Source organism: Candidatus Methylomirabilis sp. (assembly GCF_028716865.1).
GTDB lineage: Bacteria > Methylomirabilota > Methylomirabilia > Methylomirabilales > Methylomirabilaceae > Methylomirabilis.
In genome coordinates, this window is record NZ_JAQUOY010000010.1 from 1 (window position 1) to 57,671 (window position 57,671).

The following is a 57,671-nucleotide window of genomic DNA, read 5'->3' on the forward strand; positions in this document are numbered from 1 at the left end:
GGCGCTCAAGCTCTACATCCGCTTCTACAACCACCACCGCCTGCACTCTGGCATTGACTACCACACGCCGGAAGAGTATGAGGGATTGGTGACGTGAAGTCGTGTCCACTTTTTCGGGGGAAGATCCACGCCTCCTAACGTCGGCGCCCCTCAGCTTGGTTCGTTCGACGGAAGAGTCGCCGTATTGACAAGGATATCGTCGCAGGCTATGGTGAAGCCATGAGCAAAACGATAGAATTTGAAACCGAATTGACTGGCGGTCCCACTCTGAGCATACCTCCGGAGATTGCCGCCGCTTTGCCGTCAAAGGGAAAGGTGACAATTGTGGTTGTTGTGGACATGGATCCCGAGGACACCACATGGCGCAAGGCGGCCTATGAGCAGTTTCTGAGTGATGACTCAGAGGACGACGCAGTCTATGACAAGTACCGTTGAACTCGGCGACGTGTATGTCTGTGTGTTCCCTTTCACCTCCGGGCAAGGGGCCAGGGCCAGACCTGTTCTGGTCTTGATGGACCTCGGTCCCGATTGCCTCGTCTGTCGAATCACCTCTGTCCCGCATCGCGGTTTCCTCGACCTGCCAGTAACCAATTGGCAAGAAGCCGGTCTAGAGAAACCATCCACAATCAGGCTGTCTCGTTTGGTCACGGTGGAAAAGCCTCTCCTCAAGGTCCGTATCGGAAGATTGGCCCGCGCGGATTTGGATCGGGTGAGAACGCTGTGGAACGAGAAGTTCCGTCTGGAGTAATCGTCGACCCGCAGAGTGAAGGCGATGCGGGCACGCCACGCGCCTCACTTTGACCGTTTGGCGCCAGACGTTTAGTCGCGGTGAGGAATTCCTCCTATGAAGACAGTGACTATTTCTCCACGTTCTCAGAGTATTCGAGGGCTGCTCGCGCAAGCAAGTCACGATAACCTGATTCTCCGTGCACCGGATGGGCGAGAGTTCATCCTGGCAGAAATCGATGATTTTGATCGCGAGATTGAATTGACTCGCCAAAACAAAGCGTTAATGAAATTGTTGGCGGCTCGTTCCAAGCCCAAGAAGCGAATTCCCCTCGCTCAGGCGCGGAGACAGTTGGGATTGACCAAGTCGGCAGCGGCGTAAGCTGCCGCCTCACTCAGCCACTGCACCTAACCGCCGCTCGCTTGGGGTTCGGAATGAACCTGAGAGGACGCGGTGGGGGGGAGGACGGCAGCAGATAACTGGTAACGTTAGGCAAACACTACGGTTTTGTTGCCGTGCACCAGCACCTTGTCCTCCAGGTGCCAGGTGACGGCCCGCGCCAGCACCATCCGCTCCACGTGGCGGCCAATCCGCTTCAGGTCCTCCACGCTGTGACGGTGATCCACCCGCTCCACATCCTGCTCGATGATCGGCCCGGCATCCAGCGCGTCGGTCGCGTAATGCGCCGTGGCGCCGATCAATTTGACCCCGCGTAGGTACGCCTGCGCATAGGGATCCGCCCCGACAAAGGCCGGTAAAAAGCTGTGGTGGATGTTGATAATTCGGTTGGGAAACCGGCCGATGAAAGCCGGCGAAAGGATTTGCATATAGCGAGCCATGACGATCAGGTCAACCTTGCCCTCGACCAGTTGAAGCTGTGCGGCCTCGGCCTGATCGTATCTTTCCCGCGTGACCTCGATGTGGTGAAAAGGAATGCCGTAGGCCTCTACAAGTCCGCGCAGGTCGGTGTGATTGCTCACCACCATGGCAATGTCTGCCGCCATGTCGCCCGCCTTCCACCGCCAGAGTAGCTCCAGCAGGCAGTGGTCCTCCCTCGACACAAAGATAGCCAGGGGTTTGACACGGGCTGCGTACGCCAGCCTCCACTCCATCCGGAACCGATCGGCAACCGGCTCGAAGGCTCGCGTGAGTGAAGCGCCACGACTGTCCAGCTCCGGGAGGTCGAACTCGATCCGCATGAAAAAGACGCCCCCCTCCGGGTCGGTGGTATGCTGGTCCGAGTGCACAATATTGGCGCCCTGTTCAAACAAGCACTGCGACACTGCCGCCACGATGCCTGGACGGTCAGGACACGAGATCAGCAGGCGGGCACGCGCGCTCAACGTCATGGGCTCTCCTCCATTCAGAATCGCTCCAGAAGAAGCGTAGTCCGAATTCGAGGACAAGGCAAGGTGAATGACAAGGAACGTCACTGAAGCGCTTGTCTGACACGGTAAGCGTGGAACGCTATACTATCCGTATAGAGCCACCTTGAGAAGCGACGAAGGTGCCCGAGCCAGGGCATGAGATGAATTGGTTGAGTTCCAGGGCGATAACAGAGCAGGAAGTCTGGGGATGGCCTATACGCGTGAATCGATACGTGAAGCGGTCGAACGCGCCGGGGATGAGCACTGGCAGGCGCTCATCGCGCACCACGTAGACGCCTATCCCGCGAGTCGGCCCACGCCTGGTGATGTCTATCGATTAGAAGCGGAGTCTATCGCTTCGCCTTGGCAAAGCGCCCTTCCCACTGTACGCCGGGGGCGTTGGGATCAGTGGGGATATTCAGTTCGTAGTTGAACTGGTCCGTAAGGTATTCATGAATATGCCTGGCAGCCTGCTTCGCTTGTCCCATGGCCAGGATCACCGTGGAGCCGCCAGTAACGACGTCGCCGCCGGCGAAGACACCCTTCTTACTTGTATAGAAGGTCGTGGGATCCACCATGACAATGCCCCACTTGTTCGTGCGGAGCTCAGGCGTCATGCTGGGGATGATCGGGTTCACGTCGCATCCCAATGAGAACACCACCGTGTCCACCTCATCGATGAAATACTCGCCGGTGGGCAGCGGCTTTCGTCTGCCGGATTCATCCGGTTCAGACAGCTTCATCACCTCACACTTGACGCCTTTGACGAAGTGGCGCTCGTCACCGATGAACTCCACGGGGTTGGACAGCCATTTAAAGTTGATAAACTCCTGCTCGGCGTGCTCCAGCTCCTCCGTCCTGGCTGGGGCCTCCTCGTGAGAGCGGCGGTAGTAACAGGTGACATCCGCCCCAAGCCTCTTGCCGGTACGAAGTACGTCCATGGCGGTATTGCCGGCGCCGATGACCGCCATCTTCTTGCCTTGGTAGAGGGGCGTGGGATAGTGGGGGAACTGGTTGGCGTTCATGAGATAGATTCTGGTGAGATATTCGTTGGCAGAATAGACACCATTCAGATTTTCGCCGGGAATGCCCAGCATCTTCGGTAGGCCGGCGCCGGTGCCGATGAACACCGCATCAAATCCTTCCTTTTCCAGCAGGTCATCGATGGTCAGGATCTTGCCGATGACCATGTTATAGACGAACTCGACCCCCATATCTTCAAGCAGCTTGAGATCTTCGTCAATGACCTCCAGCGGCAGGCGAAACCGAGGGATGCCGTATACCATCACACCCCCGCCCCGGTGGAACGCCTCGAATACCGTCACCTCATGGCCGCGGGTGCGAAGCTCGTAGGCGCAGGTCAGCCCCGCGGGACCGGAGCCGATAACGGCCACCCGCTTGCCGGTCAAGGGTGGCATGTCCGGAATCCGGTCCAGCTTGTGCTCCCGCTCGTAGTCCGCCACAAACCGTTCCAGATTGCCGATGCCCACCGGATCATTCTTCTTGCCCACAACGCACACCGCTTCGCACTGCTTGTCCTGAGGGCAGACCCGGCCGCAGGCGGCTGGAAGGAAGTTGGTCTCTCGAATCTTTTTTGCCGCGGCGCCGATGTCCCCCTCCTCAACCAGCTTAATGAAGGCAGGGATGTTAATGCCTACGGGGCACGCGGGCACGCATTCGGGCTTCTTGCACTGAATGCACCGTATAGCCTCGTCCATGGCCTGCTCCTGTGAGTAGCCGACAGGCACCTCCTCCCAGGTGTGAATGCGCAGCCCTGCCGAATGCAACGGCATGACGTTACGCGGCTTCTTCATCCGCTCCTTCGAGCTTAACCCCTTCGTGACTTCTGCCATGTTGACGTCTCTCCCTTATCGATGCATCGCCTCAAAGGCGATCTTTTCCTGTTCCACGAACATCTGCTGGCGCTTCACCAACTCGTTGAAGTCCACCTGGTGCGCGTTGAAATCCGGCCCGTGATAGCAGGCGAACCTGGTTTTGCCGCCTACCGTCACCCGACAGGCGCCGCACATACCGGTGCCGTCCACCATGATGGCGTTCAGCGAGACCCATGCCTCGATCCCCTTCCCCTCCGTCATCTTGGCGACGGCCATCATCATCGGCACGGGGCCGACCGCCAACACCATGGACACCTTCTCCCGCGCCATGATCTTCTCCAGCGCGTGGGTGACGAAGCCTTGAATGCCGACCGACCCGTCATTGGTGGTGACGAACACCTCGTCGCACACCGCCTTGAGCTCGTCCACCAGTATCAGCAGGTCCTTCGTGCGGGCGCCCACCACGCCGTAGACCTTGTTGCCGAGCTGCCTCAAATCCCGCGCCGTGGGGATGACGGCGCCCGTGCCGTAGCCGCCACCGAGCACCACGCAGGCGCCCTCGTATTTGGTCACATGGGAGCGCTGGCCCAGCGGCCCCACAACGTCCTGGAAGCTGTCGCCCACGTTTTTCTGTGTGGCCTCGGTGGAGGTCCTGCCCGCCGCCATGATGACGATTTCGATGTACCCTTTGTCCCTGTCCCATCCGGCAATGGAGAGGGGGATGCGCTCGCTGTCAGAGTTGGGCCGCATGATGATGAACTGCCCGGCCTGTATCTTTTTAGCCAGAAGCGGCGCGTTGACCTTGAAGTAGTACGTGTTGGCGCACAGCTCCCGCTTTTCAAGTATCGAAAAATCCTGGTGGTATCTGCCCCTGGATAGGTTCTCGCTTGCTTGCGAGCTATGCTGGCAGTAGTGAAGCTGATATTCGGCTTCACTACGGACGATAAAGGCACTGTCCCAGTCGAAGTGATCCATCCCGAGGATGGCACGGAAGGCGTTGTGACTTTTCTCCACCTGCTCCGGCGTGAAATAGGAGTGGCGAACGCCTTTGCCTATGGCGCGCACGGCGTGCCTGCGGACAAGGGGCGACGGATCCGCAAGACCGGCGAACAGCCTGTCAAACAGCATCGTCCGGTCCGCATCGCTGATCGTCTCAGGGGGGATGCGGTTGAAGATCCGCCCCACACAGTACAAGGCGGCGGACTTCACCTGTTTATTGGAAGACTCTGCGCATCTGACGGCCTCAGGCAGGATCCTGGCAATGGCCGGATCGGTGAAATGTCCCGCCGCCAACAGAAGGTTTATTTGCGCGTAGTCGTCGCTCCTGCTCGTATCGAACCAGGAGCGAAGCAGATCGACGACAGGAGCGCCGACCTGCCCCAAGGCGCCCGCGAAATGCTCCGCCGATTCCGCATCAGCCTCAACGAGTTGCTCGATCATCCACTCAGCCACCTCTGCGCCAAGAGAGGCCAGGACCGACTCGCTCTGATCAATGAGTTGAGACAGTTCCGCATCGTCGCCGGGATCGCGGTAGAAGGTAGTGGAGATCGCCGCCGCCAGTTCCTGCTTCTCCTCGGAAGAGAGGTCGGAAAGCGTCGACACCTCCGCTAAGGCGGCCTTTAGCTGGTCAGTGTTCTGGGATGAGATGTTCGCTGTGATGTTGTTGATCCTATTTGTCATCGGGGCAAGCTTCCTCCTAAAATCCTTCACCTCTTACGCTTTTGCTTGAGCAGAAAATACGCATTTATGATACACAATATTTCACCAGTTCACAACCAAATCTGCAATCCCCCAGCAGTTTCAAAACTTTTGTCCGGATGTTGTTGATCCGCACCCTGCTCGCGGCGCCAGCAAGGCGGTTTATCGGAATCGAACGTCAAGTCGTTTTTGCGGACGCGGCAAGAGTGCGGTCCTTCCAGGAAAGCGTCGCCTCCCCCTGAACAGTCTCCAACCCAGATGCCGACCACCCACTTATTTAGATCCTTTCGAAATTGCTGTCAATCATCTGATGTCTTCAATGGGAGGACACGACAGAGTCACCTGTCGAGTTGCACCCAACCTCGGAGAAAGCGCTTGACATCCCGCGCGTTCCGCATTGATATTGCACGTAGCATGCGGTTGAGTCCTGCGGTCAGCGGGTGCGGAGGATAGGATTTAGGATTAAGGATGGGTTATAAGAAGGCAGGATATATCCCGGCGCTGGGCTGGAATTTCCTCACCCCACTCTACGATCCCCTCGTTCGCCTTACCACACGCGAGATGAGCTTCAAGAGTCGCCTCCTGGATGAAGCAGGCCTCGATGAAGCCGCTCGGATTCTGGATGTGGGGTGCGGCACGGGAACACTACTGTTGTTGCTGAGGCGCAGGTTAAAATCTCTGTTGGCTATTGGCCTGGATGGTGATATGAACGTGCTGGGCATTGCGAGGTCAAAGGCCCACAGGCATGTCGAGGACATTGCGTTCGTTCAGGCGTTCTGCTTTGCGATCCCTTTTGCCGATGGCGCGTTCGATCGAGTCCTCTCGAGCCTGATGCTGCACCATCTGACACGATCCGAGAAGACCCGAACGCTGCAGGAGATCTTTCGCGTTCTGCGCCCCGGGGGAGAGTTGCACGTCGCCGACTGGGGGCGACCCCACAACCTGCTGATGCGCGCGTTGGCTTTTTCTGTGCGTCTCGGTGACAGTTTCGCCAGAACTGCTGATAACGTGGAGGGACGCCTGCCTCTGCTTTTCCGGGACGCCGGATTTGAGGACGTGGCGGAGACAGCGAGGTATGCGACGCTATTCGGTACATTGTCGCTATACAGGGCGCGCAAGCCACCTACGACTGCCGCTCAGCGGCACGCAGGCAGTTTCTCTGCGCACTCGCTAACCGGCGTATGAGGCCACGGCGCAAGAGTCGCCCGGTAAACACATCAGATCAGAGCGGGCAAAGGATAGGCCGTTCCGGCACGTACGTTGTAACCCTTCGCGCTTCGCGTGTCGAGCAGTACCTGCGTAGTGGACGCAACGCTCTTTTGACGGCTGGACCCTTGCAGGCCAGGCTGTGGCCGCGGTGGCGGGAGGCCGGGTCATGGGGGGAGGAATCATAGGAGGGAAAAATGGCCCCTGTATTGGCTGTGATCTTTGTCGTGATGGCTTTATTTGGTTTAGCGTGGCCCTTTCTCCACGCGTATCGAATGAAGAAGAGAAGAATCAATCTAGATAAGGAGATCCAGATTTATCAGAATCGGATTACTATAGTTACCTCAGACTCCATCTCGGGACGAGTAACGGAACAGGTACTGGGTCCCGTCACAGGAACATCGCAAATACCCGCCTCGAATGATGAGGAGCGAAAGCTGGCCGAGCGGGAGGCGATGCACAGTCTGATCAAACAAGCGTACCAGATGGGGGCTAACGCAATTATTGGTCTGAATACGGCTACAGAAAGTTTTGAGTTTACAGATCCGAAGAAGTTCGTCGTCTTCCCCGCTGTCAAGTTTACGGCCACGAAGGTGATCTATACGGGAACGGCTGTGAAACTGACCTAGTCCGATTCCAGAAGAAAGAAACCGGGAGGCATCTTATAATAGTGGGTTCAGGGGTACCAGTGCCGGCGAGCCCTGCCGTGCGGCACCTCGCCGGTGGGGCTGGTGACCATAAGCTTGGATTGTTCTGCCACCCCCTGAAAATGACTTGACTCTGTTTTCTCTGGTATGGTATCGGTTGCACGATTTCTGCTAGGTTTCTTTCCAGGTTCGTCTGTGTGCCCCACCCTACGCGACAACAAGGCAAGGGGGCGATCGCCGTTGTGCTTATCCTGGGAGTTTTTGGATGACCTTGCGCCTCCGAGCCACCACAACCCTTTTGCTGATCCTCTGGATTGGATGGTTCGCCCGTCCCGCCGAGGCTACGGATCTCAAGAATACCATCAGGAATCTCTATGGCAGCAAGGGGATCCTCCTCGAACCAATCGGCCTCCCCTTTTTCACCCAGGAGTCCCGTTTTCAGGCATCATCGCTTCAGGGACTTGACCAGCTCAATACCCAGTTGACCTCCTCAATAGGGCTTCCCTCGTTTAGCTCCTCGGTGACCGGTTTCACCTTCGACTTGGATCGCGGGATTCCGGTTCGAACCACTGAAAGCCTCGGTCCCTTACTGACGGAGCGCGCCACGACCCTTGGCGCGCACAAGCTCGATGTGACCTTCACGTACACTCGGCTGAGCTTCACCAAGCTGCAAGGCAAAGACCTCGATAACTTGGAGCTTGTGTTCCTGCGGGACGATGCTAACGGAAACGGGATCCGAGATACGAGCGGCCCGTTCAGCTTTGAGAGTGACATCATCCGCGCCAAGCTCAAGGTCGATCTCAATGAAGACATTTTTGCCTTCATCGCGACGTACGGTTTCACCTCAGCATGGGACGTGGGACTCGTCGTCCCCTTCATCCATGTTCGACTCACTGCCAGGGCTTCTGCTGCCATCTTCGATCAGTTTGGCAATCCCGGTGGCACCATAAGCGGCAGCCTCCCGATCCACCGGTTCGGGCCCAACTCCAACTGTAACCCTTCTGTCGTCCCACGCAACTCTACCGCCACCTGCAGCGCCTCCGGAGGTGGTGATGAGACCGGCCTCGGGGATATCATCCTTCGAACGAAATATAACTTCTTTCGCAACTCCAATAGCTTCGCCCCTGACCTGGCGTTTCTGGTCGAAGTGAAGCTTCCGACGGGGGATGAGGGACGACTCCTGGGAACCGGCGGGACGAACCTAGCCGGCCTCCTTATAGCGTCCAAAACCTATGGGCGATGGTTCACCCCTCACGTCAATGTCGGCTACGAGATCGACACCAAGGACCTTGAGCAGAACACCATCAGGTATGCTCTTGGTTTCGACGCGCGTCTCCTGTCAAAGCTGTCGTTTGATGCGGACGTGATCGGTCGACAGAAGCCTGAAGGAAACGGAACCGGGAACCATACCGTGGACCTATCCCTCGGCGTGAAATGGAATCCTCTCAATTCCTGGATACTCCGGGCGAACGTCCAGATTCCACTGGACAAAAATAGCGGCCTCCGGGCCGATTTTATTCCGACAGTAGGGGTCGAGTATCTTTTCTAATGTCGTAGGATCTCCTGAATGTCATTCCTGACAATTCGTACCGCCTCCCTCGTCTGTATGGCCTATATCGTCGTTGGAGCAATTGTCTTCTCCTCGACGCCGACAGAGGCAGCAAAGATCATCGCGCTCAAGAGCGCCGATGTCGATGTCTACAATGAAGCGCTGGAGGGGTTCAAGAGCGCTTTGCAGGAATCTACCATCGTCGAGTACGATATGGAGGGAGACCTCCAGAGAGGGAAGAAGTTCCTGGCGCGACTCAAGTCCGGTCCCAAGCCGGATCTCATCCTTGCGGTAGGGATCTGGGCCTTACAGGTTGTGGTCGAAGAAGTACAAGATATCCCGGTTGTCTTTGCTATGGTGCTGAACCCCACCACAGTGATCGGGCAAGAGGCTCGCAATATCACCGGGGCGAGTATGAATGTTCCGATTGAACAACAACTTGCCCTGCTGAAAAAAGTCTCGCCCCAGGTGAGGAGAATCGGCGTCATTTATGATCCCTCTCAGACCGGCTTTTTGGTGAGACAGGCTGAACGACTCGCCAAGGATCTTGGCCTCAGACTCGTGACAAAGGCTATCACCTCACCAAAGGACTCGTTTGCTGCCCTCGATGCCATACAGGATGAGATCGACGCCCTCTGGATCTTGCCGGATCTGACCGTTCTGACGTCGGAATCGGTCCAGTACATGCTGCTCTTCTCCTTCAGACATAAGATTCCCGTTCTAGGTCTCTCAGAAAATCAGGTTCGAATGGGCGCTCTGTTCGGTCTCTCTTTTGAAAGCGGGTGGGATATCGGAAGCCAGGCCTCTGAGTTGGCGAACGGGATTCTTTCCGGCAGGAGCGTCGAACAGATCCCGTTTACGACAGCAAGAAAGGTGCGGTTGGCGGTGAATCTGAAGATCGCCGGCAAGCTCGGTGTGCACATCCCGAAGGAGATCCTTGACCGGGCAGCCGTGGTGATTCGATAGCTCAAGAGAGACCATGGGTAGCGGAAGGATAAGCAGATGGTAATCAGACGGATGACCAGATTCAGGACGAAGGTCTTGTGGTCGATCATTCCGATGATCCTGGCGCTCTGCGTCCTCTTTGGTGGGATGTCGCTCTATCAGCACAACAGATTGCTGCGTCGAGAGTTTGCGAAACAGGGAAAGGCTCTCGCCAGTAATCTGGCCGCCAGCGGCGAGCTGGGCGTGTTTAGTGAGGACGAGCGGTTTCTGAACGCCTCGTTGCGCGGGATCACCGGTGAAGAAGATGTTGCCTACGTCTTTATTTACAACGACACTGGAAAGCGCCTGATCGGCGGAGGCAAGGCCCTAGCCCAATCCGGTCCAGCATCGATCATCGAACCCTTGAGCGATGAGATCCGCACACGGATCCTAGCCACCCGCCAACCTGTCAGCAGGACCCTCAAGGACGCCGCGGGCGAGTCGTTCTTGGAGTTCTACGCCCCGATCCTCTCTGCCGAAGTCCGCCTGATTGAGGAACAATTCTTCGGGATGCCCGGGTCCGATCGAGGTCCCGGTGAGAACCGAACTCGAGTCATCGGGATTGCAAGAGTCGGCCTGTCGATGCGAAACATTGATGCCCACTCAGCCTACTTGATCAAACTCTGGGCCATTCTGTCTATTATCTTTTTGGCTGCCGGCACCCTTGCCGCATACGCTCTCTCCCGGAGGATCACACAGCCGATTACCCGATTGACGGAATCTGCCGCGCGGATGGCCGAGGGACAGATCGACCAGGAAATCCCGGTCGATTCTCGGGATGAGATCGGGACATTGGCAACAACCTACAACGAGATGGCCAAGGCATTGAAACGAACCCTCGATGAGCGGACGAGGGTTGCCACGGAGCTCCGGGACTTGAACCGGAACCTGGAAGATCGGATCCGCGAACGGACCTCTCAACTACGCCACCTGCACCAGCTCGGCGTGTCCATGCAGGAACCACTCCCCCTGTCAGAACGGCTGAACTTAATTCTGAAAGGGGCGCATGAAGTTATTGGGTTTGATCGAATTATTATCTGGCTACCGGATCGCGAGGATCTTTTTCTTGAGATGGCTGCCGCTGTCGGTTTTTCATCAGCGTCAGGGACAGTTCAGGTGCCAATCTCCGACGAGGTGCCCACGTTAGCGCGGGCCTATCGAGATCGAGTCGAGATCATCATTGAGGAGAGACATGGGGTTCCCCCGGAGCTTCGGGTGCAGCCCCCGTACGATAAGGTAACAGCCCTGCGCTCTCGCAACTTCGTGGTCTTGCCGCTGATCTCTCGAAGACGTTCTGTTGGAGTCCTTGCCGCCGACAACGCGGTTAGCCGAAAGCCGATTGCGCCGCAGTTCGACCTGCTCCGCATCTTCGCCTCTCAGGCGGCAGTGGCTATAGAGAACGCCCAGCTTTTCCAGGAGGTGGAAGAGACGAACCGTCAACTCGCGCGGGCGAGTCGCCACAAATCAGAGTTTCTGGCCAACATGAGTCATGAGTTACGGACGCCTCTGAACGCGATCCTGGGATTTACCGAGTTGATCATCGATGAGGTCTACGGCAAGGTTCCAGACGAGTTGCGCGAGTCGATCGAAGATATCCACACAAACGGCCGGCATTTGCTCAGGCTCATCAACGATGTGTTGGATCTCTCAAAGATCGAAGCCGGACAAATGCAGTTGAATTTGGGTCAATACTCCATTCAGTCATTTATCGACTCTGTAATCTCAGCAACGCGATCCCTCGCTGCAGAAAAGCAACTGGAGTTGGTCAGCCGAGTTGAGGCGGGTCTGCCGTCGGCGGTCAGCGATAGCAAGCGCATCACCCAGATCCTGATGAATCTGGTAGGCAATGCCATCAAGTTCACCCCGGCAGGGGGATCGATTATCGTCACCGCCCGATGTGTACGTGTTAAGGAGTGTGAGGTACCGGGGGCGAGGCGGGAGGAGGAAGAGGCGAAGCCCTGGAACCCCGGCGATCAGATTGAGATCACCGTGGCAGACACGGGAATCGGCATTCCGGCCGAGGAGTTACAGAGTATTTTCAGCGAATTTCGCCAGGTTGATAGCTCCATCACCCGGGAATACGGCGGAAGCGGGTTGGGACTGAGCATCGCCAAGCGGCTGGTCGAGATGCATGGGGGGTCCATCTGGGCGGAAAGCCAGGTCGGAAAGGGGTCAATCTTCTACTTCAGGATTCCGCTCCGAATCCAGTGAGGGATAGACGATGAGCGGAAAACTGATCTTGCATGTCGAGGACAACGAATATAATCGGAAAATCATCAGGGACCTTCTCTCCAAAAACAACTATGAAATCGTGGAGGCTTACAATGGGGAGGCAGCGCTCGTTGCGCTGGCTCGGCAGCGCCCTGATCTCATCCTGATGGATGTTCAGTTGCCTAAGCTGTCCGGTCTCGAAGTAACTCGCACGATCAGGGCGGATCCCTTGCTCGCCCAGATTCCGGTCATCGCCATCACCTCGTTTGCCCTGAGCGGGGATGACCAGTTGGCGCGCGATGCGGGTTGTAACGCTTATATCGCGAAGCCCTTCCGGCCACGGGACCTCTTGGAGATGATTCGACGCTTCATCGGTCCATAAGTACCCGCATCGGCAAAAGATTGTTGAAACCGGCAGGAAAAGGTTGCCGGTGAGTGTGGAAGAGGACTTCTGCTGGAGGAGAGATGGAAGGGTATCGCGCAAAAGTTCTGATTGTCGACGATGATCCATCGGCCAGGAAAATTCTCCAGAGCCGGTTGCGGGTGATGAACGCGCAGGTTCTTGTCGCATCCAGCGGCTCTGAGGCCTTAGAGCAGATCCGGCGGGAGATGCCCGTGGTTGTCCTGCTTGATCTGCAGATGCCGAAGATGTCAGGGATCGACGTCCTGAGATCATTGAAGCGCGAAGGATTAGACGCGACGGTCATCGTTGTGACTGCGCACGCAAGCATTGAAAACGCTGTGGAGGCCATGAAGGAGGGCGCCTACGACTTTATCACCAAGCCTGTCGATTCACAGTACCTGGAAATCGTCCTGCGCAAGGCGTTCGAGCGGGAGTCCCTGCGAGCGCAAAATCGCTTCTTACAGACAGAGATGGAGGGTCGCCTCGTCCAGGTCGTAGCGGAAAATCCGGCTATGAAGAATCTGCTGCAGCTTGCCCGCCGCGCCGCCGACAGCAACTCAACCATCCTGCTCCTTGGCGAAAGCGGAACAGGGAAAGAGGTCTTGGCCAGAAGCATTCACCGGTGGAGTCCTCGAGCCAACCATCCGTTCACTGTCGTCAATTGCGCGGCCATCCCGGACCAGTTGCTGGAAAGCGAGCTCTTCGGCCACGAAAAAGGGGCCTTCACGGGCGCGCATCAACTCAAGAGAGGGAAGTTCGAAATTGCGGATCGCGGCACGGTATTTCTCGACGAAATCGGGGAGGTCCCGGCAAGTATCCAAACGAAACTACTCCGTGTCCTGCAGGACCATGAGTTTGAACGGGTTGGGGGAACCCGTACGATCAAGGCCGACATCCGCGTCATCGCGGCTACCAACGGCGATCTCGAGCGAGCTGTGCGGGATGGCGGCTTTCGCGAAGATCTTTTCTATCGACTGAACGTCGTCAGCATAAAGCTGCCGCCGCTGAGAGAGCGGAAAGAGGATATCCCGGTTTTGATCGATTACTTCCTACGAAAGTACGCGGGCGCGTTGAAGAAGCCTATGAAGCTCCTCGCCTTCGGTACGCTGGACGACTTGATCGCGTATCACTGGCCAGGAAATGTGCGCGAGCTAGAGAACGTGATCGAACGGGCGATGGTCTTGAGCACAGGGGACCAGATCGGCTCGGAGGACCTGCCGCCTCAAGTTACCGCAGGCCCGCGCCGCGAAACGTTCAGAGAAAAGGAGTTCCATGAGGCTGTCAAGGAGTTCAAGCGGTGGACGATTCAGGATGCCCTCAAGCGTTCGCACGGCAATCAGACGAAGGCGGCAGAGATCCTTGGACTTCAGCGTACCTATCTGGCCAAGCTTATCCGGTTACTTGAGATTAAGATTCCGAGTCTCACCGAAAAAGATCACTCTTAATTCAACCAAAAGGTTACATTCTGCGTACCTTTTCTGATTCTATATTGTATCTAATTCGGTACTATCGTCTGGTGCATCGCTTGCATCTACCAGATTTCACTCTCTTACCGAATCCTTCCTGAAGCCAATAAATCAATAAGATTGCGCCTTATTCTTTGTTGCATACGAGGTTCAGCCGCCGAGATATGATGTGGCACGCTTGTTGCTTTCTAAACATAGCAGTGTTGCAGTTTTTCCTCTGATCGTTGGTAGTGGTCGTTGCGATCGACTGTCTGAAGCGGCAGCAAAGTCGCAGGGTCGCTCAGCCGGCGATCGCTTCCCAAACACGGACGTCGCGTCCAATGGGTTAAAGCTGGAGAGCTCTCCGCTACCCCCCGGAGAGCTCTCCGCTATCCCATCCTCTCATGCATCCGCCGACTTTCTCCTCATAACTGGTCCAACCGCCTGCTGGGTTCTCGCTCTACCGACCTGATAGGGTAAAAACATTATTCAGGGGTAACCTCTCCTTCTTCTTTGACTAACGTAGCCGGAATTCGTTAAAATAATTTTTGTACTAACCGGTCGGTTTAAATGGAGCAATCATGTCTGGCGCTAAAGACCACATTATTGAGATCGCATCTCGTTTGGTGCATCTGAGGGGTTTTAATCATACGAGCATTGGGGGGATTCCGAAGGAAAGCAGCGTCGGAAAAGGGAATTTCTAACTATTTTAAAAGTAAAGAAGAGTTGGGCTATGCGATTATAGAAAACAACTTCAAGCGATTTTCAGAAGAGGTGACGGGAAAAGCCTTCGGAAATGACAGGGATGCTGCGGCGCAACCGGATGACCTTCTGGATATACTGCTTGACGCAGTAGTGTCCCAACGTTATTCAACGTTGGGACACTACTGGAAACGTATATAAGAGGAGGTCTTGGTTTCTGTGCCGGAAGGGAAACACGAAGCGCATGAAGTGTATAAAGCTATTACCTCTGAGCTCAGTCGAAGCACCTCATTCAGCCTCCACTCACCACCTTGTCCTCCTGCGACGCATCCCGCGATCGTGAACCCTGACGAACTACGCACTCGTAACGAGGTCGTGCGAGCAGGCCCATTAGTGTCCATCATCACGCCTTCCTATAACCAGGGCCACTTCATCGAGGAAACAATCTTAAGTATCTTAAATCAGGATTACCCTCACATTGAGTATATCGTCGTCGATGGTGGCTCGACTGACAATACTCTAGAAATCTTAAAGAGGTACGAGGGTCGGCTCACCTGGCTCTCTGAGCCGGATCGCGGACAATCTGATGCCATCAATAAGGGCTTTTGGCTGGCCAAGGGCGAACTCCTGGCCTGGCTCAACTCGGACGATACCTATTTGCCAGGCGCGGTGCGAAAAGCAGTCGCCCACCTTGTGGAGCATCCCGATACCATGATGGTGTACGGAGAGGGATATCAGATTGACGAAACAAGTCGGGCGAAGGGACGCTTTCCGTGGACAGAACCCTTCGATCTTTGGAGACTGGTCTACCTTTCGGACTATATCCTGCAGCAGACTACCTTCTTTAGACGAGAAGTGTTCGAGTCCATCGACATGCTGGACGAAACGCTTCACTGGGGGATGGATTGGGACCTCTGGATCCGCATCGCGAAAAAGTTCAACGTGGAGTACCTTCCTGAGTATTTTGCAAACTTGCGCCAGTACCCGGAGGCGAAAACCTATTCTGGAGGGGTCAAGCGATTCCGCGAGCTGGTCACCATAATGCGAAGGCATGGGACAAGGATGTATCCTCCGGCCTACATCATCTATGGGTTAGAAACTGTTTGGAAGAGTCTTCGGACCCTTGTAAAGCAGCTCCTCCCAGGCGGTGTGGACGGGCTTGGTGTCCTATCGCGGCTTATAAGTCCCCTACTGGGAAGCATCACCGGCGGCATTGTTCTACATGCGCAAGGCTATTATCCCGACGGCTGGGCTTCGCGGAAGGCGCATTTTCTACTGGTCAACCCTGGCCAGGCCACTTGCCTTCGCCTTGAAGGCGAACTCCCAACGCTACCCCGGGACGGCTTCAGGACGGCGATCCATGCCCAAGTCAACGGGCGGCTTCTGGACGGCCCGTTCACCGTCAAGCCCCGCTCGTTTACCTTAGCATGGCAGATCCCGGACGTGATGCGATCTTCAGCGCTCTTTGAAGTGACCCTGCTCTCGACCTCCTGGTTCGACCCAACCGATTTAGGAATCAAGAATGATCGGCGCCGGCTCTGCTATAAAATTCGCAAGCTCGCAGTCGAATAGACCCAGAGAGCAACCAGATCCCGCACGTCTGGCGACGAAGGGCGCGGGGGTGGCGTACGGGGAGTCCGGACGGAGCGTTCCCCGTGAGAACTGAAACGATAGCAGGGAGAGAATGTCGAACCGGTCTCATTGGTTGCGGCCGGTGGGGACGGGTCCTCTTGCAGAACTTTCGCCGCCTTGCGCGAGACGTTCTCACCAGATGACGAGAGGCTTTTCCGACAACACGACCCTGGCTTGCTCACCAGATATGGTTATGTTCGAGACGAGGATGACACATCAGCGCCCACTGCGCGCCGCGAGCTTCCTGCAATTGAGCTGAGAATTGAAATAACCCCGCAGCCAGAGCGACGGCCAATGTCTTTCTCTCCCCGTCCGGTTTTTCAGAAGGTCGAACTCCTCGCGGACCTCCCGGGAAAAGTGTTCAGTCACAAGACCGCCATTTACGAGCAGCATCTCGCGCCCTATTCGACGATCATGGACGCTCAGATCGGGGAGGGAACGATCCTCGGGAAGAGCTATCTCTCTAGGAGATACGCAGATATTATACGTTGGCCGATTCGGAGACTCGAATACTCCTTTGTATTGCATCATGCGCTTCCCGTACTGGAAAGAGGGCGGCGCCAGAAGGTCCTAGGTGCGGGCTGCGGAGTTACTCCCCTCCCCCATTTCTTTGCATCGATGGACGCTGAAGTAGACGCGGTTGACTTTGACGAAGGAGTGATCGAGACGTTGAAAACGGCAAGAGTGAACGAGGTCTACGGCTCTCGCGTGAACCATCAGTGGATGGACTTACGCCGATTGGCATTTAGCGATTCGACATTTGACCTTGTCACGTGCGCATCGGTGATCGAAAGTCTTGCCAACGGGGATGAAGCGCTGGTTTTGTCAGAACTCGTCCGCGTCCTGAAGCCCGGTGGGACGGTTATCCTGACCACATATGTTGGCGCCAGCGATGATCGTCTCGCGAATCTCAAGGATCGCAAATACGATGAGCCGTTTCATTGGCGTACGCTTGATGGCCTCTTGGCCCCCTATGTAGAGATGCTTGAAGGAGGCCTGGACAGTCTTAAGATCCTGAGCGGACTGCAAGGTGGCGACATCGAACGATTCTGGACTGCTCACAGGGATGTAGGGTCATCATGGCAAGGGATTCGGGGCTATGTCGCCATGGGGATCGTGCTTTCAAAAACAGCTCAGGCCGATTGCGCGCAGCGCGCTGCAGATGTGCATTCGCGGAGCGGAAAGTCAGTAGAAGGAGAGGACCGTCATCTTGAATCCTGGAGGTCGGACGCGGCTGATGCCATGCTAAAGTCCCAAATCCACCGAACCATCGAGCTTAAACGTGCCCTGGAAGAGAAGGAGGCGGTCATCCAGGAGCAGAAGCGAGCGATCGAAGCGTATAAGGCACACATGGAGAACTGTCAACACCTACAGATTACTGGTCAAGGACACGTCATCCACAGGTCTGAGCTGTCACGACTTGTGGCGGCCCTCAAACAGCTCTTTGGGCGAAAGTCCGTCCGTGACAAGGGGGAGAAGCGGCAGCCATGAGATGATTTCAAACTGGACTCACTATAATTCTGGCTCAGCCGTGTGTTCCGACATGTTTGAGCAGAGTCCCGAGCAACGGTTGATTGTGACCTGCAATCCCGTGCGGCCCCTGAAATTCGGCGTGCCCAATCGCCGCCAACTGGGCCTGCCGATATTCTCGATCGCATTCAGGCCCTTAGGGGACGCTACGGGATCGTCAGGACTCCGACGCCGCTGAATCGGCTTTGCTTAAGGAGCTGAAGAGCGTGATTGGCCTCATCCAGGGGTCGGACTCATGGTGATGCCGGCAAGTGAGATCGTGCCGCCCTTCCTGAGGACCCGAAGCGCCTGCAGCACCAGCCGTCCAACAGGCGCAAAGATGACCGCGCTATCGAGCAGTCCAGGCGGGTCGTCCTCAGCCTGACCCGTCGAGGGGGCGATACTGCTCGCGAAGGTGAAGAAGGATATTACCATTCTGGAGCGCTGCTTTAAGGAGTTGAAAAAGTACATCCGGATGTATGTTGATTGCAGCGAACCGCTCCGCGTCTAAACGAATACGCCGAGCGTCAAGTCATAGTATGTACAAGGTTAAAACCTAACAGACCAGGGGCGACATGTAATGAGTCTATAGAACACACGGACGACAGTCCATGCTGCGAGGATGAAAGAACATGGCGACAATCATCGAATACACCGATCAGAAAAGGCCGACCAATAGCTATCCAAAGCGGATTATCTCACCGCTCACGCCTAGCCCATGCTGTTACTCAAAAATGGAACAGATCGGAGTGGAACAGCACGAAGAAGGCTGGAGTTTCATTTATAAACGTTGCAAGAAGTGCGGTTTTGCTGTCCGCCACGTAACCGCACGGGACCCACAACTCCTCACGAAGAAAGGTCCTCGCTTCGATCACCAGGAGTTGATCGGTTTCCACAACTAGAGCTGCCCGAAACTTGCCTCCCGCATTATCCTCCACCTGTGGTATACTTTTTGATCAAAGGAGAAATCGCAATCGCGGAGCCCAGAGATGAAAACCGATAGTCTTGTTGCAGAAACTGAAGTGAGCGCTCTGCTTGATCTTGAAGGAGAGATCGAGCGGCTGAAAAAAAATTTACATGCGGTGGTGCTGGCACACTATTACCAGGAGTCTGAAATTCAGGATGTCGCCGATTTCGTCGGCGATAGCCTGCAACTCTCCCAGCAGGCGGCAAAGACGAGCGCTGAGGTGATTGTCTTTGCCGGCGTCCACTTTATGGCGGAAACGGCGAAGATCCTGAATCCCTCGAAGCAGGTACTGCTCCCCGACCTGGCGGCCGGATGCTCACTGGCGGAGGGGTGCCCGGCGCCTCTCTTCGAACGCTTCCGGCAAAAATATCCGGACCACATCGTCATCAGCTACATCAATTGTACTGCTGAGATCAAGGCGATGAGTGACATCATCTGCACCTCAAGTAACGCAGAAAAGATCATCAACCAGATCCCAAAGGAGCAGCCGATTCTTTTTGCGCCCGATCAGAACCTGGGTCGCTATCTGATCAAAAAGACCGGCCGTAACCTGGTGCTATGGCCTGGCACCTGTGTGGTGCACGAGACGTTTTCTGAGAAGAAGCTCGTGCAGCTTATGCTGCACCATTCTCATGCTAAGGTGCTCGCGCATCCCGAATGCGAAGCCGGCGTACTGCAGCATGCCGACTATATCGGCTCGACGAGCGGAATCCTGAATTACGTGAAGCAAAGCGCGGACACCGAATTCATCATCGCAACCGAGCCCGGCATCATTCACCAGATGGAGAAGGCCTGCCCGGACAAAATATTTATTCCGGCCCCTCCGGATGGGGATTGCGCGTGCAACCAGTGCCCCCACATGCGACTCAATAGCCTAGAAAAGCTGTACCTATGCATGAAACGCCGTGCGCCGGAAATTACGCTGAATGAAGAACTGCGACTGCTTGCGTTACGGCCAATCCAGCGTATGCTGGATATGAGTTAGGACTGCCTCTCTCTTACCCCCATGCCCCTATCCCTCGTCCGGATCAACCGCCGAGAAGCTCTCAAGAGGTTTCTTGAGGAAGACATCGGTCAGGGTGATGTGACGACCCTCGCGATTGTCCCGCCCGATCAAAAGGCCATCGGCCATTTTGTAGCCAAGGCGCCTCTCGTGCTGGCGGGGATCGAGTCGGCTATCGAGATCCTCACCCTTTTAGATGAAGGCGTAGTGATTGAGAGCCGGCATCGTGATGGTGATGCGCTGTGTGAAGGCGATCGGGCAGCGTCCGTTCGTGGTCAGGCCCGGGCGTTACTCAGCGGTGAGCGTGTGGCTACAAACCTGCTGCAGCGACTCTGCGGAATCGCCACGCTGACAAGACGGTTTGTTGAGGCTGTCCGCGGGACACAGGCGAAGATTCTCGACACTCGAAAAACCACGCCGGGGCTGCGGGCGTTTGAGAAGTACGCGGTGACCGTCGGCGGCGGGATCAATCACCGCTTTGGACTTGATGACGCGATCCTGATCAAGGACAACCACATCAGGCTGGCAGGCGGTGTTCGTCCAGCCATTGAAACAGCCAGGCAACATGAGAGCCGCCGGCATCGGTTTGAGGTCGAGGTCACCACGCTCGAAGAGTTGCAGGAGGCCCTCCGGTACGACCTTGACGCCGTTCTCCTCGATAACATGAACCCGGACATGGTTCGACAGGCGGTGACGTGCGTGCGCGCTCACGAGAGCGGCGGTAAGATCATCGTCGAAGCGTCAGGTGGAATGACCCTCGACAATGTTCGGGCATTCGCAGAGGCCGGTGTCGATTGGATCTCCATCGGGGCCTTGACGCATACCGCCTCAGCCGTTGACATGAGTTTCAAAATTCACCCCACGTAATCCGGCCATGAAGACGGATGCCCTAATTATCGGCAGCGGCCTCGCAGGATGTGCCGCGGCGCTGGCGGCGGCCAAACAGGGTGTTGAGGTCACGCTGCTCACGCGATCGCCCCACCCGGAGGAAAGCAGCACCTTCTGGGCCCAAGGGGGGATCATCTATCAGGGGACGGACGACTCTCCTCAAAAGCTGGTGGCCGATATTCTTGCGGCCGGCGCAGGCCTGAGTTCGCCTGAGGCGGCGTTACTGGTCAGTCGCGAGGGCCCAAAGCTGGTGAAGGAGATCCTCATTGATGAGCTTGGGGTTCCGTTCGACGAATCTTCGGAAGATTCAACCCGATGGGACCTGACTGCCGAAGCCGCGCATTCACTTCCACGTATCCTACATCAGAAAGATCGGACAGGATCGGCGATCCAGCGCGCGTTTATCGAAAAGATGGCTTCGTATCCGAGGGTGAAGCTGCTCTGCGGAGCCACCGCAGTCGATCTACTCACGATTTCTCACCATTCGGTCGAACCGCTTGATGTCTATAAGCCCCAGACGTGTATTGGGGCGTACGTGCTGGACCAAGCGAGCGGCGAGATCTTTCCCATCCTCGCGAAGGAGACGATCCTGGCGACCGGCGGGCTCGGTCGCGTCTATCTGCATACCACCAATCCTGCCGGCGCACGCGGCGATGGCATCGCGATGGCCTATCGGGCCGGGACCCGTTGCATCAATATGCAGTACGTCCAGTTCCACCCCACAACATTCTTCCATCCCAGCGGCCGATTCCTGATCTCTGAAGCGATGCGGGGCGAGGGGGCCCGCCTGGTGAATAGCCGGGGCCGAGAGTTCATGACTGATTATCACCCCGATGGATCGCTGGCCCCGCGAGATATTGTCGCCCGCGGGATTCATCAGATGATGTTGGAATCGGGCGAGCCGTGTGCGTATCTCGACATCTCCCATAAGCCGGCCGATCTGGTCCGTGAACGGTTTCCCGGGATTTATGCGCACTGCCTGAAGTACGGAATTGATATGACCAAAGAGCCCATCCCCGTCGTCCCGGCCGCGCACTACAGTTGCGGCGGCATCGCCGTTGATGAGTGGGGACAATCAAATCTGCATCGCCTGCGCGCCGTTGGTGAGGTCGCCTGTTCGGGGTTACACGGCGCCAATCGCCTGGCCAGTACGTCCTTGTTGGAATGCCTGGTGTGGGGAACCCGGGCAGGCGCGCAGGCTGCAGCGTCTATCGCGCGGGGTGAGGAGTATTATTTTCCCCAGATTGCGCCCTGGCGGTATGAGCGTGAGCCGGTCGATCCGGCGCTGATCGCACAAGACTGGCTCAGCATCCAACAGACCATGTGGAATTACGTGGGCCTCGTTCGCAGCGAAAAACGGCTGAACCGAGCCCACGAGATCCTGCGAGAATTGCACCTTGAGATCTTAAGGTTCTACGAAAAGGCCGAGGTGACTGACGCAATGGTTGGCCTTCGTAACGGCATTCAGACCGCGCTGGCCATCTTGCTGGCTGCTCTGGAATGCCGCCAAAGCCTGGGCTGCCACTATCGCATCGACTGAGAAGAGTTTGAAGGAGCGCACCGCATGAAAGCAGTTCGATTTCATGAGCACGGCGAGCCGGAGGTCCTGAGGTACGAGGATGCCCCCGATCCTACGATCGCCCCGCATGAGGTGCTGGTGAAGGTAAAGGCCTGCGCCCTGAATCACCTGGATCTCTGGTGCCGAAAAGGGATGCTGGGGATACAGATCCCCCTGCCCCACATCTCCGGTTCGGACATCGCCGGTGAGGTGGCAGCGGTGGGGAGCATCGTGACCCGCATCAGGCCCGGTCAACGGGTGGTCGTGTCGCCAGGGGTGAGCTGTGGCCAGTGCGTCCACTGCCTGTCCGGCCGTGACAATCTCTGTCGCTCGTACGAGATCGTCGGTGGATACCGGATCAATGGCGGCTACGCGGAGTACGTCAAGGTCCCGGAGGTCAACATCCTGCTCATGCCGGAAGGCATGTCCTTCGAAGCCGCGGCGGCGTTCCCGCTCACGTTTCTCACCGCCTGGAACATGCTGGTCAATCTCGCGCACGTGAAAAGGGGCGATGAGGTGCTGGTGATGGGGGCGGGGAGTGGGGTTGGAAGCGCCGCCATCCAGATCGCCAAGCTGTTCGGCGCTCGCGTGATCGCCGCCGCCGGCAGTGACGAGAAGCTTGACAAGGCCAAGGCGCTTGGCGCTGACGACGGGGTCAACTATGCCGACCAGGATCTGGTCGCCGAGGCGCGGCGCCTCACGGCCAGGCGAGGGGCGGACGTGATCTTCGAGCATGTGGGGGGCGCTGTGTTCGAGAAGCTGATTCCGGTCCTGGCCACCGGGGGCCGTCTGGTGACCTGCGGCGCTACAGCCGGCCACCTGGCTCAGACCGATATCCGGTACCTCTTCATGCGGCAGGCATCGATCATGGGCGGCTTCATGGGACCGAAGGCCGACCTGCTACAGATCATGCGGGAGATAGCGCGCGGGACGCTCAAGCCGGTGGTGGATCGCGCCTTTCCGCTTCGGGAAGCTGCAGCCGCTCAGCGCGCGATGGAGGATCGCAAGCTGTTCGGCAAGCTACTGCTGGTGACCTGAGATGAGCATGCGCTGTGACTGTCGCCATGCTACGGTTAGTGGGTTGTTAGAAAGATAGCAAGCGGTTCCCATTCTTATAATCCACTCATTTATCTGTTGATCCACCGAACCTTATCCTGAGCATAAGCCTGAGCGTTGCCAGAGCGGTCCGGAACACCTTCATTTTGGATTCCCCCCCCTTGCGATCGTACCGAAGAATCATAGGCACCTCGCCGAAGCTCAGGTTCATTGGTCGGAGTTTCAGCAGAATATCAACCATGCATTGGAAGCCCTGCTGGTCCAGAAAGCGTTGCCCATACCTGGCAAACGCGCCTTTAATGACCTGGGCGCGGTAGGCTCGGTAACCGCTGGTGAAGTCTCTGACGCCAGGTATCGGGAATAGAATACGGAATACGATAGAGGCGGAGCGGCTCAAAAGCGCTCGTAGAAGCGGGACGCCGACCGTCCTTGCGCCATGTTGATATCGAGAGGCTATGACGACATCGTGGCCTTCGGAGATCATTTGTACCATCTCTGCAATCAGACCCGGCGTATGGGTATCATCCGCATCCATGGTCACAACGATGTCCTGATCCTCTGCCAACTGTGTTGCTGCAGTGAGTCCGTCCCGGACGGTGGGTCCGAGACCGAGATTGTGCAGGTGTTGTTCTAAGACGATGGGCATTCGCCTGGCGCACTCCTTCACGATCGCCACCGTCGCATCTTGACTACCATCATCCACAAGGATCACCTGATAGGGGAGTGCGGCCTCACGCATAGCCTCGCCAATACGATGGAGTAGCGATCCGATCGCAGCCTCCTCGTTATAAGCCGGGAGCACAACATATATTGTCCTCCGGTCCCTCGGCGGCATTTCGCCCTGAGGGGAGCGGCGATCCGTCATCGCCTGTCGCCCAACATAATCTGGACAATCCGCTCTGCGCTATGACCATCGCCGAACACCGCGCTCGGAACCGCTCTGTTGCGATAGACATGTTCATCTGTTAAGAGTCGATATGCCGCCTCAACGATCTTGTTCTTGTCGGGCCCAACTACCTCTGACACACCTATCTCAACCGCCTCCAAACGCTCACACGTTTGGCGAGTGACAAGCACCGGAATGCCCAACGCGGCGGCCTCTTCCTGAACTCCCCCGCTGTCCGTGATGATCAGCTTGGAACGGAGCATGACTTCGACGAATCTCGCATAAGACAGTGGTTCGGTCAGCCGAATGTTCGTCACCGAAGAAAGAATCGGCCGGACCTCTCGTTGAACATTCGGGTTCAAATGAACGGGATAAATGATCTCGATAGAGCTGGAGAAGGCGTTTGCCAGCTCGCGGATTCCTCTACAAATCGAGGCCAAATCAGTCCCGAAGCTTTCGCGCCGATGTCCGGTCACCAATACAATCTGGCGCCCCCGAGCTGCTATCTGTTCCAGCAGAGGATCGGGCGCCATGCTGTCGAGCAAATGGTCTCGTACATAGAACAGCGCGTCGATCACGGTATTGCCCACGACGTGAATCCGGCCAGATGGGACCCCTTCTTTCAGAAGATTCTCTCTGGCTTGTGTTGTCGGAGCGAAGTGGAGATCCGCCAGGCACGCGATCAACCTCCGGTTCATCTCTTCGGGAAAAGGGTTGCGGCGAGACCCGGTCCGTAATCCCGCTTCGATGTGTGCCACCGAGACATTCTCGTAAAAGCCGGCCAGTGCGCTCATGGCGGCAGAGGTGGTATCCCCCTGAACCACAAGCAGGTGGAGCTGATGACGCCGTAACACCTCCTGCACGCGGGCTAGAACCCTGGCTGAAAGGTCGCCTAACGATTGGTCATCTTCCATCAATCGCAGGTTTTCTACATGAACGATGTTGAGTTCACTGAGGATCGGTTCCAGAAGCTCGCGATGCTGCCCAGTCACAAAGACCTTCGGGTTCACGCCAATATGTTCGAACGCCCGAATGACCGGCATCAATTTAATGGCCTCCGGGCGTGTCCCTATCAATATCCCTATAGTGTGCATTGGGTCACCGAGCATCATTGCCTAAGTCACGCTGGGCAGTCTTCAAGGACGATAGCGTTGATGAGCCCTAGACCGCAAGCATGTACCGGCTAATCGTGAGGAGTCAATACTATTTTTATTGAGAATTGTGAAGCGGTCTGACATGGAAGTATGTGTGCAACCACCTGCGGCAAACCTGGCCCCAAAGGCAAGACTCCGGACCCGAGTGTTTTGCTTGACACCCCCGGCAGCGATGCGCTAGAAACGTGCGAATGCGTCCACGACAAACTCATCCTTTTGGGTCCGGTCGATCGTCCTTCACGTTGTACGTCCTCGGCCTGAGAAGGCAAGCGGGGCGGTAATACATCTTTCACAGGCGAGACATGAACCTCCTGGCGCGGCTGAATCCCTTCTCAAAAGTCCACGGTGAGCCGTTCGTCGAATCCGGGAGACTAGCCGGTGATTCGCCCGGCCGCTGGGCGACGGCGGTACTGCTGGTTCTGGCTCTTATTCCCAGCGCGCTCAACGCGATCGCGCTCCTGCCGGAGTTGCGACTTGACGTCCCAAGTCTGAACGATGACGCCTTCCATTACCTGATGATCCAGCGAGCCAGCGAGGCCCTGGCGAACGGCGAGAACCCCTTCGATCACTGGGGGCCAGAGCTGGATCTTGGATTTCCGCAGTTTTTCTACTACCAGCATCTGCCACACCTCGCGGTGGTTCTCCTGCATCGCCTGCTGCTGAAACAGGTGGACCTCTTCACCATCTTCAACCTCGTGCGATATCTGCTCCTGATCGGGTTTCCGCTGACCGTATACTGGTCAATGCGCCAACTAGGGTTCTCCGCCGTGGCTGGGGCTATCGGGGCCGCTGCCGCCACGCTCCTCTCGTCAAATAACCGCTCTGGCTTCGAGTACGATAGCTACGTCTGGCGCGGCTTTGGTCTGTACACCCAACTCTGGGCGATGCATCTGTTCTTCATCACGCTGGCCTGCCTGCATCGCGTCCTGACTAGAGGCGCGGGGTACGCCGCGGCTGTTGTCGCAGGCTCGTCGCTGGTCCTAGCGCACCTGATTTATGGCTACATGATGGCGCTCATGGCGCTCGTACTTTTCGTCAATGGGCTCAACCGAGCGAACGCGCGCAGACGCGCGGCCCGGTTCGCCGTTCTTGGCATCTTGGTCGCGCTGACCACCGCCTACTTCTGGCTCCCCTTCCTCCTTTTCAAAGCCTACCTGAACGCCAGCCCGTATCTTGAACGCTGGAAGTACGACTCGTTCGGAGCCAGAGACATCCTCACATGGCTGATGAACGGCGATCTGCTGGACTATGGGCGGCTTCCGGTCCTGACGGTGCTGCTCGCCCTTGGGATCGCCTCGGCCCTCTTCGCGCGCACCCGGCCTGAGCGCCTGGCGCTTGTCCTGCTCCTCTTTTCGCTGGTGCTCTTTTTTGGGCGTCCTACTTTGGGCAGGTTGGCGGACCTCTTGCCGATGCACGAAGGGCTCCAGTTCGTTCGCTTTAACGCTGGCGTCCACATGGCGGCCATCCTCCTGATGGGCGTGGGTGGTGAGTGGGTCTGGCATCGGTTAGCGCGGCTTCCGGGACACTCCCATACAGTAGCCGCAGGGCTGCTCCTGCTTGTCCTAATGGCCCCGGCCCTTCGCGAACGATGGGAGTACTACGCCTTCAACGCCCAGTGGATGAATCGAACGAAGCAGGCGCTCGATACGGATCAGGATGCGCGCACGATTCTCGCCGCACTCGCTGAGTTACCGCCGGGCCGAACCTATGCCGGTCTGCCGAGCAACTGGGGACGGGGGATACAGGTGGGCGATCTGCATTTCTATGACCTGTTGACCCTCCACCGGATTGTGACAACCTCGCCCCAACATGCAAGTTTCTCGCTGAACGCCGATCTGACCTGGGAATTCGATGACCGGAACCCGGCTCACTATAATCTTTTCAATCTGAAGTATGTGGTGGCGCCACACGGCCTAGCCATGCCCCCGTTCCTGCGCCGCGTCAGGGAGACGCCGCGGTACATCCTTTATCAGGCCGAGACCAGCGGCTACGCCCAGTTTGCCAGCATCAGCGGGTTCAAGGACGTCAGCTCGCAGTCGAGTCTTTTATCCGAAAACCGAAGCTGGCTGGTAAGCCCGAATCCCGGAGCCGGGCGATTCATCCGCTATGGCTACCCTTCTGGAAGCGACGGATCAGAGCGGTCTGCGACAGGGGGTTGCCCTGGTGGCGGGGCCATCAGCGAGGAGCGTATATTGCCGGGCCAGGTCGAGTTGCGGGTCGAGTGTTCTGAAGCTTCGGCCCTTGTCCTCAAAATGACGTACCACCCGAACTGGCGGGTCGCCATTGACGGCCGGCCGCAGCGTCCGTTCATGGTATCCCCCAGTTTTATTGGCATCGACGTGCCTGCCGGTAGGCATCAGGTCCGCATGGAGTATCACTCCCCCTGGTACAAGACCGCATTGCTCCTCCTCGGCGTTTGTACGCTGGTCGCAACGATCCGGTTTCGACGCCGGTTTATCCAGCTCGACGCGCTCGTCTCTTCGCAGCCCTGACCGACCAGTCACTGCTTGTGGCGGTTCAGCTCAGCGGCCTTCGCCAGCGCCGCCTGGGCTTCCGCATGGCGTCCCTGCCGCGAGAGCGCCAGGCCAATATAGTAGTGAGTGTCGGCTCGCTTCGGATCCTCGCGCAACGCCGCCTCAAGCCACCGGATTGCCTCATCGACCTGGCCCAGCTCAAGCAGCGTGACGCCGAGGTTGAACAGGCCCATCGGGTGCGTGGGAGAGGCCTGGAGGACCTGCCGGAAGGCCTCGGCGGCCGTCGTGAACTGCCGCTGCCTGTACAGAACGACCCCAAGGTTCAGCCGGGCATCCAGGAACTGCGGGTCGGCCCTCAGTACCGCTTCGTACTCGCGCTGCGCCTCGGCGTACTGTCCCCGCTCGTTATAGATCTGGGCGATGTTGTAATGGGCATGAGGATTCGTGGGATCACGCTGAAGTACCTGTTTGTACGTCGTCAGCGCCTTGTCATATTGCCGGATCGCTTGCAGGCGAATGCCAAGAGTCAGAAGCGAGTCAGTGAGTCCCTGGATGGCGGCTCCACTGGGAGCGGTTTCCCTGGATTGGGGAGGTGTGGGGGTCGGCCGGACCTTGAGCCAGTACGCCCCGCTCACCAGGCTCACGAGGAGCGCCGCCAGCAGCAACTGGCCCCAGGAAGTGGGATTACTCGGACTTGCGCTGTTCATGCTAGTGGCGATCAGATCGGATTAGCCGGGTTTGGCTTTGTCGCCGGCTATCTCCCGGTTGATCATCTTCAGAAAAGCCTTGGCCTCCGGGAAGTTACCCTTGAGACTCAAAGCCCGTGTGAGTTCGGCTGCGGCCCGGTCTTTCCGTCCCAGACGATAGTAGACCTCTCCAAGCAGGGCGTGCAGATCGGCATCAGGCCCTTTGTAACGAAGGGTTTCCTCAAGCTGCGTGGCCCCCTCCGGAAGCATCCCATTTTCAAGGTAGAGCGCCGCCAGCTCCATCCTGGCACTCACATTCTTCGGGTTGATGTTCAGGCTCTCCGCGAGGACCCTTTCAGCCTCCGCGGGCCTCCCTGTCTTGGCATACACCAGACCCTGATTGTGGAGGGCCGCAGCCCGCTCCAACCCGGATAGCAGCGGGGAGCGGAAGGCTTCGCTGAGCTCCTGTTCGGCCTGGTGGAACTGTGATCGTCCGAGGTAGGCCAGCGCGAGGTTCACTCTCAGGCCGGGAGACGGCGAGGCCGAGAGCCGTATCGCTTCGCGAAACTCCCGTTCAGCTTCGTCAAAGCGACGAAGCGTCAGCAGCACGACGCCCAGGTCGCTGTGGGTGCCCACACTGTGTGGCTGGATGCGCAGGGCCTCGACGAGTTCCTGTCTGGCCGGGTCATAGCGGCCCTGTCGGAGGTGCATCCCTGCAAGGGCGATATGCGCTCGCGCCGATTGGGGGGAGGTCTGAACGGTCCTGGTCCAGAGGGTCAGCTCATCCTTCCAGTCACGATTACGCGCGACGGTTCGGAGACCAAGCAGCAGGACGATCAGGGCGAAGGCAGCCGCAATGGCGCGTGGGTTCCTGCTCCGGGTAAGGAGCCGCTCCACCAGGACGGCGGCCGCGAGGCAGAAGCCGGCGGATGGCAGGTACAGGTAGTGCTCAGCTACTATCTCATGGTGTGGGATGATCTGGGAGACCGGCAGGAGCGTGACGAAAAACCAGAGGCCGCCAAAGGCCGCCCAGCGATCTGAAGCCAACAGGCGATAGAGCCCCCACCAGACCCCGCCGAGGATCGCGAATGCGACAATCACTCTTATCTCAGTGAATGAGTAGGAGATGGGGAAGGCGTTGAAGGAGTAATCGGCGCTGAGCGTCATGGGAAAGACCATCAGCGTGAGGTAGTGGGCAAAGATCCTCACGCTGGTGAGCAGGGTCGGCCAGATCCCTCCGCCCCACATCTCAACTCTGAGGCTTCTGGGAAGCACAAAGACCTTCGTGTAGTAGTAGGCAGGGATACTCAACAATATACCGACAAGCAGATAAAACCACGCATGCCGTCTCAACAGGGTACGCGTTCCATCGCGCAGGGCTTTCCATGGGGAAGAACGGCCTTCTGTGTCGGCGAATGGGATCGACCGTATAAGATCGTAGCAGAGCCAGAGCAGCGGTAAGGTGATGGCCATCTCTTTCGTGAGCAGGCTGAGCAGGTACGAGAAGCCGGCGAGACAGAGATAGCGAATTCGACTCGTCTCCCGGTACCGGATAAATCCGTACAAGCCTGCCAGGTAGAACAGGGTGAAGAGGACGTCTCGTCGGCCGGAGATGTAGGCGACCGACTCGGTCTGGATCGGGTGGACGATGAACAGGACGGCGGCAAGCAGGGCGAGCCGCGATTGCTTCAGCACAGCTCGGACAATAGTAAAGAGCAGAGCACCGTTCAGGACATGATAGAGGATGTTGAAGGCCCGAAAGCCGGCCGGATTCAGCCCGAAAATGGCGTAGTCAATCGCGTACGATGCAGTCCGAAGCGGCCGGTAGGTCAGCAAGTGTCTGTTCCGAAGATCATCAAACAGCCACTGCAACTGCTCGGACAGGTTGGAGAGGCTCTTATCGTCGAAGACGAAACTGTTGGGGAGAGCGTTGACGTAGGTGAGGCCGGCCAAGGCGGCCAGGAGCAGCATGACCGGGAAGGGACGAAGCCACACAGGGCTCTTCGCTTCCGCCATCCATCCGGACCACCGGGTGTGCTGCTCCATGAATGATCCTGTTACTGTAAAAAGAAAAGCCCCCGGGGAAAGCTGCCCGGGGGCTTTTCTGACAATTGAGGCGCTTACGGCCTGTGAGTCAAGGAAAAGGTTGCCGTGGCTGCGGCTGGGCTGCCAGCAGGCTGAATTTGGATGGACATCAAATCGTCGGCATTAAAGCTGGCTGCGCCTGTACCACTATTACAGGCAGTTGAAAGGCCCGAAATTAGGCAGGTGAGGAGGGCGGAGCTAGCGATATCCTCGCCTCTTCGGAGATTAAAGGTCCACGACCTGCTTGTCCCAGGCGCTATGTTGACGTGCACCCGCAGGTTCCCGACACCGCCAGACGCCGATGCCGGTACCATGGTCTGGGCGAGGGTGATATCCGTAGGGCACGCAGCACTCCCCAGACCCCAGCCGGGCGACACGAAGCTATCAGTCCCAGTAGGTGGCGCACAGGAACCCGTGAGGATCGAGGCGACGTTCGGGCCGCTCGGGCCGCTGGGACCGGAAGGCCCACTTGGTCCACTCGGGCCGGAGGGGCCACTGGGGCCGGAGGGACCGGAAGGCCCGGAGGGGCCACTGGGGCCGGAGGGACCGCTCAGCCCGCTCGGGCCGGAGGGACCTGACGGCCCACTCGGGCCGCTGGGGCCGGAGGGACCACCGCTCGGGCCGCTCGGACCACTGGGGCCGGAAGGGCCACTGGGGCCGGAGGGACCTGCGCCGGTCAGCGTGGCCTTCGTCATGGTCATGGCGACGGTGCCTGGAGGAGTAGTAATATCTCCCGTAACGTGAAGCGCATTACACACATCACCGGTACCCAGTTGCGAGCAGAGCCCTCCGAGCGTGCCGCTGGCACCGCTTGTCGCGGTGATCGTAATGGTCGTATCGGACGCAACGGAATAGGTCCCTGATATTGTGAGGGTAGTCTGCGTGCCCCCATCAGTCTTGTACGTAATACTGCTGGTAAAGGTTCCAGCCGCCGTACATGTGCCAGGCTTGGTAAACGTCGCGGTACCCTGTACCCGTGTATTGCCCTCTGCGTACCCGTCCAGATTATGGAGCCCGTCCACGCTACACGTGTTTACCGTCGCTTCGCTGGAGCGAGGGCCCAGGAGGAGCCCAAACGCCGCCATGAGCCCGATCAGCACGACCATCGATTTTCGCACCGCTCATCCCTCCTTCTCGCCTGACAACGTTTGCTCAGAATGGTTAGGATCTGTGTTGCCGCCTTATAGCGTAAGCCGACAGTGACTTATCGGCACTTACGCGATGCTACCATAATTTTAGCGATCTTATCGTACATCTTACGGTTCATGTCAAGAAAAATCTTTAGGAGTCCTAATCTTCAGCAGTTCTGAGGATAAAAGAGTAGCACGAGATAGCTTTGATCGAGCGGACGTTTCGCGTGGATGGGGTTGACTCGCTTCTTGACTGTTCGTTATAGTATGGAGGCTATCGAGCAGCGTCAGGCCATCCGGTTGGCTAGGCGCCTGATGATCTGCAGAAGGGGGGGGGTGAGTTCCTTTAGCATGACACTGAATATCGCGCATCGAGGGGCCTCGGCGCTTGCGCCGGAGAATACGATGGCGGCCTTTGAAAAGGCGGTCGAGCTGGGAGCCGACGCCATCGAGTTGGACCTCCACGTCAGCCGCGATGGCGAACTGGTCGTCATTCATGATCACACGCTGGATCGGACCACGGATGGCCGGGGGCCGGTCGATGCGCGCAGCCTGCAAGAGCTCAAGCGCCTGGATGCCGGCCGCTGGTTCGGTGAGAGTTTTGTCGGTCAACGTATCCCGACGCTCGCGGAGGTCCTCGATCGTTTTGCCGGAAAGGTTCCGCTCGCGCTTGAGGTCAAGGCAGGATCGGCCTTCTTTCCCGGCATCGAGGAGCGGGTGGTGTCGGCCTTGCGCAAGCATCAGGTCTTCTCACAGGTAGCGGTCGCGTCCTTCGATCATCATGCGCTACTCAGACTGAAGGAACTAGAGCCCCGCCTTCGGACCGGGGCTTTGCTCGTGGGGCGACCGGTATCACTGCCAACGGTGGCCGGCCCCAGCAAAGCGGATGCCATGGCCCTCGAGTGCAGCCTTGTCACGAAGACAGAGGTCGATGCCTGCCGCGCCGCCGGGCTTCAGCTTGTTGTCTGGGTGGTGAATGCGCCTGCTCAGATGCGCTATTTTATCGATCTCGGGGTAGACGGGATCATCACCGACAGCCCGGACCTGTTGCATCAGGTCCTGAGCGAGCGGCGCGAGTCCCTTCCAGCCTGATGCGCCGAATGCGGGCGACCGCAATCTACAGGTAACCATGGCTATCGGTCCAGCGCCCATCGATCCAGACCGAACCTATTGGCCCTTTATGCTCTTGATCGTGGCGATTGTCGCCGTGATAGTCGCCGCGCTCCTGGCGTTAGTCGTGTGATTGCGGAGCCCGGAACGTGAAGCCGCAAAACACAACGCGCACCGGGCAACGACGAAGATTTTCCGGTTGCGAACCCGCGCTGCTTTACGATATGCTTTGAGGCTACGGATTGACGACAACCCTATCCTGAGTTTGTCGAAAGGTTCGTATGATCGTAGACGCCGCTGGCCGCTTCTGAGGGTCCTCAATAATTCCAATGCGGCATCAACTGCTAGTCAGAGGCTTCGTGTCGCGGGTGCAACCATCTCGCCAGCAGGAGAAGAGGTCACTGGAAGTTGAAGGAGTACGGAATGGCGGGCGCAGTGGCTGCCACGAACCAGGACCTTGACCGACCATGGTTCGCCCACTATGACCCGTGGGTTCCACCGCGCCTCGAGTACCCGGATATTCCGCTCCATCGCTTCCTCTCAGCCTCCGCCCGGCAGTACCCGGATCGGGACGCGATTATCTTCTATGGCAGGAGGCTCACGTATCGCGCCCTGGACGAGGCCGCCACACGGTTTGCTGCAGCCCTTGCAGACCGCGGGCTGGCGAAGGGCGACCGGGTCTCGCTCTTTCTCCCGAACTGCCCTCAGATGGTCATCGCCTACTACGGCACACTGCGCGCTGGAGGTCTCGCGGTCTCAACCAGCCCGCTCTACTCCACAAGGGAGCTTACACACCAACTGAACGACTCCGGCGCCGAGACCATCGTCGTGTTGTCGAAGCTCTACCCGCTCGTCAGGGAGGTCGCCTCACAGACCGGCCTGAAGCGGATCATCGTCACGAATATCAAAGAGTACTTCCCGCCTTTGCTCCGAATACTCTTTACCCTCCTGAAGGAGAAACGCCAGGGGCACCGACCTCACGTGGGACGAGGGCCTGGAACGGAGTGGTTCTCGGAGATGTTGACCTCCGCGCCCGCGGAGCCCCCCGCCACTACAGTCGGCCCTGATGACCCGGCGCTGCTGCAGTACACCGGCGGCACGACAGGATTGGCCAAGGGGGCCGTACTGACACACAGGAATCTGGTGGCCAACACAATGCAGATCGGCGCGTGGCTGGTAAAGCCTGTCCTGAGCTCAGTCGAAGGAGAGAACGGCGGACACGAGATCTTCCTGGGGGCGATCCCCTTTTTTCACATCTATGGGATGACGGTGGTAATGAATCTGTGCATCTCGCTGGGTCATACGATGGTGCTCTTGCCGCAATTCAAGGTACAGGAGGTCCTGGAGACGATCGCCAAGTACCGCCCCACCCTCTTCCCCGGTGTCCCGACGATGTACGTGGCCATCAATGATTACCAGGAGGTGGGCAGGTACGACCTCCGTTCGATCAAAGCCTGCTTGAGCGGGGCCGCGCCGTTACCGGTCGAGGTACAAACCAGGTTCGAGGCGCTCACCGGCGCTCGCCTTGTCGAGGGGTACGGCCTGACCGAGGCCGCGCCGGTCACGCACGCGAACCCGCTCTATGACAAGAGGAGGATCGGGACGATCGGTCTGCCGCTACCCGACACCGACGCCAGGATTGTCGATCTGCAGACCGGTGAGCGCACCCTGCCGCCAAAGGAGATCGGCGAGGTGGCGGTCAAGGGGCCCCAGGTAATGGCAGGCTATTGGAATCAGCCGAGCGAGACCGCCATGGTATTACGGAATGGATGGTTGTATACGGGCGATATCGGCTACATGGATGAGCAGGGCTACTTCACCATCGTCGACCGCAAAAAAGAGATGATTATCGCCGGCGGCTTTAACGTCTATCCCCGGGAGGTTGAAGAACCGCTGTATGAGCATCCACAGGTCAAAGAGGTGGTAGCGGTGGGCCTGCCTGACCCATACCGTGGGGAGACGGTGAAGGTCTATGTTGTCCTGAAAGAGGGGGAACGCGCCACCGAGCAGGAGATCATCGACTTTTGCAAGCAGAGGATGGCAAAACACAAGGTGCCCACCCTGGTGGAGTTCAGGCAGGAGCTACCGAAAACGCTTGTGGGTAAGGTGCTCCGACGCGCCTTGCGCGAAGAGGAGATAGCCAAGCGGACGTCGCAAGCCGCTTGAAACGCTTTGGGCGCCACAGATCGAAGTGAACCCTGGACAAGAGGCGAATGATCGCACACTGCTTGAGGCCTGATCGATGAGCATCCGGAAACTTCTCTCTTCTACAGTCCTCGCCTACCCGCGGACCGCACTGGTTCTGGCGGTGATCGTGACCATCCTGTCGGTCCAGGCAGCGATGCAGCGGTTGAGCTTCACCTCCACCCATGAGGCGCTGTCCTCCCTCAACGGGAGGGTGGGCCAGGTTCAAGAACAATATAACCAGGCGTTTGGCGACCCGGATAGGGCGGTCATCGTCATCGAGACCAAGAATCGGGAAGAGGCCAAGCGCTTTGCCGCCGCACTCGCCGGTCGGCTGAAGGCCCTGGCCCCGGATATCGAGGAGGTTCTTTACCGCTTCGACCTCAAGTCATTGGAGGACCGATTCCTCATGTACCTCTCCCCCGAGGAGTTGGCCGACCTGAAAAGTAAGCTCCAGGAGCATCGCTCGCTGCTGGACGAGTTGTCTATCGAGCCGGGCTTAAACCGCCTGTTCCAACTGATCCATCGGGAGATCAGTAAGGCGTTGGTCGGTCACCTGTTCACCGGCTTTCTGGACGAGCAAGAGGGTGAGGCCAAGCATCCCGTTGAACTGACCCCGCTGTTGAAGCTGCTCACGCAGTTGAACGCCTGGGCTTCCGCCCCACGGACCTACACGTCACCATGGAGTCAGTTCTTCGTCGAGGCCGACGAGGAAGGTGATCGGGAAGGGTACCTATGGTCCAAAGACAAGCGGTTCCTGTTCGTCCTGGCCACCGTGAAGGCGGACTCCAAGAGCTTGCTCAAATTCGAGCGGCCGATTAAGGGGATCCGCAACGAGATCCGGTTGCTGCAGTCACAGTATCCCGGAGTCCAAGCCGGCGTGACCGGGGGTCCGGCCCTCGAGCATGATGAGGTCACTGCCGCCCAGCGGGATTCCGGCCTGATGACCGCCATCTCACTCGGCGGCGTGGCCTTACTGACAGTGCTGGTCTTTCGCGGTGTGGCAAGACCCCTGATGGGGACCCTCGCGCTCGTTATGGGTGTCTGCTGGGCCTTCGGGTTTGCCGCCGTCACGGTGGGCCACCTGAATATGCTGTCGATGGTCTTGGCGCCGATGCTGATCGGGATCGGGATGGACTATGGAATCCACCTCCTGGCCCGGTATGAAGAGGAGCGAGGCGCGGGCCATTCCATCCAGCAGGCATTGGAGCGGGCCTTCGAAGGCGCCGGTCCCGGCATCCTCCACTCGGCCGTGACAACCTCTGTGGGTCTTTTTGCGCTCATCCTCACGGGAATTGGCGTATTGCAAGAGCTGGGTTTGATTACCGGGTGTGGCCTGCTGCTTACGCTGATCTCGACCTTCGTGGTCCTCCCACCACTCCTCATATTATGGGACAAGCGACCTGTCCTGAGTCATTCGACGGGATTCGCTACAGGCCCCGTCGAAGGACACCCCATTGAAGGGAAGGCAGGTATAGCCCACTGGCATATCCCGCACTTACCGAAACCTCCGGATTTTCTGGAATTCTGGTATCGCCGACCTCGAATGGTCCTTGCGTTATCAGCCGTCGGCACACTGGCCGCCCTGTACGCGATGAGCGGTCTGGAATTCGACGGCAACGTCCTCCGCCTTCAAGCGGAAGGAACCGAGTCGGTGACCTGGGAACTGAAGATCATCAGGAACTCTGAGCGCTCGACCTCCTACGGCGTCATCCTGGCCAAAAGCCTCGAAGAGGTGCGAACGAAGACCAAGGCGATCGAGGCCTTGCCTTCAGTGAGCAAGGTCGAGAGCCTCGCGTCGGTCATACCGGAGGATCAGGAACGGAAGCTCGGGCTGGTTCATGAACTGAGACCTATGCTGGTTGGGGTGAACCTCGCGCAACTGCCCACACCGGCGCCGGTCGATCTCGATGAGCTGCTGAGTACGCTGCAGCGGATCAAGGCAAAGATGCTGACGGCTGATGACGCCAAGAAATGGACTGGAAAGGATGCGCCGCCCCTGAAAATGATGACGCAGGCAAGAAGCCTGATCGGTCAATTCGAGCGACTGCTCCAGCAGCGCGACCATGAAGAGATCCGCCAGCGACTTTCTATCCTTCAGACTAAACTGTTTCAGGATTTCCATGACAAGGTAGCGCTCCTCGCCAGAGCCATGACTTCAGGTCCGGTCCGGCTCGATGATCTGCCGAGCGATCTGAAAAAGCAGTTCGTAGGGCGGGATGGTTCGTATCTGCTCCGCGTGTACCCACGAGGCGACCCGTGGGAGCTTGCCTCGCAGACGACATTCGTCAATGACCTGAGAAAGGTTGATCCTGACGTCGTCGGCGACCCGGTGAAGGGGTACGAAGTCATCACCGCGATGAAACGAGGGTACCAGCAGGTGGCAATCTATGCCTTGATCGGGGTGGCTGCGCTGTTTTTGCTGAACCTGCGCGACCTGCGCTATTTCCTTCTGGCCAAGGTCCCGCTGCTGGTTGGGGCTGTCTGGACCGCTGGTCTGATGCATCTCTTTCAGTTGAAGTTCAATCTGGCCAACCTGATTATTATCCCGCTGATCGTGGCGCCTGGGGTGGAGAACGGTCTGATGATCATCCACCGCTTTCGGGAGGAGGCGGAATCCGCCGTGCTGCCGCGGAGCATCGGGAAGGGTGTGGCGCTCTCATCTCTGACGACCATGGTCGGCTTCGGCAGTTTGATGATTGCCCATCACCGCGGCGCATCCAGCATCGGTCTCCTGGTGACGCTGGGCGTCGGGGCTGTTCTGGTCGTCTCTGTGATCGTGTTGCCGGCTCTCCTCACCGTTGTTGCAAGGCGGTTATCAAAAGCGGTCCCGAGTTCCGTGATCCAGGTTGATAGCCCCCCTGGGCATATTGAACCGGGTACTCGGAACATAGAACAGGAAACGGTACTCAACACAAAGGAGAAGTGACATGTCAGGTGCGATGAGGTTGACTGTGCGAACAGGAGTAGTAAGCGGAGTCATAACCCTGATGTGGCTGGTCGTTGCGGCGTCCGCCTTTGCGAGCGAAACAACCGATCAGGTCAAGACCGAACTGGATCACCTTACGGGGATCGTGAAGGACCCGGCCTTACAGGAGAAGGCAAAGGAAGAGGCGCGGAAGTCGATGGTCAAAGAGCGGATCGTACGCTGGTTCGACCTGCAGGAGATGGCGCGCCGTTCTCTGGCCGGCTACTGGGCGAAGCGATCCGGACAGGAGCGAAAGGATTTCGTTGAGCTGTTCGGGGACCTGTTCGTCGAGTCCTATACGACGTTAGTGGTCGATCATCTCGGCGACCAGCGGGTTGCCTTTCTCTCGGAGAAGACCGATGACCGAGACGCCATCGTCAGGACCAAGTTCCTCTCGAAACGGAATGAGCCGACCTTTGTTGACTTCGCCCTCCTTCGTCGAGGCAACGCTTGGATTCCCTACGATGTGGTGATCGACGAGGTGAGCATCGTGGGGAATTACCGAATCCAGTTCGATAAGATCATCCGAGACCAGTCGTACGAAGCCCTCGTCAAGAAGATGCGTCTCAAGCGGGAGGCGGAGGGGTTAGGAACAACGGCAAAGAAGTAGCCGCGCTGCCCTTTCGACGGGGCCTGTGGTGAGTCATGTCGAACCACTCAGGGCAGGCCCTTCGACACAGCTCAGGGCAGGCTTACGCCCCGCCCATGCCGGCTCGATAGGCATCCCCGGATTCGTAATAATCAAGCCCGGAGTGGTCAAGCACCTCTTCCCCAACCAGGATGCGCAAGGTGTTTGTCAGCTTCAGATGCTGGATGAACAGGTCGTGTTCCGGCTTCAGGTCCGCTCGGGCCATCGGGGACTTGAAGTAGAACGAAAGCCACTCCTGAATGCCCGACAATCCGGCCCGTTGGGCCAGGTCCAGAAACAGCGTGAGGTCGAGCGCCACCGGCGCTGCCAGGATGGAATCCCGACAGAGAAAATTAATCTTGATCTGCATCGGCTGACCGACCCAGCCGAAAATGTCGATGTTATCCCACCCCTCCTTGGCATCGCCCCGTGGCGGATAATACTCAATTCGGACCTTATGGAAGACCTGGCCATACAGCTCCGGGTAGAGCTCCGGCTGCAGGATCGCGCCCAGGACCGAGCCCTTACTGACCTCTTTCGTTCTGAACGATCCCTGATCATCCAACACTTCGCCATCCCGGTTGCCCAGGATGTTGGTGGAAAACCAGCCGGTCACCCCCAGCATCTTGGCCTTCAGTCCTGGCGCGACGACGGTCTTCAGAAAGGTCTGGCCGGTCTTAAAGTCCTTCCCGGCGATCGGAACGCGCTTTTTGCTGGCGTACTCTACCAACGCCGGGATATCCACAGCAAGATTGGGTGAGCCATTCGCAAAGGGCACGCCGGCCGAGATAGCAGCATAGGCATAGATCATACACGGGGAGATTTCCGGGGCGTTCGCCTTCAGACCGGCCTCAAAGGCCTCGATCGTCTCATGTACGGGAGCCGGCTGTGTGAAGACCTCCGTTGATCCACACCAGATCATCACGGCCCGCGCGACCCCCTCCTTCCGGCGGAATGCCTCGATGTCCTCAATCAGCATGTCCGCCAGGTGCTTCTTGCTCGGGCCGGATTTGAGGTGCGGTCCAGACAACCTCCGGACATAGGCCTGCTCAAAGACCGCCGGCCACGGCCTGACAGATTCCAATTGGCCTTTGACCTGGTCCAGCAACTCCCTGGGTAGAACCCCGGCATGGCACGCGGTCTGATAGGCGTTCTCGGGGAAGATGTCCCAGCCACCGAAGACCAGATCGTTGAGATCGGCAAGTGGGACCACCTCCTTGATCAGGGCGAACCGGGGGTGAGTCCGCTTGCCCAGGCGCATCCGCTGCATCTGCGTAAGAGAACCGTGCGGTTGGGCAAGCCCTTTATTGATCAGATGGACGCCTGCGATCAGGGTCGTGGCCACCGCCCCCAACCCCGGGAGCAGCACCCCGAACGGACCGGTGGCCGGCTTGATCGTCCTGGTCAGTTCCGGATAAAAAGAACTCTTGTCGCTCATGCTGTTACCCTTTCCCTGTGTGAGGTCCACAGTAATACGAAGAAAAAGATCGGCGCGCCGAAGGCGGCCAGAACCAAAAACCATTGAGCCTTCCCGAAGGCTGAGAGAATAACAACGAGATAGATGAAATCCCGCCTTGTGAGGGAATCGGCAAGGGCAGTAAGGCGAGATGGGGCCTCGGAGGTGGTGATGGAGGTAAACAGCGGCCCCTCGGCGGTCTTATTCCGCATGGTCTGTCGGTAGACAAAACCGGCCGACAGGAGGGTTCCGATCACCGCGGAGGTCGCGAAGGCCAAAGGGAAGGGAGCCTTAATAGCCATCTGCCATCCCAGACCGATACACATAAAGACCGCCGAGTGTACAACATTATCCCCCCAAAAGTCCAGGATGCCGCCCAAACGGGATTCCAGATACTTGAGCCTGGCGATCTCTCCATCGCAGCCGTCCAGGATCGAATGCAGGAGAAACAGGAGCGCGCCAGTCAGTTGATACGCGGGCGTGAACGAGAGAAAGAATAGGGCCCCCAGTAGACCTATCGCCACGCTCACGGCCGTCATCTGGTTCGGGGTGATGTCCGTGCGCACGAGGCGCCGGGTGACCGCCAGTGAGATCTTCCGCTCGAAATGCCTCGACATGAAACCTTCCGTGTCCTTGATCAGGCCCCGCAGAAGCCACCACTCGGCGTGACGAAGGTCCGCCTGATTCGAGATCCGGACCCAGTCCCCCCCACCTATGAGGGTGCCCGCTTTTTGGTAGGTCCGCTCCAGTGCGGAGAACAGCGACAGATCATCGTGAGCGCGCCCAACCATCGACAGAAAGGCAGGGGGATCAGCCGTCTCAACGACAGCGATTCCGTCTGTGGGGATATGCATCGTCTCAGCGCGTAACGGCATCCCGGTCAGATGCGTGAGCAGCGAAGGGCGTGGGAGGAGGTTCCCGGCAAGCACCAGGATGCGGTTGGAGTACGAATGTTCGGTGAGCTTATCCGGAGAAAGCAGCACCGCCCGCGTTCCTGTCAACAGCCTCGTGAGCCCGGGCCGGCCGGTATCCACTACCAGGATCTCGTGGCAGCCCACGCGGGAGGCGGCCATCACAATGCGGCGAAGCAACGGGATCCCGGCCACAACGGTGTCCGGGGGGATCTCTCCTGAGCCTTTCGTCATCATGATCAGGACCGTGGCTCCCTTCATGACTATCTGAAAAAGCAATCAGTCATCAGCCCTTCAGTTGACCGCTGACGGCTAAATGCTGACCTCCTCCGGTGTGCGATTCCTTGGCGAGGTGCAAAAGCTGCGCGCAGAGTGAAGCCGTGGCAAGGTTCTCTCCATTCCGCTCAGTATCTGAAATCTCCCGCAGAAAATCGTTTCTGACGTGACTGAACCAATCCGGATGGTGGGAGCCCTGCGAGAGCGGCTGCTCGAATGTCCAGCGCTGCTCGCCCCCTTCACTTTGCAGAATCAGGGCGCCGTCCTCTAATCGGATGACTCCACGGGTCCCCTCGATCACGGCGCTGTTGTCCCGTGAAGACGCGGCCCACGTCAGAAAGATATCGGCCACTGCCTCCGGAAAGTTCAACTGAACGGTGGCGGTATCCTCAACGGGCCATTCCGGATGGGCTCGCTTCTCGAGGGAGGCAGCGATCGTTTTCGGGTCGGTACCAAGCCAGCGTAATATGATGTACAGGGCGTGCCACCCATGGTCCAACAGGATGCCGCCCCCTGCCATAGTCGGATCGAGCCGCCAGTTGCCGGGTACTGCCCCCTCAGTGGAGTCCAGGACGAGCCCAACCGCGACCGATGGTTCGCGACGGAGCACCTGCCAGCGTATGTGCCGTACTGTCCCGATCTGCCCCGTTATGATCAGGTCTGTCGCTTTCAGGATGATCGGCGCATACAGCCAGTTATGGACGGTATGCAGGACCCGCCCGCTTTCTGCCTGCGCATGCCTCACCAGTCGCAACTCATCGGGAGAGAGGACGAGGGGCTTCTCGCACAACACATGGAGTCCACGACGAAGGGCCATCAGGGTAAGGGATGCGTGGGTTCCCGGAGGTGTGCAGATATCGAGAAAGTCGAGAGGTTCGGAGGCAAGCAGCGCTTCGACCCCGGTGTACAATCCGGCTCTTGGAAGACGCTGCCGGGCCTCGACAAGCCTGGGCTCAAGGGCATCAGCGGCGGCAACGATCCGGGCGCGCTCGCATCCTTCCCATCCGGGCAGATGCCCATTCACCGCCACATTCCCCAGGCCGATGATGGCGCCTCTCAACATAGCATTGTAGGCTGAAGGCTAAAGACTGAAGGCTTAAAGCACACTACAAGTCTTCAGTCTATCTACCTTCAGCCTATTCCCCTTTGTACCCTGTCTTTTCTAATTCGGCAAAGGCCTCGTCAAGAATGTCGAGGCCTTCTAATGCCTGGTCCTCGGTAATAACCAGCGGCGGGTTGATCCGGATGTTGTAGGAATAGCACATGGCAAGCAATCCCCTTCGGAGGCAGGCCTGAAACAGTCTTTGCGTGATTGGCTTTGACAGCGGTTCCTTGGTCTGTCTATCCTTGACCAGTTCCACCCCCAGCAAGAGCCCTCTGCCCCGTACATCACCTACAAACGGGTATTTCTCCTTCATCGCTTCCAGCCGCTTCAGCATGACCGCGCCGACGCGCTTGGCATTCGCCACAAGCTGATCCTTTCGAATCACCTCGAGGGTAGCCAGCCCCGCTGTTGCGGCGAGCGGATTACCTCCATAGCTTGATGAGCTTCCGCTCGGATTGCCAAAGGGCTTGCTCGCCATCAGTTTTTGCGTCGAGATCACCCCGCTGACCGGGAACCCCCCGCCCATTCCCTTGCCGACTGTCATCACGTCCGGCAGAATCGGCTCGTGGTCGCACCCCCACATCGATCCTGTGCGTCCGAAGCCTGTGAGCATCTCGTCGGCGATCAGCAGGGCGTCGCACTCCTTCGCTATTGCCTGCACCGCGCTCAAGAATCCCTGGGGCGGAATCACATTCCCTGCGGTCCCCTGGATCGGTTCCACGATGATCGCGGCGATCTCGCCCTGCGTCTGATACCGGATCACCTGACGCAAGGAATCCGCACAGGCAATACCGCAGTCGGGATAACGGAGCTTCAAAGGACAGCGATAACAGTTCGCGTATGGGGCGCTGTAGAGGCCAGGCATGAAAGGTCCCAACTGCTTCTTAAAATCATCCCCCAACAGCCCAAGAACCCCGCCGGTCTTGCCATGGAACCCGCCCCAGAAGCCGACAAACTCGAACCTCTTCGTCGCCGACTTGGCGAGTCTGAAGGCAGCCTCGACCGCCTCCGCCCCACTAGAATACATCTGGATCCGCTTGAGTCCTTTCGGCGTGACCGATGCCAACAACGCTAGGAACCGGGCCCGGTTCTCGGTGACGAAGCTGCCGAACGTCAGCCGCTCAATCTGGGCCTGCATCGCCTCGACGTAGTGCGGATGCGTATGTCCGATGCTCCCCACACCGATCCCGGCCATGAAATCGAGGTACCGGTTGCCGTCCTCATCGATCAGTGTGCACCCTTGACCGCCGGCCATCGCCAGCCCGGAATACAACGCGATCGACTGCAAGCCCGGCGCCATGTGGCGCGCCTCACGGGCGAAGATCGCCTTCGACCGTTTTCCAGGAATGTTTCGTTTCATGGAAGCGCCTCCTGTGTGAGGCGATGCAGCAGCCATCCGGCAATCTGGGCAGCAGCCTCCTCGCGAAATAACGCAAACGAAGGCCAGGCATTAAGATCGATGAGGATGATCTCCCCGTGAGAAGTGACGATGGCATCGCCTCCGTACACCTCAAGGCCGAGGGCGGAAGCCGCCCGCTGGGTGAGGGTCTGTAACGTCTCCTCAGAAAAGGGATACCGAGCCAGATCCTGATCCCGGTGATAGAACCACCTGAACCACGCATCTTTTCGGTTGCCTGCGAGTGGCTTCCCTATCCCGTAGAATTTAAGCAAATCCCCAGGAATGTGCTGCTGCAGCACCACGCGGGGGATTCCCCTGTCGTGGAGGGCTGCCAGAGTCTTCCGGAGATCCTCCGGAGATGGTGTGCGCTCGACATCCCCGGATTGGGTATTGTGAACGTCGGCTCGCTTGACCCAGATTGGGAAAGGGCCTGTCGGAAGCTGTGACGCAGGACGACCATGATCGGACGAGTTGCTCGAGATGATCTGGCTCCTGGGGATTGGAATCGCTGAGGCCGCAAGAAGCGGGATCATTCGATCCCGATAGGTGTTCATCACAGCCTGCGGAGAATTGACATGCGGGATGCCTTGCATCTCCATCGGTTCAAGCAAGCCGAGGGCTTCGATCCGCTCGCACATCAAAAACACGAGCGACGGCCAGGGGGTATCGGCCACAGAAAGCTCCTCCGGCGTCTTGAGCTGTACCTGGTAGCCGGCCGCTTCGACATGTTTGGCTACGAGCCTCAGGATCTCAGTATCATCAAACTCCCGGCCCGGCGAGTGCTGCTGCTCACGATAAATTCCCCACAGGTGTGGCATCATCAGGAACTGCCTCCGCTTTTAAAGCAGGGTTTGGGGGGTAGGGGTTGGGGTTTCGGGAAAAGCCGGTAATTGTGCGTAATCCCCATACCCCATACCCTAAACCCTATACCCTGTCTTTTCATGTTCTTGTACAAGGGTTTCGGCCAGGTGAAGATCCTCTGCACGATCGACGTCAATGACCTGGTCAATGCCTACCCCATAGATCGGAACCCTGCGGTCAACCATCCAGAATAGGAAGTCGCGAAGCCGGTCGAGTGTAGATGGGTGAGGGGCTTGGGCAAAGATTGAGCCAGATACAAGGTAGAGTCCAGCGGTCACGACGTCACCCGAATCGCCCCCTATTCCCGTCACCCGCCCTGACGGATCGAGGGTCACCCAGAGCGGCTTCTCGTCGGCTACGAACGGCGTCACGGCCAAGACGACGGAAGCCTGACGGCAACGCCGGGCCTCATCGACGAACCGGCGAAACGCCGGTTCCGGGCAGATCCAGTCCACGGTAGACATGAGGGTGAGGCCCGGACCCGATCGCCCACCGATTTCCCAGAAGCTTTCGTACGATGAGCGTGTGGTTTTTACGATGCATCGGATGTCGAGGTCCGGAAAACGCTCCCGGATGAACGTGGCACACTCCCGGTTGTCCTCGTTGAAGATGATCCGTAGCTGTGTGATGCCGACCTTTACAAAATTGTTCACCACCCGCTCGATCAGCGGGACGCCTGCAACCGGCACCATCGGCTTCGGTATCCCCAAGCCGTCCCGTTTCAACCGGGAACCTTCCCCGGCCGCAATAATACCTCCCGTCAGGGCCTGTCCTGAGCCGGGTCGAAGGGTTGTGGGCGCACTCACAGGAGCGCCTCCCGAAGATCTGTCAAGGACCTTATCGTGGGGTCATCCGGGCAACAGGGCGCGAGAGGGCCGGAGTGGTCTGAAACCAGCCAGATATGGGGCATCCCGAGACGCTTTGCCCCCTCCATGTCACGAGGCAATGAGTCTCCGACGAATACCGCCTCTCGTGGGTCGAGTTGCAACTGCGTCAGCGCGATCTGAAAGATCCGGGGGTCCGGCTTGATGAACCCGACGCACGCCGAATCAACCAACACACTCATGAGCGGGGCAAGTCCACTCTCGAGGCAAACGCGTTCGAGGTTGCCATAGAAGTTCGAGATGATGCCGAGCCGGAATCGTGCTGACAACTCTTGCAGGATCGCAAGGTTAGAACGAATCTTGTCTAATGAGTCCTGGAGAAACCGGTCACACAGACGCGACGCCAACCCTGAATCGGCCACATCCAGCGCTTCCAGTACACCCGTGATCTGGAGCAGGAGGCTCTCTCTGAACGAGCAGCTCGAGAGCCTCCTGGCCACCAGCGCATCATCGCCGACATAATAAGCTCGCTCGTATCGATCCCAGTCTACCTCTACGTGCTCGGCCAGATAGAGTGGATAGAATCTGTCTTTCCAGGTGATCCCATCGGCATCAAGGGTTCCCCCAAAATCGAAGAGAACAGCTTTCGGAGGCTCTACGCACCTCCAGCTTGAGGCGATCGTCTGTGACTCTGCAGCCATCAACCGGTAACCTCCCCGGGCGCTCCGACGATTCCCGTCTTCATCGCGAGCAGGATGAGCAGACCGGGGATTGCCCACGTAACCTCTCTCCCGCGGCGAATAATACTGTACACGGCGCCTTGCGCGGCGGGCAGGCCTAACACTGAAAAGACGGCAACCCGCACCGTTTCAGCACTCCCGACCCGCCCCGGGATAAAGAAGATAATGCTGTTCAGCGCCATCGCCAGGCTCTCCACGGCTATCGCCGTCCCGAGGCTCGGATTCGTTGAAAGCCACTGGAGTACAAGGTAGGTCTCGAGCAGGCCCCCACACCATCCAAGCAGACACCAAAACGTCGCCCAGTAGAACACCGACATACGTGTCTTGTAGAAAAGGGCAAGCCATCGATCCAGCGATGCCGTGGCGTGCCATTGGGGGTCGATATGCTCCGGCTTGATCCCGATCTTCATCAACCCACGCAGCAGGGTCCCGAAGGCTCGCCTCTTCAGTGCCCAGAAGGCGATGATGACGACGGCTCCCATCCCCCCTGCAAGCCCAAGCGCGGCAGCCCGTATTCCCGCAGGCAACGCGAACTGCGCTACAGCAATGCTCAAACCCAGGCTGAGAAATACAACCTGCGCCACGATTTCCGCATGCTTGTGAACCATGATCGAGGTCACCGACCGGCTGAACCCAACCGACCTGCTCAGCAGGTGCGCTTTCACAGGCTCTCCCGTCAGGTTTGCGGGCGGGACAAAATAGTTGATGGAATCTCCGACCAGGTAGACGCCAAACATTCGCCAATATCCGATCTGTCTAGCCCTGGAGCCGATCAGGACCCACCACCCGGCCATGAAGGCCATTTGCGCAAAAAGGTAGAGAACGACCAGCAGAAAGAACCCTTTCCCGATTAACCCGATGTTCGTTCGTATCGCCGGCCACCCGATCCTCCCGCAAAGCCAGACTATCCCTGCAAGTCCGGCAAGGATGAGCAGGGGTTGCAGAATAGACTTGGACAGTTGCAGGCTTCTTTTCAACACTCAAGAACGCCATATATGTCGCATCACATCACGGCAGGCCACGATACGACTTAGAGTTGTTCCATGAAGGAGGCAATCTCATCAAGCTTGACGCCCCGAACGGCGATCTCTGGTGTATAGACAACCTCGTCTGCCGCCCAGACTAAGGTTCCCTTGACCTCCTTGCCAACCGCCAATATGTTGGAGAGGATCGCGTGGATATTGTCGTTGATCCGCACCGTATTCGGTTTCAGCGGCGCCGCGATCCGTCCGTCCTTGATGATGTATGAGTCGCCGACCACCGTGCAGGTGAAGTCTCCCGCCCGCAGCCCATTGATGGGATACGTATACCAGATTCGGCCGATCAACAGGCCGTCTTTTACGGTGGCGATCAGCTCATCGAGACCCTGGTCTCCACCCTGCACGACAGCATTGGTGGAGGCAATGCCGGCCTGGACGCCGAACTGTCGGCCGCCACCGGCCCAGAACCGGAAACCGTTCCGTGGCACGATCGCGCTGCCGTGCTGGTTCGGATCCACCCCCAGCTTCTCTGCGCCCCTGGGATCTTTCAGAATCCGCTGCCCCTCATAATAGTTGGTGAGCAGTCCCACCAATTTCCCACGCTGGATCAGGCGTGTTTTCCCGGTCGGCAGTCCCTCGCAGGTAATCCCCTTGCTCCCCATCAACCCGCGCTGCGCACCGTGATCGTAAAGCGTCAAATGCTTCGACGCAACTCGCTTCCCAAGTCGTCCCATGAACGGCGAACTGTCGCTGTAGAAGTTGCTGAGACTGAGAGAAGGCAGGATCAGATTGTTCAGGAGGTCGGCCACGGGCTGACGTCCGAAGATGACGGTATACTCCCCACTCTTAATCCGCTCCCCGCCAATCGCCGCGAGGGCGTTCTGTGCGGCTTCCACACCGGCGTCATCAGTGAACTGATCCAGGCGGGTGCCGGCGGAGCAGCCGCTGCCTTTGGAGGCCTTGGCCTCGACCATTGCGGTGACGAAGGCCATAATCAACGTCGATTCGTCGGTCTGGACCTCGGGCATGGCCGTCGAGGCGATGGCGATCCGCTCCTGCTGGATGGTCACATCGCCACCGACGATGAGGCCTAATGCTTTGATCTGCTCTTTGCCGCCCGCCAACTCGGCAAGCCTGGGGGAGGCTGCAAAGGTTTTCAGTCCCCCCTGCAACACTCTCCAGCCGACCTCGACCAGCTCCTCGTCTCGAATCTTCATCAGTCTAGGGTCGTGGTAGCGGCGGAGCCTTCGCCGCTCACCTGTGGCTCTCGGCAGCGACGAGAATTCGGGGTCGATGACGGCGCCGCGCCTGGCCTTCTCGAGGGCTCTTTTGACCCCATCGAGACTTAGGTCGCTCGGTTCACTGCCGAACCCGATCGTGGTGCCGGCCTCTGTCTTGAAGGCCGCCGAAATTCCAAGGCCGTACGATTCGCTCGATTTCGGCTCCTCGACGCCATTACAGGGGATGTGCGAGGTGTAGTTCAGCCGGGCCAAGAGGTTGCCGTTGCTCGATGCGAACACCTCGGCCTCGGCCACCTGCTCGGCCGACTTTAGATACGCCAAGGCCTGTTCGACAGCCTTTGTAAGTTCAGCGGTTGAGATCATCGGTACGCCTCCGAAGTTACTTGGTGACGCCGGTGAGAAGGGCGCGGCTGCGCATGGTGGGACCCCCATTGCCCAGCCGCTTGGTCTGCATCGGCTGGCCCTTGCCGCAATTGGGGATCGGGTAGAGGCGGAAGTCCTTCCCCACTGCATCCACATTCATCAGATAGTCCTTGGTATCGGCCATGATCCCGCCGTTACAAAACAGCTCTCCGATCTGCCCCTGCTTGATCTCGTAGACCTTCATTGCGGAGATCTGGAAGTTCTCACGCGATTCAGAGATCGAGGGAGTCCGGTGCCCCACGAGGTAGTAGCCGTGGGGGATCTCCCGGATGATCTCCTGAGGGTCCCGTTCGCCAGGACCGAACACCGTATTCGACATCCTGATCAAAGGAACCAGCGAGGCATCAGCGGCCTTGTATGACCCGTTCGGGGGGATACCTAAGATGGCGGCGGTCTGGCGGCTGTTCATGAAACCGGTGAAGATCCCATGGTCGATGTGCATCACCCTTCTCCCTGGTGTGCCTTCATGGTCATACCGATAATGGCCGTACCCGGGAAGAGAGGGATCGGAGAAGGCTGAGACGAGGGAGGAAGCGATCGGTTTACCCAGTTGATGCTCCTGGAGGTTCCGGAAGAGCCAGCTTCGGCCGGCGTAAGAGGTCTCCATCTTCAATGCGCGGTCCAGCTCGGTCGGATGGCCGACAATCTCGTGAACCTTTAAGGTGTTGTAGTGAGGATCGGTGACGACCACTACCTCGCGGTCAGTGGGCTTGAGCGGCCTGGCATGACACAGGCTCACCGCGTCTTTCGCGAGGCCGGTACAGAAGGCCCGGAAGTCCGGGAACTGAATGTACTCCTCTTGTACGCCTCGGGTTAAGACCTCCCAGCCACGCTGATGGCCCATGTAATCGTACAGCTCCTGCGTACCCGATTTGCCGTGGGCGACAATGAAACAGGTGCCCTGAGTCAGGGCGAAGCACTGGTCGATGTTGGCCCCCTCAGAGCTGCAGAACAGTTCCCGGCTCAACAGGGTGAAGGCCGAGATGAACGTATACTTGACATGAGGGTCGAGCGCAAGCGCACTCCTGGAGATCTCGGTCGTCAGCGTCGTGATCTCGTCCAGGGGGACGGAGCGGGGATCGACCTCGAAGCGAGCAGGAACGGTATCCTGATGGATGTCGATGGGCGCAAGGGTTGTGCTGATCAGGGCATCGCCCAGGGAGCCGAACGCCTCCCGTGTCGCGCTCTTGCGCAGGGCGTTGGCCAAGGCCCGATGATGCGCGTGGCGGAGCCCGTCCTTGATGATCTGCGCCAGCCGATCCAGGTCAGCTGTTCCGAGCGATTGCCCGAAATAGCCCGGCGCGACCATCCCGTCACCGGACAGGGCGCGGATACCAACCGCAAAGGCATAGTCCCTGGTGCTATGTTTACTCCCGCCATTCTCTGCCGCAGCCGATTGTCCTTCATCGACCTGCACGCGAATGTCGGCGTAGCGGCAGCCGCGAAGACTCTTCCGGTAGCGTGTGGCAAGATCGAAGATCATCGGTTTGATCTGATCGATGATCTGTACTGTCATCGATTGTGACGGCATCGCCGTGTCTTCCTCTCAATTCCTATCAATGGTTGAGATCTTTTCAAGAACACAAAGCCAGAACCGAAATTATACTCCATTAGGGTGAGAACTGGAAAGCACTTTTGCACGGGACTGCGCTACTGTAAGGTATCTCAGCCGAGCGGAAAGCTTTGCAGGATGGAGTAGCGTGCGCCCCCAACACTCAGGTCGCTCTTCATCAACTCGATCCGGTCAAGCACCATCTCGCCCAGCGCCTCGACAGGCGCCAAGGTGAGGGCACGCGCTAACTGCTCTCGATGGGCAGGGCTCCGCACCCGACCCAGCGTGAGATGCGCGGTGAACGGCCGCATCTCCCGTGCAAATCCAAGCGGCTCGAGCCCCGTCTCGACCCTCGACTGAAGCGCTGTCAGCGCCTGCGCGCCATGGGAGACGCCGACCCAGACGATCCGGGCCGCGCGGGGACGGGGAAAGGCACCGAGACCCTCAAAGACCAGGCGAATCGGACCACACCCGGCAGCCGCTGCAGCGACCACCTCTCCGATGGCGCCAAGGCGACCCTCCTCGACCTGTCCAAGGAATTTGAGGGTAAGATGGAGGTTCTCCGGCCGCACCCACCCGACGTCGGCGCGGGTAGTCTTGAGCTGATCCTGCACCCTGGCCAGGGCTGTTTTGAGATCGGAATCCAGGTTGGCGGCAACAAAGACGCGAATCATCGAGCCGGGTTGGGAATCAGGCCGGTCCGGCATGTCGATGCGAGAGCAGGTATCGACGAAGGACGTCGAGGGCCTCCTGGGAGGCGAGCAGTTTATTGGTCTCACGATCCCCCGGGAACCGGTACTCACGGCAGGTGACGCTGTCGTGTGAGGCAATTGCAATATAGGTCAGGCCGACCGGTTTCGTGGCGGCGCCCCCGCCCGGCCCAGCGATGCCGGTGATACCCAGCGCCAGATCCGTTTCGGCCGTCCGCCGCATCCCCGCAGCCATCGCCAAGGCAACGGGTCGGCTGACAGCGCCATGCGCTTCGATCAGCTCGCGGGGGACCCCGAGTAGACGTTCTTTGGCGTAGTTGCTGTAGACCACCTCGCCGCGAATAAAATAGGCGGAACTTCCCGGGAGATTCGTCAGCCGGTGACACAGCAATCCTCCGGTGCACGACTCGGCGACGGCAACGGTCTGCTTCGTCTCGAGCAGCAGCCGCCCCACCACCTCCTCGAGTCGCTCCGCATCCCGTCCGAAGAACAGCTCGCCCAACCGCTCACGAATCCGAGCCTCAAGATCGTCGAGCAGTCGGTCGCCCTCCGTCTCCGACTCGGTTTTCACGGTCAGCCGAATATGGATCTCACCCGGGTAGGCCAGCAACCCGATCATCGGGTTTCGTGAATGGCGAATGAGGTCGCCGATCATCTCATCGAGTGCCGATTCGGTGATCCCGCACGCTTTGAGCGTACGCGAGCGAATCCTCAACTTCACGTCGAACGCCTCGCGAAGACGTGGGATCACCTGCTCCTTCAGCATCGCCCGCATCTCCGATGGGACTCCCGGCATCACCATCACCATCTTTTCATCCCCAAGGCGGATGGCGAGACCTGGGGCGGTCCCGTGAGGGTTGGGCAGCACGGTGGCGCCTTCCGGAATCATGGCTTGCCGCTCGTTATTCCTGGGCATGACGAGGGCCCGCTTGGCAAATCGGCGGCGGATCGAATCCAAGACCGTCTGATCGAGGTGAAGCGTCCGACGCAGTTCAGCAGCAATGGCCCGACAGGTCAGATCGTCCTCCGTGGGACCAAGGCCCCCCGTCGCAATTACAATCTCGGATCGTGCGAGCGCTGTACGAAGCGCCTCCCTGATTCTGGTCTCATTATCCCCGACAGTACTCTTCCAATTGACCTCAATCCCCGCCGCTGCAAGCGCTTCGCCGATGTAGACCGAATTGGTATCGATGGTCTGACCCATGAGCAACTCGGTCCCAATCGTGAGGATCTCAGCCCGCGCCTCCTTCTTCACAGCAGGACCCTCCCGACGATTGAACAACTCAGGCAATGGAGGTCTGATTGCCGCCGGCCCCCTTGGAACGGTACAGAGCCTGATCCGCCGCCCGGACCAGATCTTCGACCTGGCGCATGTCGGGTCCGAGGCAGGCAACACCGAGGCTCGCAGTGAGCCTCTCGCCACCGGACGCCCCCTGTTCATCCAAGGGGTCGCGTTCTATCGCAAAGCGGATCCGTTCCGCCTGCACCCAGGCCTGTCGCAGATCGGTCTCCGGAAGAATGAAGCCGAATTCGTCCCCCCCGTATCGCGCGACAATGTCAACGCCTCTCGTATTGCTTCTTAACCGGCCGGCAATGAGGCGAAGGGCCTTATCGCCGGCCAGGTGACCGTGGAGGTCGTTATACCGCTTGAAGAGATCGATATCCAGCATGATCAGCGCGAGCGGGTGACCGTAGCGTTGGGTTCGCTTAAACTCGTGATCGAGTTGGTGATAAAAGTGGCGATGGTTAAAGAGGCCCGTCAACTCATCGGTTATTGCCAACCTGTTAATCTCCTGAAACAGGCGTCCTTGTTCAATCGCGATGGCCAACTGCTCACTCAACGGCAGCAGGAGATCGATTTCCCGCTCCCCATAACAGTGAGGCGTCATACTGTCCAGGCAGAGACCGCCGATGGTTTCCCCTTTCGCGATGAGCGGCAGGCGAATGCAGGATCGGATCCCCCCTGTGAGCAGTGTCTCATCCTCCAGGAATTGCTTCGATTCCGCCAGATCCTGCTCGGCATGGGGACGCTGCCGGGACATGACCCACTCGATGCCGGTCCCTTCTTCCTGGGCATAGACGCCTTCAGGCCATCCGCTGGCAGGCTGGTCTGGCGCCAACCGGAGCACCCTCCACCCGCGACCCGCATCATTCTGCAGTACGAGGGCCATCCGATCGTAATGAACGAGGCATCCCACCTCTTTGGCGAAGGTCTGATAGACCTCATTGAGATCGAATGATGCGCCGATGACACTGGTCAACCGATGAACCGCCGCCAGCCGATCAGCCCGTTGCTGCAGCGCAACGTATAATCCGGCATCCAGGACCACCAGCTTAGTATGGCCAACAGCAAGGGCATCCAGCGCCTCCTGCTTGGATGAGACTTGCAGAACGGAGCATCCTTGACGCGTGAGCAGCTCATGAAGTCGGGGAATCAGACCGATACCGTCCCCGACAATCAGGACCGTCTCGCTTTCATCTTCACGATGTTCGGACATGCTATGACTCAAGGCCGGAAGGATCTCTTCACGTGATGAACACTACACGATGTCGTTTGCCTGACCAGGGGAAACCGGGCATCAGGCGTTCGCGTTACCGATAGTTGCCGAACTGCAGATCGATGCCAAGATCGTGCGCTCGAAGCGCTTGCATGACCGCCTGCAGATCGTCTTTACTCTTGGCCGAGACCCGTATCTGGTCGCCTTGAATCTGCGTAGCCACCTTCAGACCAAGTCCCTTGATGACCTTGACGATCTCTTTAGCCTTGTCGACAGAGATCCCCTGCTGCAGCGTTGTCCGCTGCCGAACGGTCCCTTTCGCTGCCGGCTCAGGGGTTTCATAGACAAGAGCCTTCAGCGACACCTTTCGCCGTACCAGCTTCGCTTCCAGCAGATCCACCACAGCCTTGAGCTTGTAGGTATCGTCAGCGTAGAGCAGGAGGCCCTGCTCATCCCGGACGACGCGACAGGCTGTCCCCTTGAAATCGAACCGCTGCTGGATCTCTTTCATGGCCTGCTGGACGGCGTTGTCTACCTCCTGCAGATCAACCGTTGAGCTGATATCGAAGGACGCTTCGTTAGACACGTGCAATCTCCTTTTGGCTTATGGAACGAGAGGCTTTAAAGGGGCCACAATATCCGTCCCTGGCGGGGGCGAGAATTGAAACAGCTCGTCTTTTAGACCGCTGTTGACCTTCTGTTTGGAGAGCTCGATCTCCGTGGTGTTGCCGTACAGGTCAAACACCGTCAGTCGTTGAATGAAGAAACTTTCCCGATCTACCCCCAGGATCACCCGCTTGAAGGACAGGCCCTTCCCCTTGGGGGTGAGTTCCAGGAGGGACTCCGGACTGTCCCTGGTCCCCGCATGAACGATAGGCCGAACCTGGAAGTCGCGCCGGAGACTGCTCATCCCGAACAGGATCCCAATGGGACCCGTTGTGAGCGCGCCGCTCATATCTTGCTTCATGGCTTGTCGTTCGGATGGGCTATAGCTCCAGAGGATCTTGCCGTCGATCAGGAACAGCCTCGATTCCGGCTTCTCATACTCCCAGCGCATCCTCCCTGGCCACTTGAGGAAGAGTCGGCCTGAAGCCTCTTGCGTCATCCCGCTCAGTTTATTCGTGGCGCGCTGGAGGAAGATCCCCTGGAGGTCCGAAAATCCCTGGTAGGTCGCCTGGACCTTGTCAGCCAACTCATCGGCGGTGAGCGCGGACACAGGAACGGGTATGGGGTCCGTTGCCGCCTGGGATAAACCGCCCAACACAATGACACCCAGCAGGACCAAAGCCACGCCCGATACCCCGCACCTCGCACTACGCACTTCGCACCTTAGAATCAGGGTTTAGGGTCAGGGATGGAACAGGGTGTGGGCGGAGGTGTGCGACGCGTCGTCGATGGCAGGCGCAGCATGGACAGCGCAGCCTGCCGGCGTCGATTCGAGCCGTACACGGATGTACGGCGAGATTAAGCGGAGTGCGCCGCCGTCCACACCATGAACCATTACGCCTCGCACCGTAGCTATGGATTCCGTTGTTCAATGAGAACCTCTCGCGGCCCGCCCCCTTCAATACGACTCACAATTCGTTCGTGTTCCATCCGCTCGATCATTCGTGCCGCTCGGTTAAACCCGATCCTGAGTCGCCGCTGAATCAGAGAGATCGAGGCCTGACGGGTAGTAACGACAACCTCGACCGCCTGCCGGTACAACTCGTCGTCCTCATCCCCAGCCGATTCCTGCTCCTCCTCGGCCGGCAACAGCGACCACGGAAACTCCTCAGCCTTCCCCTGCGCTTTGAGAAAATCGACGATGCGCTTAATCTCGATATCGGACACGAACGATCCGTGAATCCGGTGCGGCTTTGAGCTCGCAGGCGGAATGAACAGCATGTCGCCATCACCCAACAGTTGCTCGGCGCCATTCATGTCGAGGATTGTCCGGGAATCGACCTTGGAGGAGACCTGGAAGGCGAGTCTCGCCGGGAAATTGGCCTTGATGATCCCGGTTATCACATCAACCGAAGGGCGCTGCGTGGCCACGATCAGATGGATGCCTACCGCCCGAGCCATCTGCGCCAGCCTGGCGATAGCCCGCTCGACGTCGGCAGCGGCGGTCAGCATCAGATCAGCCAGTTCGTCGATGACCACCACCAGGTAGGGGAGCGGTTGAAAGACCTCGCCGCCTCCTTCCCGCCTGGCGATCCGAATGAGCCGGTTGTAGCTGGCAATATTTCTAGCCCCGAGCCTGGCGAACAGTTTATATCGCCCTTCCATGTGGATCACAAGGCGCTGCAGCCGCTTCGCCGCCTCCTTCGGATCGCATACGACACGTTCAGCCAGATGCGGCGTCCCATCAAAGACGGAGAGCTCCACCCGCTTCGGATCGATCAGCAACAGGCGAATGTGCTCTGCGGTGGCCTTGTACAGCAAGCTGACAATCAGGGCATTGAGGCACACGCTTTTGCCCGAACCTGTCGCTCCGGCGATAAGCAGGTGCGGCATCTGGCCCAGGTCGACCACATAGGGCTCGCCGGCGATGTCCTTCCCTAGGGCGAGGGGAAGATGTGCGGCAGATCCTTCGAATGCTTTGGACGCCAGCACCTCGCGCAGGTGCACGACGGCACGACGGCGGTTCGGAATCTCCACGCCGACCACCGCTTTCCCGGGAATCGGCGCCACGACGCGCACGCTCAGCGCCCGCAGGGCCAAGGCCAGATCGTCAGCCAAAGCAACAATCCGGTTGATTTTGATCCCTGGCCCTGGTTCAATCTCGTATCGGGTAATGACAGGTCCGGGCTGTGCCTGCGTCACCCTCCCCTCGACCCCGAAGTCCAGCAGCTTACGCTCGAGGATCTGCGCGTTCGCCTCCCGCTCTTCATCGCAGAGCCCGCTCTCCACCCCTGTCGGCAGATCGAGCAATGAGAGCGGTGGGGTCTGAAAACCCTCTTTTGAAACGACAAAGGGAAAGGAGGGTTGGGGAGGGGGATCGATCGCGGGCGCTTCGGACTCTACCGTAGGCACCACCGGGGAAAGCTCCACCAGAACGGGAAACGATCGGCTCTCGACTCGAGGTTCTTCCTCATCTGGGGGGGTATAGGGGGGTCGGATTCGGCCAGGCAGTTGCGCCTTCGCCGCTCGCCGTTCCCTCACGCGAGTCACTACCCGCTCGATCACACCCCGGCACCCGAATGAAAAGCCTGCCAGCGGCCGACTGCTCAGGCACGCTGCAGCAAGGGCGAGGGTCGTCAATCCTAAGAGCGGCAGGCCTACGCGGCCTACCAGCGGGCTGAAGATCTGGTGCAGCTCTTCGCCAACAAAGCCGCCGGGGCGTTCCCAGATTCGGCCACCAGGCAGCCCCGTCCTGGCAAAGAGCTGAGCCAGTAGTCCGAGACCCGCCAGGAGCAGGACGCACCCGACCAGCTTCCAGATGACAAATGGAGTGGCCTTCGCGCTGAGAAACCTCCAGCCCAACAGGACCAGGAAGAATGGTAAGACCAGCGCGCCGACACCTAACAGTTCCAGAAAATCACCCGCAAGTTCTGCCCCCCACCGCCCCCCATAATTATGCACCTGATGTCCGGGGCCGCCTCCGGAGTTGAAAAACGAGGGGTCGAGGGAATCGTAGGACAGCAGACTTGCCAGGAGGAAGAGCGCGACGGCAATCCCGAGGATGCCCAACGCCTCGTGAGTCTTGGGATGTGTGAGGAACTGAGTCCCAGGCGATCGATCTCCTCCGCGTGACTCCCCTTGGGTCGCCATCGGCTCCGGTATGCCTTCAGTCGCCATCAACCGCCTCCTCCGTTACACCTCCATGATCACCGACAGGATCATAGGCCGTCGTTCGATCTCCTTCTGCAACTGCTTCTTGACCGCCGTCTTGATTCGTTGCTCCATAAGACGCGGATCGGTCCGGTCCGCTTCAGACGCACTTTCCAGTACGGAACAGACCAGGGTTTTGATGCCATCCGCAAGGGCCTTCGAATCCTGTGCATGGACGAATCCACTG

Annotated in this window: 49 protein-coding genes (1 of these 49 running past the window's edge); 23 read left to right on the plus strand and 26 right to left on the minus strand. The window is 58.5% G+C overall.

Translation table 11 applies throughout. From position 1 onward, the window contains the following. The first annotated feature begins 219 nt into the window (after positions 1-219). The 3 genes from PHV01_RS05550 (at position 220) to PHV01_RS05560 (ending at position 1,108) form a co-directional block, all read left to right on the plus strand. Positions 220-435: a hypothetical protein gene (locus PHV01_RS05550; RefSeq protein ID WP_337290156.1), complete on the plus strand. Its 216-nt coding sequence runs from the start codon at positions 220-222 to the stop codon at positions 433-435. Further along, on the plus strand, positions 419-748 hold the full coding sequence (locus PHV01_RS05555; protein ID WP_337290157.1) for a type II toxin-antitoxin system PemK/MazF family toxin: 330 nt from the start codon (positions 419-421) through the stop codon (positions 746-748). The genes PHV01_RS05550 and PHV01_RS05555 overlap by 17 nt, the downstream gene beginning before the upstream one ends. Before the next feature lie 96 nt (positions 749-844). Next, the gene (locus PHV01_RS05560; RefSeq protein WP_337290158.1) at positions 845-1,108 is read left to right on the plus strand and encodes a hypothetical protein; all 264 of its coding nucleotides are present in this window, start codon (positions 845-847) and stop codon (positions 1,106-1,108) included. Positions 1,109-1,215: 107 nt separating this feature from the next. On the opposite strand, the gene purU is transcribed toward PHV01_RS05560, so the two are convergent. The 3 genes from purU to PHV01_RS05575 all read right to left on the minus strand — a co-directional run bounded on the left by purU (position 1,216) and on the right by PHV01_RS05575 (position 5,609). After that, positions 1,216-2,076, minus strand: a complete 861-nt coding sequence (gene purU, locus PHV01_RS05565; protein WP_337290159.1) for a formyltetrahydrofolate deformylase — start codon at positions 2,074-2,076, stop codon at positions 1,216-1,218. A gap of 368 nt (positions 2,077-2,444) precedes the next feature. After that, complete coding sequence (gltA, locus tag PHV01_RS05570) at positions 2,445-3,947, minus strand: NADPH-dependent glutamate synthase (protein WP_337290160.1); 1,503 nt, start codon at positions 3,945-3,947, stop codon at positions 2,445-2,447. A 15-nt stretch (positions 3,948-3,962) separates the two neighbouring features. After that, entirely contained in the window at positions 3,963-5,609 is a 1,647-nt protein-coding gene (locus PHV01_RS05575; RefSeq protein WP_337290161.1) for a sulfide/dihydroorotate dehydrogenase-like FAD/NAD-binding protein, read from the minus strand. A gap of 486 nt (positions 5,610-6,095) precedes the next feature. Between PHV01_RS05575 and PHV01_RS05580 the strand changes: the two genes are divergently transcribed. The 9 genes from PHV01_RS05580 to PHV01_RS05620 all read left to right on the plus strand — a co-directional run bounded on the left by PHV01_RS05580 (position 6,096) and on the right by PHV01_RS05620 (position 17,897). After that, positions 6,096-6,812 (plus strand): methyltransferase domain-containing protein, encoded by a 717-nt coding sequence (locus tag PHV01_RS05580; RefSeq protein WP_337290162.1) that lies wholly within the window; start codon positions 6,096-6,098, stop codon positions 6,810-6,812. A 218-nt stretch (positions 6,813-7,030) separates the two neighbouring features. After that, on the plus strand, positions 7,031-7,462 hold the full coding sequence (locus PHV01_RS05585; protein WP_337290163.1) for a heavy metal-binding domain-containing protein: 432 nt from the start codon (positions 7,031-7,033) through the stop codon (positions 7,460-7,462). Positions 7,463-7,745: 283 nt separating this feature from the next. After that, the gene (locus PHV01_RS05590) at positions 7,746-9,029 is read left to right on the plus strand and encodes a transporter (protein WP_337290164.1); all 1,284 of its coding nucleotides are present in this window, start codon (positions 7,746-7,748) and stop codon (positions 9,027-9,029) included. Positions 9,030-9,047: 18 nt separating this feature from the next. Beyond that, positions 9,048-9,995, plus strand: a complete 948-nt coding sequence (locus PHV01_RS05595) for an ABC transporter substrate-binding protein (protein ID WP_337290165.1) — start codon at positions 9,048-9,050, stop codon at positions 9,993-9,995. A gap of 36 nt (positions 9,996-10,031) precedes the next feature. Then, positions 10,032-12,224 (plus strand): ATP-binding protein, encoded by a 2,193-nt coding sequence (locus PHV01_RS05600; RefSeq protein ID WP_337290166.1) that lies wholly within the window; start codon positions 10,032-10,034, stop codon positions 12,222-12,224. Positions 12,225-12,234: 10 nt separating this feature from the next. Then, positions 12,235-12,606 carry a response regulator gene (locus PHV01_RS05605; RefSeq protein ID WP_337290167.1) on the plus strand — a complete coding sequence of 124 codons (372 nt, stop codon included), beginning with the start codon at positions 12,235-12,237 and terminating at the stop codon, positions 12,604-12,606. A gap of 83 nt (positions 12,607-12,689) precedes the next feature. After that, a complete protein-coding gene (locus PHV01_RS05610) occupies positions 12,690-14,072 on the plus strand; it encodes a sigma-54 dependent transcriptional regulator (protein ID WP_337290168.1) in 1,383 nt (460 codons plus the stop codon). A 1,095-nt stretch (positions 14,073-15,167) separates the two neighbouring features. Beyond that, positions 15,168-16,346 carry a glycosyltransferase family 2 protein gene (locus PHV01_RS05615; RefSeq protein ID WP_337290169.1) on the plus strand — a complete coding sequence of 393 codons (1,179 nt, stop codon included), beginning with the start codon at positions 15,168-15,170 and terminating at the stop codon, positions 16,344-16,346. A 354-nt stretch (positions 16,347-16,700) separates the two neighbouring features. After that, a complete protein-coding gene (locus PHV01_RS05620; protein WP_337290170.1) occupies positions 16,701-17,897 on the plus strand; it encodes a class I SAM-dependent methyltransferase in 1,197 nt (398 codons plus the stop codon). Positions 17,898-18,152: 255 nt separating this feature from the next. Here PHV01_RS05620 and PHV01_RS05625 read toward each other — a convergent pair whose 3' ends face one another. Further along, positions 18,153-18,350, minus strand: coding sequence for a hypothetical protein (locus PHV01_RS05625; protein WP_337290171.1), 198 nt, complete (start codon positions 18,348-18,350; stop codon positions 18,153-18,155). 197 nt (positions 18,351-18,547) lie between these two features. Here PHV01_RS05625 and PHV01_RS05630 point away from each other — a divergent pair, with 197 nt between their 5' ends. The 5 genes from PHV01_RS05630 (at position 18,548) to PHV01_RS05650 (ending at position 23,369) form a co-directional block, all read left to right on the plus strand. Beyond that, the gene (locus tag PHV01_RS05630; RefSeq protein ID WP_337290172.1) at positions 18,548-18,817 is read left to right on the plus strand and encodes a hypothetical protein; all 270 of its coding nucleotides are present in this window, start codon (positions 18,548-18,550) and stop codon (positions 18,815-18,817) included. Between the two features lie 87 nt (positions 18,818-18,904). Then, positions 18,905-19,867, plus strand: a complete 963-nt coding sequence (nadA, locus tag PHV01_RS05635; RefSeq protein ID WP_337290173.1) for a quinolinate synthase NadA — start codon at positions 18,905-18,907, stop codon at positions 19,865-19,867. A gap of 21 nt (positions 19,868-19,888) precedes the next feature. After that, a complete protein-coding gene (gene nadC, locus PHV01_RS05640; RefSeq protein WP_337290174.1) occupies positions 19,889-20,752 on the plus strand; it encodes a carboxylating nicotinate-nucleotide diphosphorylase in 864 nt (287 codons plus the stop codon). A 7-nt stretch (positions 20,753-20,759) separates the two neighbouring features. Further along, a complete protein-coding gene (nadB, locus tag PHV01_RS05645; RefSeq protein ID WP_337290175.1) occupies positions 20,760-22,313 on the plus strand; it encodes an L-aspartate oxidase in 1,554 nt (517 codons plus the stop codon). A gap of 24 nt (positions 22,314-22,337) precedes the next feature. Further along, a complete protein-coding gene (locus tag PHV01_RS05650; RefSeq protein ID WP_337290176.1) occupies positions 22,338-23,369 on the plus strand; it encodes a zinc-binding dehydrogenase in 1,032 nt (343 codons plus the stop codon). 85 nt (positions 23,370-23,454) lie between these two features. Here the strand turns inward: PHV01_RS05650 and PHV01_RS05655 are convergent, their stop codons facing one another. Further along, positions 23,455-24,189: a glycosyltransferase gene (locus tag PHV01_RS05655; RefSeq protein WP_337290177.1), complete on the minus strand. Its 735-nt coding sequence runs from the start codon at positions 24,187-24,189 to the stop codon at positions 23,455-23,457. Positions 24,190-24,248: 59 nt separating this feature from the next. Continuing rightward, entirely contained in the window at positions 24,249-25,385 is a 1,137-nt protein-coding gene (gene wecB / locus PHV01_RS05660; protein WP_337290178.1) for a UDP-N-acetylglucosamine 2-epimerase (non-hydrolyzing), read from the minus strand. Between the two features lie 344 nt (positions 25,386-25,729). Between wecB and PHV01_RS05665 the strand changes: the two genes are divergently transcribed. Then, the gene (locus tag PHV01_RS05665; protein WP_337290179.1) at positions 25,730-27,919 is read left to right on the plus strand and encodes a YfhO family protein; all 2,190 of its coding nucleotides are present in this window, start codon (positions 25,730-25,732) and stop codon (positions 27,917-27,919) included. An 8-nt stretch (positions 27,920-27,927) separates the two neighbouring features. Here the strand turns inward: PHV01_RS05665 and PHV01_RS05670 are convergent, their stop codons facing one another. After that, entirely contained in the window at positions 27,928-28,608 is a 681-nt protein-coding gene (locus PHV01_RS05670; protein ID WP_337290180.1) for a tetratricopeptide repeat protein, read from the minus strand. Between the two features lie 21 nt (positions 28,609-28,629). Continuing rightward, complete coding sequence (locus PHV01_RS05675; protein ID WP_337290181.1) at positions 28,630-30,633, minus strand: tetratricopeptide repeat protein; 2,004 nt, start codon at positions 30,631-30,633, stop codon at positions 28,630-28,632. 453 nt (positions 30,634-31,086) lie between these two features. On the opposite strand from PHV01_RS05675, the gene PHV01_RS05680 reads away from it, so the two are divergent. The 5 genes from PHV01_RS05680 to PHV01_RS05700 all read left to right on the plus strand — a co-directional run bounded on the left by PHV01_RS05680 (position 31,087) and on the right by PHV01_RS05700 (position 38,674). After that, positions 31,087-31,416 (plus strand): hypothetical protein, encoded by a 330-nt coding sequence (locus PHV01_RS05680; protein ID WP_337290182.1) that lies wholly within the window; start codon positions 31,087-31,089, stop codon positions 31,414-31,416. A 617-nt stretch (positions 31,417-32,033) separates the two neighbouring features. Then, a complete protein-coding gene (locus PHV01_RS05685; RefSeq protein WP_337290183.1) occupies positions 32,034-32,894 on the plus strand; it encodes a glycerophosphodiester phosphodiesterase family protein in 861 nt (286 codons plus the stop codon). Positions 32,895-33,335: 441 nt separating this feature from the next. Next, positions 33,336-35,078: a long-chain fatty acid--CoA ligase gene (locus PHV01_RS05690; protein WP_337290184.1), complete on the plus strand. Its 1,743-nt coding sequence runs from the start codon at positions 33,336-33,338 to the stop codon at positions 35,076-35,078. A gap of 76 nt (positions 35,079-35,154) precedes the next feature. Continuing rightward, positions 35,155-38,025 (plus strand): MMPL family transporter, encoded by a 2,871-nt coding sequence (locus tag PHV01_RS05695; protein ID WP_337290185.1) that lies wholly within the window; start codon positions 35,155-35,157, stop codon positions 38,023-38,025. A gap of 1 nt (position 38,026) precedes the next feature. Then, complete coding sequence (locus tag PHV01_RS05700) at positions 38,027-38,674, plus strand: ABC transporter substrate-binding protein (protein WP_337290186.1); 648 nt, start codon at positions 38,027-38,029, stop codon at positions 38,672-38,674. A gap of 82 nt (positions 38,675-38,756) precedes the next feature. Here the strand turns inward: PHV01_RS05700 and PHV01_RS05705 are convergent, their stop codons facing one another. The 18 genes from PHV01_RS05705 to PHV01_RS05790 form a co-directional block, all read right to left on the minus strand. Beyond that, positions 38,757-40,130, minus strand: a complete 1,374-nt coding sequence (locus PHV01_RS05705) for an inositol-3-phosphate synthase (RefSeq protein WP_337290187.1) — start codon at positions 40,128-40,130, stop codon at positions 38,757-38,759. Further along, positions 40,127-41,296, minus strand: coding sequence for a CDP-alcohol phosphatidyltransferase family protein (locus tag PHV01_RS05710; RefSeq protein ID WP_337290188.1), 1,170 nt, complete (start codon positions 41,294-41,296; stop codon positions 40,127-40,129). Before PHV01_RS05710 ends, PHV01_RS05705 begins: the two co-directional genes overlap by 4 nt. Before the next feature lie 49 nt (positions 41,297-41,345). Further along, the gene (locus PHV01_RS05715; protein ID WP_337290189.1) at positions 41,346-42,398 is read right to left on the minus strand and encodes a Gfo/Idh/MocA family oxidoreductase; all 1,053 of its coding nucleotides are present in this window, start codon (positions 42,396-42,398) and stop codon (positions 41,346-41,348) included. Between the two features lie 73 nt (positions 42,399-42,471). Then, the gene (locus tag PHV01_RS05720; RefSeq protein ID WP_337290190.1) at positions 42,472-43,800 is read right to left on the minus strand and encodes an aspartate aminotransferase family protein; all 1,329 of its coding nucleotides are present in this window, start codon (positions 43,798-43,800) and stop codon (positions 42,472-42,474) included. After that, a complete protein-coding gene (locus PHV01_RS05725; RefSeq protein ID WP_337290191.1) occupies positions 43,797-44,660 on the minus strand; it encodes a hypothetical protein in 864 nt (287 codons plus the stop codon). The genes PHV01_RS05720 and PHV01_RS05725 overlap by 4 nt, the downstream gene beginning before the upstream one ends. 96 nt (positions 44,661-44,756) lie before the next feature. Next, a complete protein-coding gene (locus PHV01_RS05730) occupies positions 44,757-45,506 on the minus strand; it encodes an NTP transferase domain-containing protein (protein ID WP_337290192.1) in 750 nt (249 codons plus the stop codon). Then, positions 45,503-46,225, minus strand: coding sequence for an HAD family hydrolase (locus PHV01_RS05735; RefSeq protein ID WP_337290193.1), 723 nt, complete (start codon positions 46,223-46,225; stop codon positions 45,503-45,505). The genes PHV01_RS05730 and PHV01_RS05735 overlap by 4 nt, the downstream gene beginning before the upstream one ends. Then, positions 46,225-47,244 (minus strand): lysylphosphatidylglycerol synthase transmembrane domain-containing protein, encoded by a 1,020-nt coding sequence (locus PHV01_RS05740; protein ID WP_337290194.1) that lies wholly within the window; start codon positions 47,242-47,244, stop codon positions 46,225-46,227. The genes PHV01_RS05735 and PHV01_RS05740 overlap by 1 nt, the downstream gene beginning before the upstream one ends. Before the next feature lie 50 nt (positions 47,245-47,294). After that, positions 47,295-48,848, minus strand: a complete 1,554-nt coding sequence (locus PHV01_RS05745; protein ID WP_337290195.1) for a TldD/PmbA family protein — start codon at positions 48,846-48,848, stop codon at positions 47,295-47,297. 16 nt (positions 48,849-48,864) lie between these two features. Further along, positions 48,865-50,439, minus strand: a complete 1,575-nt coding sequence (locus PHV01_RS05750; protein WP_337290196.1) for a TldD/PmbA family protein — start codon at positions 50,437-50,439, stop codon at positions 48,865-48,867. Positions 50,440-50,573: 134 nt separating this feature from the next. Then, positions 50,574-51,134: an RNA 2',3'-cyclic phosphodiesterase gene (thpR, locus tag PHV01_RS05755; RefSeq protein ID WP_337290197.1), complete on the minus strand. Its 561-nt coding sequence runs from the start codon at positions 51,132-51,134 to the stop codon at positions 50,574-50,576. A 16-nt stretch (positions 51,135-51,150) separates the two neighbouring features. Further along, a complete protein-coding gene (locus tag PHV01_RS05760) occupies positions 51,151-52,425 on the minus strand; it encodes a competence/damage-inducible protein A (RefSeq protein WP_337290198.1) in 1,275 nt (424 codons plus the stop codon). Between the two features lie 28 nt (positions 52,426-52,453). Continuing rightward, the gene (locus PHV01_RS05765) at positions 52,454-53,668 is read right to left on the minus strand and encodes a sensor domain-containing diguanylate cyclase (RefSeq protein WP_337290199.1); all 1,215 of its coding nucleotides are present in this window, start codon (positions 53,666-53,668) and stop codon (positions 52,454-52,456) included. A gap of 94 nt (positions 53,669-53,762) precedes the next feature. Then, positions 53,763-54,254: a YajQ family cyclic di-GMP-binding protein gene (locus PHV01_RS05770; protein WP_337290200.1), complete on the minus strand. Its 492-nt coding sequence runs from the start codon at positions 54,252-54,254 to the stop codon at positions 53,763-53,765. 18 nt (positions 54,255-54,272) lie between these two features. After that, positions 54,273-54,989: an outer membrane lipoprotein chaperone LolA gene (gene lolA, locus PHV01_RS05775; RefSeq protein ID WP_337290201.1), complete on the minus strand. Its 717-nt coding sequence runs from the start codon at positions 54,987-54,989 to the stop codon at positions 54,273-54,275. A 27-nt stretch (positions 54,990-55,016) separates the two neighbouring features. Further along, positions 55,017-55,169: a hypothetical protein gene (locus tag PHV01_RS05780; protein ID WP_337290202.1), complete on the minus strand. Its 153-nt coding sequence runs from the start codon at positions 55,167-55,169 to the stop codon at positions 55,017-55,019. A gap of 17 nt (positions 55,170-55,186) precedes the next feature. Further along, positions 55,187-57,451 (minus strand): DNA translocase FtsK 4TM domain-containing protein, encoded by a 2,265-nt coding sequence (locus PHV01_RS05785; protein WP_337290203.1) that lies wholly within the window; start codon positions 57,449-57,451, stop codon positions 55,187-55,189. 15 nt (positions 57,452-57,466) lie between these two features. Further along, positions 57,467-57,671 carry the end of a ribonuclease J gene (locus PHV01_RS05790; protein ID WP_337290204.1) on the minus strand. Its footprint extends 1,460 nt past the window's final position, so only the last 205 of its 1,665 coding nucleotides appear in the window; the start codon falls outside the window, past its right edge; the stop codon is at positions 57,467-57,469.

Bases quoted from the DNA above. Each gene is read 5' to 3' on its own strand.
- PHV01_RS05780 (WP_337290202.1), bottom strand. From the start codon at position 55,169: ATGGTTCATGGTGTGGACGGCGGCGCACTCCGCTTAATCTCGCCGTAC.
- PHV01_RS05650 (WP_337290176.1), top strand. From the start codon at position 22,338: ATGAAAGCAGTTCGATTTCATGAGCACGGCGAGCCGGAGGTCCTGAGG.
- PHV01_RS05555 (WP_337290157.1), top strand. From the start codon at position 419: ATGACAAGTACCGTTGAACTCGGCGACGTGTATGTCTGTGTGTTCCCT.
- PHV01_RS05720 (WP_337290190.1), bottom strand. From the start codon at position 43,800: ATGAAACGAAACATTCCTGGAAAACGGTCGAAGGCGATCTTCGCCCGT.
- PHV01_RS05685 (WP_337290183.1), top strand. From the start codon at position 32,034: ATGGGGTTGACTCGCTTCTTGACTGTTCGTTATAGTATGGAGGCTATC.
- PHV01_RS05580 (WP_337290162.1), top strand. From the start codon at position 6,096: ATGGGTTATAAGAAGGCAGGATATATCCCGGCGCTGGGCTGGAATTTC.
- PHV01_RS05690 (WP_337290184.1), top strand. From the start codon at position 33,336: ATGGCGGGCGCAGTGGCTGCCACGAACCAGGACCTTGACCGACCATGG.
- PHV01_RS05715 (WP_337290189.1), bottom strand. From the start codon at position 42,398: ATGTTGAGAGGCGCCATCATCGGCCTGGGGAATGTGGCGGTGAATGGG.
- nadB (WP_337290175.1), top strand. From the start codon at position 20,760: ATGAAGACGGATGCCCTAATTATCGGCAGCGGCCTCGCAGGATGTGCC.
- PHV01_RS05610 (WP_337290168.1), top strand. From the start codon at position 12,690: ATGGAAGGGTATCGCGCAAAAGTTCTGATTGTCGACGATGATCCATCG.
- PHV01_RS05595 (WP_337290165.1), top strand. From the start codon at position 9,048: ATGTCATTCCTGACAATTCGTACCGCCTCCCTCGTCTGTATGGCCTAT.
- PHV01_RS05745 (WP_337290195.1), bottom strand. From the start codon at position 48,848: ATGATCTCAACCGCTGAACTTACAAAGGCTGTCGAACAGGCCTTGGCG.
- PHV01_RS05590 (WP_337290164.1), top strand. From the start codon at position 7,746: ATGACCTTGCGCCTCCGAGCCACCACAACCCTTTTGCTGATCCTCTGG.
- PHV01_RS05725 (WP_337290191.1), bottom strand. From the start codon at position 44,660: ATGATGCCACACCTGTGGGGAATTTATCGTGAGCAGCAGCACTCGCCG.
- PHV01_RS05605 (WP_337290167.1), top strand. From the start codon at position 12,235: ATGAGCGGAAAACTGATCTTGCATGTCGAGGACAACGAATATAATCGG.
- PHV01_RS05705 (WP_337290187.1), bottom strand. From the start codon at position 40,130: ATGAGCGACAAGAGTTCTTTTTATCCGGAACTGACCAGGACGATCAAG.
- PHV01_RS05765 (WP_337290199.1), bottom strand. From the start codon at position 53,668: ATGTCCGAACATCGTGAAGATGAAAGCGAGACGGTCCTGATTGTCGGG.
- nadA (WP_337290173.1), top strand. From the start codon at position 18,905: ATGAAAACCGATAGTCTTGTTGCAGAAACTGAAGTGAGCGCTCTGCTT.
- wecB (WP_337290178.1), bottom strand. From the start codon at position 25,385: ATGATGCTCGGTGACCCAATGCACACTATAGGGATATTGATAGGGACA.
- PHV01_RS05670 (WP_337290180.1), bottom strand. From the start codon at position 28,608: ATGAACAGCGCAAGTCCGAGTAATCCCACTTCCTGGGGCCAGTTGCTG.
- PHV01_RS05785 (WP_337290203.1), bottom strand. From the start codon at position 57,451: ATGGCGACTGAAGGCATACCGGAGCCGATGGCGACCCAAGGGGAGTCA.
- thpR (WP_337290197.1), bottom strand. From the start codon at position 51,134: ATGATTCGCGTCTTTGTTGCCGCCAACCTGGATTCCGATCTCAAAACA.
- PHV01_RS05675 (WP_337290181.1), bottom strand. From the start codon at position 30,633: ATGGAGCAGCACACCCGGTGGTCCGGATGGATGGCGGAAGCGAAGAGC.
- PHV01_RS05735 (WP_337290193.1), bottom strand. From the start codon at position 46,225: ATGGCTGCAGAGTCACAGACGATCGCCTCAAGCTGGAGGTGCGTAGAG.
- PHV01_RS05560 (WP_337290158.1), top strand. From the start codon at position 845: ATGAAGACAGTGACTATTTCTCCACGTTCTCAGAGTATTCGAGGGCTG.
- PHV01_RS05600 (WP_337290166.1), top strand. From the start codon at position 10,032: ATGGTAATCAGACGGATGACCAGATTCAGGACGAAGGTCTTGTGGTCG.
- PHV01_RS05630 (WP_337290172.1), top strand. From the start codon at position 18,548: ATGGCGACAATCATCGAATACACCGATCAGAAAAGGCCGACCAATAGC.
- PHV01_RS05620 (WP_337290170.1), top strand. From the start codon at position 16,701: ATGTCTTTCTCTCCCCGTCCGGTTTTTCAGAAGGTCGAACTCCTCGCG.
- PHV01_RS05695 (WP_337290185.1), top strand. From the start codon at position 35,155: ATGAGCATCCGGAAACTTCTCTCTTCTACAGTCCTCGCCTACCCGCGG.
- nadC (WP_337290174.1), top strand. From the start codon at position 19,889: ATGCCCCTATCCCTCGTCCGGATCAACCGCCGAGAAGCTCTCAAGAGG.
- PHV01_RS05750 (WP_337290196.1), bottom strand. From the start codon at position 50,439: ATGCCGTCACAATCGATGACAGTACAGATCATCGATCAGATCAAACCG.
- PHV01_RS05625 (WP_337290171.1), bottom strand. From the start codon at position 18,350: ATGGTAATATCCTTCTTCACCTTCGCGAGCAGTATCGCCCCCTCGACG.
- PHV01_RS05700 (WP_337290186.1), top strand. From the start codon at position 38,027: ATGTCAGGTGCGATGAGGTTGACTGTGCGAACAGGAGTAGTAAGCGGA.
- PHV01_RS05575 (WP_337290161.1), bottom strand. From the start codon at position 5,609: ATGACAAATAGGATCAACAACATCACAGCGAACATCTCATCCCAGAAC.
- gltA (WP_337290160.1), bottom strand. From the start codon at position 3,947: ATGGCAGAAGTCACGAAGGGGTTAAGCTCGAAGGAGCGGATGAAGAAG.
- PHV01_RS05585 (WP_337290163.1), top strand. From the start codon at position 7,031: ATGGCCCCTGTATTGGCTGTGATCTTTGTCGTGATGGCTTTATTTGGT.
- PHV01_RS05550 (WP_337290156.1), top strand. From the start codon at position 220: ATGAGCAAAACGATAGAATTTGAAACCGAATTGACTGGCGGTCCCACT.
- purU (WP_337290159.1), bottom strand. From the start codon at position 2,076: ATGACGTTGAGCGCGCGTGCCCGCCTGCTGATCTCGTGTCCTGACCGT.
- PHV01_RS05710 (WP_337290188.1), bottom strand. From the start codon at position 41,296: ATGATGACGAAAGGCTCAGGAGAGATCCCCCCGGACACCGTTGTGGCC.
- PHV01_RS05665 (WP_337290179.1), top strand. From the start codon at position 25,730: ATGAACCTCCTGGCGCGGCTGAATCCCTTCTCAAAAGTCCACGGTGAG.